The organism is Streptomyces sp. NPDC004838 (assembly GCF_053600955.1).
Window position 1 is genome coordinate 57,672 of the sequence record NZ_JBSGAW010000031.1, and the last position, 53,106, is coordinate 110,777.

Below are 53,106 nucleotides of genomic sequence, written 5' to 3' on the forward strand. Positions count from 1 at the left end.
AAGTCGCGGCTTCGCGACCTCATGCGGCGCGGACGCCGACGCGGGCGGACTGCCCTCTGATCCAGGGGGTGCGGTCGCCGACCGGGCTGGACTCCCCGAGGCACCGCCGTAGCGCCGCGCCCGGATTCCCGGTCGTGGATTCAGCGATCGTGAACTCCCTCCCCGTATACGGAGAATCACCCGCGACCGAATCACCGATAACGAGTTCGACACATCGACGCTAACGAAATCATCGATCACGGTCAAGCGTTATCGATGATGCGTCAGTGATCGCCGAGATCCCACGGCCGCGCGAGAACGTCCTCCGGGCAGCAGCGGACCCGCCGACCGAGGGCGGCGCTGTGACGGGTCGGCGAGGGTCCGGTGACGGGCCGGTGAGGCCGCCGGCCCGGCTGTCGCCGACCGCACCGCTGGACGTGCCGCGTCCGGCGCCGGGGACGTCGAAACCCCGCCGCAGAGGTTGAAGGTCACGTCAGCAGCGGCGGTGACGGGGAAGCGGTGCATCAGCCACCGCGCATGACCCCGGCTGTGCTCGGACCACAGCTGTATCCGTCGTACGTTCCGCGTCAGTCGGCTGCGGGCGTCGCCGCCGTGACAAGGCGTGTGAGCCACTCGCCGAGCAGACCGCGCTCGCTCTCCGTGAAGGGCTGCTCCCCCTGCTCGAGCAGCGCCTTGAGGGCTACGGCGTGCTGGGCGCCGCGCATGGAACGGTCTTCCTCGACCGGTGCACTCTTCTTCGCGTCCGTGACGAGCGCTGCCAGAACCGCGTCGCGCGTGTTCTCCGACAGACCCTCGTACTCGGCGAGTCGGCCTTCGTCGTCGGCGTTGATCAGGGTGACCGCCACCCCTACGCCCGCCGCGTGAATCATCGCCTCCGCGGCCTCGATGCTCGTGCGCAGCCGACCGGTCTCGGCGACTCGGGTGACGAGTTCGGTCAGTATGCCGTTGGCCTCGCCCATCACCGCCGATGGGGCGCCGGGGCGCGGGTCGGTGTGGATCAGCCGGTAGAGAGCCGGGTGGGCGAGCCCGAAGGCCACGTGAAGGTCCCAGCCGCGACGCAACTGCTCGACCGGATCACCCGCGGCGAGGTTCGAGCGTTTGTCGGCGAGATACGCCGCGTAGCCCTGGCGGGCCACTTCGTCGAGCAGCCCCTGCATGTCTCCGAAATGCCGGTAGATGGTCTGAGCCTGCACCATCGCCGCCGCGCTGACGGAGCGGGTGGACACCGCCTGCCGTCCCCCCTCGGCCAGCAGATCCGCCGATGCCCGCAGGATCCGCTCACGCGGCTGCGGTGTGGTGCCGGTTGCTCTCATACGTCAATGGTCGCACCAGACGGTGACCGACAGAACGCGGTCACCGGTCACATCGCTTCCCACACTTACCGCGCTGGAACACCGTCCAGGGCTACTTCGCGGCCTGGCGGCAGGACGCCGTCTCCGAGCGGCTCACCGGTCCGGTCAACCGGCGGCTCGGGCCTGCCTCGCGGCGACGGTCACCGATCCGGTGGTCGCCCTGCCCCTGGCCATGAAACGCGTTTGAGGACCAGCAGACGGCCCTCGCCGTCCCGCACGAACACCGACGCCGAGGTCTTCCGGCTGGTGGGCTCCGGGGCGTTCGGGTCCTGCCAGTAGTCGATCCTGTGGGTGCGTCGGCTCATGAGGGCTCCATCCCGATGTTCACGGGCCGGGCGGACGCCCAGGCACGCTACCGGACGCACACATCACGGTCACGGTCACGGTGGCACTCGCAGGTCGTACGCTTGCGGCATGGCTGAGCACCTGGGTGACCGGCTGGGCCGGCTGCGTCGGCTGTCGGATCAGACGCAGGAAGGGCTGGCGGAGCGTTCCGGGGTATCCGTGGACGTGATTCGGAAACTGGAGCAGAAGCGCAAGCACAGCGCGCGGCTGCCGACGCTTCACGCGCTGGCGAGAGGCTTGGAAGTCGAGTTGACGGCTCTGCTGGGCGACCCTCCGGGTGTGCCGTCCAACGGCGACGCCGACCCGCCTCAACTGGTCGCCGTGCGACGGGCGATCATGCCGCCGCTGTTCGCTCCCCCTGCTGAGCCGTCGGGTGCCGAGACTCTCTCACCGCTCCTGCTCCGGGCGGAGATCGCCGAAGGCTGGACGCTCTATCACAACGCGGACTTCGGACGTCTGATGGATGTTCTGCCGGGGATCATCGCCGACGCGCGCCTCCTCGCGTCGGCGGGCGGTGGAGACCAGCGGGCCGCCGGACAGGCGGCGTTGGGCAAGGCCCTGCAACTGGGCGGCCACCTCGCGATCCGGCTGGGCAAGACGGATCTGGCCCTGTCCGCCCTGGAACGGGCCATGCTCGCGGCGGAGCAGTCGTCGGATCCGCTGCTGGCCCCCATGGTCAGCAACTCCGTCGCGTGGAACTACCAGCGGCAGAACCGTCTGGAAGACGCCGAGAGGCTGGCGGTCCACGCGGCCGACAACGTGGAACAGGAGCACATTCCAACCGCCGCAGGGCTACGTGTCTGGGGCGGGCTGATCATGTCCGCCGCGACGAGCGCGGCGCGCAGCGGCGACTACGACACCGCCAACGAGATGATGCGGACGGCGGAGGACGCCACCCGCCGCCTCAGAAAGCTCCCTCCCCCGGCCGACAGCAAGATGGTGTCGGTGTTCAGCCGATCGTCCGTACGCATCGAGCGCGTGCGGCTCGCCGTCCAGCACGCCCGCCCCGAGGAGGCGCTGACGCTGGCTCGGGGCATGCGGCTGAGTGGAGACACGCCTACGTCGTGGCGTACGTGGCTGCTGTTGGACGTCGCCCGTGCCCACACGGATGTGGGAAACGCGGAAGGGGCGGTCAAGGCCCTGCAGTCCCTGCGCAGGCTCGCTCCGGGCTGGATGCGCCATCACACCCTCGCCGTGTCCATCGTGTGCGACCTGTGGGCCGGGCCCACTCGTCCGCCGGGGCTACGGGGGCTCGCAGAGTTCCTGGGCGTGACCGCCGAGTAACGTCCGGAAACTAGGACGTTCCATCCCTGTGGACGGGCCGCGTCTGACGAGAAAGTCAGGTGCCAGGAGTTCGGCAGAGGGGATGGCACGGCATGGCGACCGCGATCACTACAGGAGACCGCAGCAAGACGACTGGTGCTGACAAGGTCGATCCGGTCGTGCTGATACGGGCGGGTCACTTGAAGCGAGGTGCCCCAGGACGCCGCTCCAGGTTCTGCGGACTACCGACGGCGGATACGCTCACGGACGTTGGGGCCGGAGCCGGGCGGCTGATCGCATGAGCTCCTTCGAGACAGGCCAGGAGCATCCCTACGAGCCGGAAACCGGTGAGTTGGCCAAGGACGCCGCCCGGAATCGCGTGGGACGTGTCATGGGAAAAGTCGGGGGTTACATCCAGTTACGTCCGGTCAAGGGCGGGCTGGAGTGGGACGCCCTGGCAGACGACCTGAAACCGGCGGCCCAGTCGGATCTGCTCAGCGAGGCGGTGGCGGAGGCCAACGCACAGAGCCGCCAAAGGCGGATGATGACCGCCGCTGCCGATCCGGTCCACGGGCCGAGGATCTGCGGGGCGCTCGCCGTGCTGCCCGTACGGCTGGCGTCCGTCATCATCGAGACCACTCCCGACACAGTCGGCTCGGTGTATCCGGAGACGTTCCTCCGCTGTCCGCTGGAGGAGCACTCGACCGGTCCGCACGCAGCTCTGGTGTGGCAGTTGGACGACGCGAGCCGGGGTGAGCTGTGGGTGCAGTGGGACGAGGACGGGCCGCCCTCCCATTCGCTCGTTCGACCCGACTGTCCGGGCCACAACGGCAGGACCGGGATGCGGGAGGAAGCCTGCACGCTCTTCGCCGGGCACTTTGGACGGCACAGCTTCGAACTCCGGGACCCCGACGAGGAAATTCTCCGAGCCGGCCCGGAGTACGGGCTGCTCAAGGCGGAAATCGACGCCCTGTTTCCCGTACAGCCTGACGTCCCGTACGAACCTTGACGAAGCCGCACAACACCAGAACCACCCGCCCGCGACCCCCGGCGCGGACGGGCACCACGGCCCCGGCCTGCCGTGAACCCCGACACCCGGCAGGCCGGGCCCACCCCATCACCACCAGTCGAACCGGAGCAGACCACGCATGCGTACGCTCATCTCCCACGTCCTGATGTGGGCCCTGGAACGGGTGTTACCCGCCCACGGACGGCACAGCGACACAGACGGCCCCCGCCCGCCAGAGCCGTGGGAACGGGCCTGGACCACCCCCGTCCCCCGGCACGTCACCGAACGCCACACCCCGCTACGCGGCGAGGACACCCACCTCGTACGCCCCTACGCACCCCTCGACGACACCCTGCGACTCCGCATCCGCAGAAAGCGCGCACTCCTCTACGCACCCCACGGCCTGGCACTCCCAGGAGTGCGCCCGTGAACGCCACCGCCCTCACCACCCCCGCACCCCAACCTCTCACCGCCGCCTGCGCCCACTGCCACCGCACCACTCACGCGCCCGTCCCGATCCGGTGGACCGAACAGGGACTCCACTACGCCTGCCCGCACTGCGCACCCCACCACCCTCACGGCCCCACCCCCGACGAGTGACGCACAGCGATGCGCGCGGGTCACACCACTACCGCGCCCGTCGCCGGTGACGACGCAACGCGCGCCGCGCGGCAGGTTCCCGAGGCGGTGAGGGCCGCAGCGATCGCGGCGGCCGATGGCGCGTCCGCGGCCAGGAAGGCCGTCGTCGGGCCGGAGCCCGAGACCAGGGACGCGAGCGCGCCCGCCGCCGAGCCCGCGTCCAGGGTGGCGCGCAGGGAGGGCCGCAGGGAGAGGGCGGCGGGCTGGAGGTCGTTGACCAGGGACGCCGCGAGGGCGGGGGCTTCACCGGCGGCGAGGGCCTTGAGGAGTGCCGGGGACGCTTCCGGGGCGGGGACGTCGAGCCCCGAGGTGAGGCGGTCGAACTCCGCGTACACCGCCGGGGTCGACAGGCCGCCGTCCGCGACCGCGAACACCCAGTGGAAGGTCCCGCCGACGTCGAGCGGGGTCAGCCGGTCGCCACGGCCGGTGCCGAGGGCCGCGCCGCCAACCAGGCTGAAGGGCACATCGCTGCCCAACTCGGCACAGATGGCGAGGAGTTCGGAACGGGGGGAGTCCAGGCCCCACAAGGTGTCACAGGCGAGCAGCGCGCCCGCGCCGTCCGCGCTCCCGCCCGCCATGCCGCCCGCGACGGGGATGTCCTTGGCGATGTGGATATGGACGTCCGGGGAGAACCCGTGGCGTTCGGCCAGCACTTCGGCCGCGCGGGCCGCCAGATTCGTACGGTCCAGAGGGACCCGCGAGGCGTCCGGGCCCTCGCAGGTGATCGTCAGCGAGCGGGACGGGGTGACGGTGACCTCGTCGTAGAGCGACACCGCGAGGAAGACGTTCGCCAGATCGTGGTAGCCGTCCGGCCGCGCGCCGCTCACCGCGAGCTGGATGTTGACCTTGGCGGGGACCCGTACCGTAACGCTCTCGCTCTCGCTCACGCCTTCGCCTCCGCGATCCGTGCGAACTCCTCCACCGTCAAAGACTCCCCGCGCGCCTGCGGCGAGATGCCCGCCGCCACCAGCGCCTCCTCGGCGAGCGCCGGAGAGCCCGCCCAGCCCGCCAGCGCGGCCCGGAGCGTCTTGCGGCGCTGTGCGAAAGCCGCGTCGACGACCGCGAAGACGTCCCGTTTCGTGGCCGTCGTCTTCGGGGGGTCCCGGCGGACGAGGGACACCAGGCCCGAGTCGACGTTGGGCGCGGGCCAGAAGACATTGCGGCCGATCGAGCCGGCGCGCTTCACCTCGGCGTACCAGTTGGCTTTCACCGACGGCACCCCGTACACCTTGTTCCCCGGCGCCGCCGCCAGCCGGTCGGCCACCTCCGCCTGGACCATGACCAGGGTGCGTTCGATGCTCGGGAAGCGGTCGAGCATATGGAGGAGGACGGGGACGGCGACGTTGTACGGAAGGTTCGCGACCAGCGCGGTCGGCGGCGGGCCGGGCAGCTCGTCGACGACCATCGCGTCGGAGTGCACCAGCGAGAAGTGGAGCGCCTTCTCCGGCAGCCTGGCCAGGATCGTGGCAGGCAGAGCCGCGGCGAGGGTGTCGTCGATCTCGACGGCCACGACGCTCTCGGCGGCTTCGAGCAGCGCCAGGGTCAGCGATCCGAGCCCCGGCCCGACCTCGACGACCACATCGCGCTCGCCGACACCGGCCGTCCGCACGATCCGGCGGACGGTGTTGGCGTCGATGACGAAGTTCTGGCCGCGCTGCTTGGTCGGGCGCACACCCAGCGCGGCGGCCAGCTCACGGATGTCGGCGGGGCCGAGCAGGACATCGGAGGGCGCGGCGGAGGACGCTTCGGAGGACGCGAGAGGCATATCGACAGACGTATCGACAGGCGTATCGGAGGGCTCAGTGGTGCTCACCGATACAGCCTACGGGTGCCCGGCCACGCGATCCGCAGCGCGCCCGGCGGCGCGGACGACTGTTCGGTGGGCGGCGCGGTGGGGGTGCGGTCGGCTGGGAGGGGCAGCCTCGCGGTCGGGGCGCGGTCGGGGCGCGGTGGGCGGCGCGGTCACCTGGGAGCGGCGGCCCGGTCGGCTGCGTGGTCCCGCGCGGAACGGCCGGCGGTCCGGCTACAGCCTGCGGCCGCAGTACGGCCACGGGCTCGCGCCCCGCTGCACGTACAGCTTCTTCGCCCGGTACGTCTGCTCCGCCGCGGGCGCGTCCTGCGGTCTGCCACTGCCGCCGACCGACCGCCAGGTCCTGGTGTCGAACTGGTACAGCCCTCCGTACGCCCCCGAGGGGTCGACCGCGCGAGGCCGGCCGCCGGACTCGCAGCGCGCCAGGGCCCGCCAGTCGAGACCGTCCACGCCCCGCACCGAGCGGGGCCTCGGTCTGGTGCCCACCCGCACCCGCTGGGCGACGGGCTCCCGGACCACCTCGTCCGCGATCTTCTCGGGCTTCTGCCGGACGCCGTCGACCGTGCGCAGCGTATACGTGACGCGGCGCGCGCCCGGCCTGCCCGGCTGGACGACGACCTCCGTACCGGCGAGTTCGGCGGGGTCGCCGGTCCTGACCGTGGCGTACGGAACGGGCTCCTCGCGCGTCCGGCGGCTGGCGGTGATCCGTACGACGGTGACGGTCTGGCCGTCGCTGGGGAAGCTCCTGGGGGGTGCGGAGGTGGTGTCCTCGGCGCCGAGCGCGATGCCCGCTTCCGCGAGCGCCTCGCCGACGGTCGCCGCGTTGGTGCGGACGGTGCGCTCGCGCCCGTCGGACATGAAGGTGACCGCGCGTTCGGTGCGTACGTCGAGGGCGAGGCCCTTACGGGAGATCGCCGAGAAGCGGGACGTGGACAGATACGCGCCCTCCGCCCTGACCCCGAGCCTGCGCAGTGCGCCGTCCACCGTGCGGGCGGTCGTCCACACCTGGCGGCGCCGGCCGTCGAGGTTGAGGGTGACGGGCCTGCCGTAGCGGACGACGATCTCGTCTCCACTGGTGAGCGCGGCGGCCGGGCCGGGGGCGACGATGTCGTGCGCGCCGACGCCGAGGTCCTCGTCGTCGAGGAGTTCCTGTACGTCGTCGGCGAAGGTGTGCATCGTGCGCGGTACGCCGTCCACGGTGAGCCGTACGTCCTTGTCGCCTGCGAGGAAGGTCGAGGTGCCGCCCGCGAGGCACACGACGACGAGTGCCTGCGGGAGGAGCCTGCGGAGGGCGTCGGGCCGGCTGGTCGCCGAGCGACGGCGACGGACGGTGCCGAGGGGCCGGGGCCGGGAGGCGGTGTGCGACCGGTGGCGGGGCACGTGCCCCGGCGACCGGTCGTCCGCGGGCTCACGGGCGAGTACGGGGCCGGGGTCGAGGCCGAATTCACGGCCCGGACCGGACTCCGCGAAGGCCCAGTACGGCTCCGCGGCCGCGGCCGAACCGCCCTCGCCGCCCCCATCGCCCGCACTGCTCACAATGCCCGCATTGCTCACGTTTCTCACGACGCTCCGTAAAGGTCCGGTCCGCCCGAAGGTGTGCGGCCGGGACGCTATCGGAGGGGTGGTCACTCTCCCAAGCGTTGTCGGCTACTCGGCGTCGCGTCGGTACTCTGTGCGGCCCACAATCGGCGCGCGGTTCATGTGATCGGGTCAGTAGCCGAACGCCTCGGCCGTGTTCGCGGCGACGGCCGCCGCCAGGGTGTCCTCGTCGACCCCCTTGACCTCCGCCATCGCACGCAGCGTGACGGGAATGAGATACGGCGCGTTGGGCCGTCCACGGTAGGGAACCGGCGTGAGAAAGGGCGCGTCCGTTTCGACGAGGACGAGTTCGCTCGGGGCGACGGCGAGCGCGTCCCGCAAGGGCTGCGCGTTCTTGAACGTCACATTGCCCGCGAAAGACATGTAGTAGCCGGCGGCGGCGCACACCTCGGCCATTTCCGCGTCCCCGGAATAACAGTGGAAGACCGTTCGCTCCGGCGCGCCTTCCTCCGCGAGGATGCGCAGAACGTCCGCGTGCGCGTCACGGTCGTGGATCACGAGCGCTTTTCCACGGCGTTTGGCGATCTCGATATGCGCGCGGAAGGAACGCTCCTGGGCCGCGATTCCCTCGGGGCCCGTACGGAAATAGTCGAGCCCGGTCTCCCCGACGGCGAGCACCTGCGGCAGGGCGGCGAGCGCGTCGATCTCGGTGAGCGCCTCGTCGAGCGCGCCCTCGCCCCCGGCGTCCCGCGCGCCCTGGCGGGAGCGGTTGTCGGGGTCCCCGAACACGATCCGCGGAGCCTCGTTCGGGTGCAGGGCGACGGACGCGTGGACGCCCTGGTGGTCGGCGGCGGTCTGCGCGGCCCATCGCGAGCCCTTGATGTCGCATCCCACCTGGACGACGGTGGTGACCCCCACGGCCGCTGCCCTGGCCAGTGCCTCCTCGACCGTGCCCTCCTGCATGTCCAGGTGGGTGTGCGCATCGGCCACGGGGACCCTGAGCGGCTCGGGCAGCGGCGGTGGAGCTGACTTCGAACTCATGGACGCGATCTTACGAGCCCGCGTCCCGCGCCTGTCCTCGGCGATGTGCTTCCGGCGATGTGCTTCCGACAATGTGCTTTCGGCGGTCCGCCGATGGCGCCGGCCGTCATCGGCCGTCTCCGCCCGGCGGTCCGTCCGTCTGTCCGTGTCTTCGGCGCCCTGTCCGCGTCACCGGCGGACTGCCGGCCCTGGGGTCCGTGCCCCATAGGTCCAGCGTCCGTGGGTCCGGTGTCCGCGGCTCCGGCGTCCGTGGGTTCGGAGCCCAGGGGTCCTGCGTCTGCGGCTCCGGAGCCCGCCGACGTCGCCGGGGTCTACCTCCGGTGGAACGGGTGCAGCAGATCGGACAGATGCCAGTGATGCGGTTCGGCGGGTGTGTCCCGCTCCCCCTCGGACGCCGATTCCCCTTCCCCCGCTGTGACCGTGGGCGGCGGCGCCGTCTTCCGCGACGCCGGCTTCTTCTGCCGCGCGGGCCGCGACGAGCGCGCCATCAGGTCGAGCACGGAGGAGACCTGTCCCGCCCTCATGATCCGTACGACGTGCCCACCGCAATTCGCGCACGTGGGGCTCGAAAGCGGCGACGGCACCCGTACACCGCTCGCCTTGTAGACGACGTACTGCCTGCCGACCGCGTCGACGTGGTGCTCGATTTCGTACGACTGTTCCCAGCCGTGCCCGCACCGCATGCAGGCAAAGGCATATGCCTCGTGGACCTTGGCCGCGCCAGTGATCTCACTCATGCCAGCTCCTCTCCACCGACCCAGTGGACGCCCATTCCGGCGGGAGCGCATCAGCGCCTGTCGAATAATGGTGTGGTCTTTGGGATTCCCATGCCCAGGAGCCCCGGACACGGTCCGTTCTTTATATTTCCACGTTAGTCCTTTACCGTTCGCGGGGAGCTTGGGCGGCCGCGTTCTTCGCCGCGACCACCGCGTCGAAGACCTCGCGCTTGGGCACCCCGGCCTCCGCGGCGACGGCCGCGATGGCCTCCTTGCGCCGCTCCCCCGCCTCCTCGCGCACCCGCACCCGGCGCACCAGTTCGGCCGGGTCGAGATCGCCGGGCACGGCGGCGGGGGCGCCCTCGACCACGACGGTGATCTCCCCGCGTACTCCGTCGGCCGCCCAGACCGCGAGTTCGCCCAGGCCGCCGCGCTTGACCTCCTCGTACGTCTTGGTCAGCTCACGGCAGACGGCGGCCCGCCGCGCGGGACCGAAGACCTCGGCCATGGCTGTGAGGGTGTCGTCGAGCCGGTGGGGGGCCTCGAAGTAGACGAGGGTGCGGCGCTCGTTCTCGTTCTCGCGGAGGCGGGCGAGGCGCTCGCCCGCCTTGCGCGGCAGGAAGCCCTCGAAGCAGAAGCGGTCCACGGGCAGACCGGAGAGCGCGAGCGCGGTCAGGACCGCGGAGGGGCCGGGGACGGCGGTGACCCTGATGTCCTTCTCCACGGCCGCGGCGACCAGCCGGTAACCGGGGTCGGAGACCGAGGGCATCCCGGCGTCGGTGACCAGCAGCACGCGCGCGCCCCCGGTGAGCGCCTCGACGAGTTCCGGCGTACGGGCTGACTCATTGCCCTCGAAGTACGAGACGACCCGGCCGCGGGTGTGCGCCCCGAGCGCCTGGGTGAGCCGGCGCAGCCGCCGGGTGTCCTCGGCGGCGACGATGTCGGCGCTCTCCAGTTCGGCGGCGAGCCGGGGCGGGGCGTCGGCGACGTCGCCGATGGGGGTCCCGGCCAGAATCAGCAGCCCGGTCGGTGGTGCGGCGGGATGGGAGGGGTTGTCAGTGGTCACGGGCCCATCCTCCCAGGGCCCGGCGGGGGCGGCCGACGCCCTTGCCCGGCCCGTGAGGGACGGCAGTCCCGGCCCGTGCGGGACGGCATCGGAGCCGGTACGGAACGGCCATCCTGGCCGGTATCGGACTGTGTCCTGGCCGGTACCCGGCCTGTACGGGACGGAGTCCTGGCCGGGAGGCGCACCTAGCACAGTCTCGTTCCCTACGATGGCGCGGTGACCAGTACCGCTCCACAGACCCTCCCGGGCAGGGACGCCGATCAGCAGCCGCAGGGCTGGCAGCAGCGACTGCGCAGATTCGGCTATGTGCCCCGGCCCGTGATCGGGCTGCGCGAGCGCCTGGTGCCGCCCTACACCCGCCCCTCCGAACAGGTGTGGCCGGTGCTCGGGGCGCCCGCGTCGCTGGTGAACGCGGTGATGCGGCTGTCCGCGTGGGGCGGCCCGCTGCTGGTCGCGCTCTTCGCGGGGGTGCTCCGGTTCTGGAACCTGGGGTCACCGCGCGCGGTGATATTCGACGAGACGTACTACGCGAAGGACGCCTGGGCGATTGTCAACCAGGGGTACGAGGCCCAGTGGCCGAAGAAGATCGACGGGAAGATCATAAGCGACCCGTCGTCGGTCGTGATCCCGACGGACCCCGGATACGTGGTGCATCCGCCGGTCGGCAAGTGGGTCATCGGCCTCGGTGAGAAGCTGTTCGACTTCACGCCCTTCGGCTGGCGTTTCATGGTCGCTCTGCTCGGCACCCTCTCGGTGCTGATGATCTGCCGGATCGGCCGACGGCTGTTCCGCTCCACCTTCCTCGGCTGTGTGGCGGGGCTGCTGCTCGCGGTCGACGGACTGCACTTCGTGATGAGCCGCACCGCGCTGCTCGACCTGGTGCTGATGTTCTTCGTGGTGGCCGCGTTCGGCGCGCTCCTCATCGACCGCGACAGAGCCCGCGCACGGCTGGCGGCGGCGCTGCCCGTGGACGCGGACGGGGTGCTGCGGCCCGACTCCGCGATCGCGGAGACCCTGCGCCTGGGGTGGCGGCCCTGGCGGATCACAGCGGGGGTGATGCTGGGGCTGGCCGCGGCCACCAAGTGGAACGGCCTCTACATCCTGGCCGCGTTCGGTGTGCTGACGGTGCTGTGGGACGTGGGCGCGCGGCGCACGGCCGGAGCGGTGCGGCCGTACCGGGCGGTGCTGCTCAAGGACCTGCTCCCGGCGTTCGTCTCGACGGTGCCGGTCGCGCTGGCGACCTATGTCGTGTCCTGGTCGGGCTGGATCTTCACGGACAAGGGCCATCTGCGGGACTGGGCCTCGACCGGTGCGGGCAAGGAGACGAGCTGGTTCTTCATCCCGGACTGGGTGCGCAGCCTGTGGCACTACGAGGTTGGGGTCTACAAGTTCCATGTGAGCCTGACCTCCGGCCACGACTACGAGTCCAATCCCTGGAGCTGGATCGTCATGGGCCGGCCGGTCTCGTACTACTACAAGAGCCCGGCGGCGGGCACGGGCGGCTGTCCGGCGGACACCGTCGACAAGTGCGCCAGCGAGGTCCTGGCGCTCGGCACCCCGCTGCTGTGGTGGGCGGCCTGTTTCGCCATCGCCTACATCCTGTGGCGCTGGCTCTTCCGCCGCGACTGGCGCGCGGGCGCGATCGCCTGCGCGATCGCCGCGGGCTGGGTTCCCTGGTTCTTCTACCAGGAGCGCACGATCTTCGTCTTCTACGCGGTCGTGTTCGTGCCGTTCCTCTGTCTCGCGGTCGCGATGATGGTCGGCGCGATGCTCGGCCCGCCCGGCTCCGACGAACGCCGCCGGGCGATCGGCTCGGTCGGCGCGGGGGTGCTGGTCCTGCTGATCATCTGGAACTTCATCTACTTCCATCCGATCTACACGGGCACGCCGATCCCGGTGGAGGAGTGGCGCGACCGGATGTGGCTGGACACGTGGGTGTAGCGGGGCCGGTGTGCGCCCCGACGGCCGAGGCGCCCGCGCGTACCGGTGCGGCCGGGTCTCGGGCGGACGCGCTCTGGGCGCTGGCGGACGCGCTCTGGTCGCCGGCGGACGCGCTCTGGTCGCCGGCGGACGCGCTCTGTTGCCGACGTGCACCCGCTGGTCGCCGACAGTCGCACGCTGGTCGCCGGTGGACGCCCTCTGGTTGAGGGGGCGCGCGTCCGCCTAACGTCTGCGCCATGAATGGACAGTGGGCGGTCGTGGTCGGTGCGGGGCTCGGGGCGAGCGGCGCGATCGTGGGGGCGGTCACCGCGTGGGCGGGTACCCGTCTACAGGCCAGGACCCAGCTGAACCTGGCGCAGGCGCAGCAGATCGCGCAGCACGACATCGAGACGACGGCCCTCAGACGCTCGGCCCATGCCGAGCTGATCCTCAGTGTGGACACCTGCCGACGCCAGATGCGGCGGGTCCGCAGACACGTTCAGGGACTGGCGGACGGGGAGGACGGACTCGGGCCCGAACGAGCCGCCGTCCATGAGCGGATACGGGAGGCCCAGGCCGCCGAATGGGTCCTCCGTCTGATGCTCTCCGAGCCGGAGCAGCAGCAGGTCACCGATCTGATGAACGCCGTCTACACCAGCCACCAGGCGCTGATCGACGATGTCGACGAGTGGCTGGACGGGGCCGGGCCCGGTCAGACGCCGCCCGCGGCGGACACCGAACGGTACGCGCGGGCCGCCCGCGGCCTTCAGCAGGAGATGATGCGCTTCGCGGGCGCGACCCACACGCGGCTCTACGGTCCCGGCGCGGCCGTGACCGCCCTGCCGGCCCGGCAGCGGGCCTGAGAACCGACCCGACAGCCGACCCCGAGAGTTGATCGGGGCCGACCGAGGCCGCTCAAGGGCCGACCCGGTGGATTCTGGTCATTCGTCGCGGACCCGTAACGATTCCCCCCACGTGTCACTCCCGTCTCATAGAGTTTCCGGAGATCGATGCCTGTTGAACATGTTCAGGTCCGGTCGACAGGCTCCAGGGGAGGGGACCGCACATCATGCGCAGTGGAGCGAAGGTCGCCATCGTCGGCGGCGTCTTCGTCGTGGTCGCGGCCGGTGTCGGATACGGCGGCTACAACCTGTACGAGGGGATCACCGGGGGGAACGACGCCCCGAAGAAGAGAACGGGTCCGCCGACCGCCGAGGAGATCGACGAGACGTCGAAGGCGTTCCTCACGGCCTGGGCGGACGGCGACGCCTCCAAGGCGGCGCAGCTCACCAACGACGCGATGCGGTCGCAGCCGCTGCTCACCGCGTACCGCAGTGAGGCGCTGGTCTCCAAGGCCGTGATCCAGCCGGGTACGGCGGTCGGCGCGAAGGTGCCGTTCACCGTGGAGGCGACGGTGACGCACGAGGGGCGGAGCAAGCCGTGGTCGTACTCCTCCGAGCTGACCGTCACACGCGGGCAGACCACCGGAAAGGCGCTCGTGGACTGGCGGCCCGCGATCGTGCACCCGAGGCTGACGGCGAACACCTCGCTCAAGACAGCCGGTTCGTCCACCCCGCCGATCAAGGCGGTCGACCGCGCGGGCCGGACGCTGACGAAGGAGAAGTACCCCTCGCTCGGGCCCGTCCTGGACGCGCTGCGGGCGAAGTACGGCCAGGCCGCGGGAGGAAAGCCGGGGGTCGAGCTGGTCATCTCCTCCAACGACGAGAACACGCCCGACCAGCCCCTGCTCACCGTCGCCCAGGGCGAGGAGGGCACGCTGCGCACGACGCTCGACGCGGACGTGCAGGCCGCGGCCGAGGCCGCGGTCCAGCAGTACGGCCAGGCGGCGGTGGTCGCGATCAGGCCCAGCACGGGTGAGATCAGGGCGGTCGCCAACAAGCCCGCGAGCGGCTACAACACGGCGATGCTGGGCGCGCAGGCCCCCGGCTCCACGATGAAGATCGTCACGGCGGCGATGATGCTCGACCACGGCATCGTCCAGGGTCCCGGTTCGCGGGTGGAGTGCCCGTCGACCGTGACCTGGATGGGGCGCACCTTCGAGAACCTCGACAAGTTCTCCATCGCCAATGCCACGTTCGAGCAGAGCTTCGCCCGGTCCTGCAACACCTCCTTCATCAAGGCGATCAAGCCGCTCGACGAGAAGGACGTCTCCGGGACGGCGCTGGGCGCGACGGCTCAGAAGTACTTCGGCCTCGGTCTCGACTGGCAGACGGGTGTCGTCAGCGCGGACGGGAAGGTGCCGGAGTCGTCGGGCACGGAGACGGCCGCGTCGTACATCGGGCAGGGCAAGATCACGATGAACGCGCTCAACATGGCGTCCGTCAGCGCGACCGTGAAGAACGGCGCCTTCAAGCAGCCGGTGATCGTTCCGCCGTCGCTCGACAACCGTGAACTGGCCGACGCGCAGCCGCTGCCCGGCTCGATGGCGAGCACCCTGCGCGCGCTGATGCGCGCCTCGGCGACGTACGGCACCGGGCAGGCCGCCATGGCGTCGGTGAGCGGGGAGAAGGGCGCGAAGACGGGTTCCGCCGAGGTGGACGGGCAGGGCCAGAGCAACAGCTGGTTCACCGGGTACGCCGGCGATCTGGCCGCCGCGGCGGTCGTCCAGTCGGGCGGCCACGGCGGCGACGCGGCGGGCCCGGTGGTGGCGAAGGTGCTCCGCGCGCGGTGAGTTGGGGCGGGTGGTCCGTCGTCATCGGAAGCGCGGAGCGGCCCCGGTCGTCGTACGAGTACGGCCGACCGGGGAGGCATGTCAATGAGGGTGTTCTCGCGCGGGGGCTACGTGTCGGGTGTGAGTTCTCCGGGGGTCGGGCCCGGTACGAGGGTGGGGGCGCAGTGGGGGCAGGCGTGGAGGGTTGTTCCGGGGCCGCTGGTGCGGGGGATCCATCGGACGGGGATCGGTGCGGTGGTGAGCCTGTCGCAGTAACAGCAGCGGGTGGTGGGTGCGGGTGGGAGCGGTGTCGAGAAGGAGTCGGCGTTCACGGGGTGGCCTCCGCCGTGGGGATGGTGTCGGCGGGTAAGGGGGCACTCCGGAACACGTGGGGGAGGCCGGCTCCCCGGGGCGCGTAGTACAGCGCCCTGAGCCGCCGCTGTTCCCCGTGCGGTGACCGGCGGAGCTGGAAGGTGGTCTCCGACTGCCGCTGGAAGGTGGCTCGGGCCTCTTCCCGGGTCGGTCCGGTCCACGGGCGGGACCACGGGTTCACCGGTACGGGCGTGGGCTTGGGCTCGGGGTGCCCGGTGAGGTCTCGGCCGGTGTGGCGTCCGGGCCCGGGGCGGCATGTTCTCAACAGGAGTGCGAGCACCCGTGCGAGGGTGCGGGGGATACGGTCGGGCATACGTCGTTCGGCTCCGGTCGGCTGTTCGGCGGTGCCTCGCCGGGCCGGGCCTGTCCGGTCCGCCGGGGCGCTTTCGTGTGATGGGTCATCGGGTGCGCGGGCGGGGGTTGCTCACCCGTGGGCGTCCGGGGCGTCGGGGTCGGTCAAGGCCCGGAGCAGCTCCGCGAACGCGCGGTCGAGCCGCTGGTCCAGCTCGGCGTCGAGCCGGGCCCGTGCCTGTGCGGCGAACTCGGGGTCGCTCTCCAGGCGCTGAAGCTCGGACATGAGCGCCCGGCGCTGCCGTCGCGTCGTCGTCAGCAGCCACATCAGGCGGGGGAAGCGTTCCCGTAACCGGATCTCCACCGCACCCACGGCGAGCACGAGCCGTACGCAGAGGAGCGTCACAGCGGCCACCTGCCCCGCGCCCGGTTCTCCTCACGCACGCGAGCACGCAGCGACCGCAGTACGTCCGAGTCGCCGTCATCCTGATCCGGCCCGTCCCCGGAACCGGCGGGGGCCGCCCCTTCCCCGGCGGGGGCCGCGTCCGGGCACGTGGGTAACCCGCACCTGCACGGAGGCCAGTCGAGCGCCGAACGGACCGGGGGCTCGCCGTTCTCGGGGAAGTCGAGATTCACCAGCCGACCCCCTTCCGGTCCGTGGCCCGGCGGTGCGGATGCTGCCCGATGATCTCGCTGTAGTGGCGTACGTCTCCGACGCTGCCCCGGCTCTGTGCCGACGCACGCCCCCGCCCCGCAGCGGCACAGATACGGCAGCCAACCCCGGACTCGGATTCCGGAGCCGGGGTGGAGGGGGCGCGTCCGGACAATCCGGTGACCCACACGCGCACGGCGGCAATGTCATTCCGGACCGGACGGGACGGTTCCCCGTGACCGGGTAAGTCCGGGCTCGCCGATGCGCTGGCGGGTCCTGTGCGCTCCAAAGCGTCTCTCCATCCCTGATGTGGGAATAAGGAACGCTATGGGGTAGTCGAGTTGGCGCGGGGGACAAAGTGTCCCCCGCCCGGGTTACGCGGCAGCGCCTACGGATGCGGCCAATTCTCGGGCCTCGGCACGAATCGACGCCGGTGAACTCAGCGCCAAGTCAGCGGCGAGTCGACGGCCGGACGGGACGTATCGCACGGCTTCGGGCGAAGTATCGACTGCCTTCCGTAGGTAGTGCAGGGACCCCGCGTGCTCCTTCCGGGCGTACTCGGAACGGGCAGCGTCCAGAAACAGGCGGGACCGGCGCTCAACAGACGGAATGGAGTCGGGAGCCGTGTCGGAAGCCTTACGTAGTGCGGCACCCGGGGTATGGAGATCCACGCCGATCGATACAGCGTGGACGGCTACGTTACCCGTGCCGAACATGGTCCACGGGTGCGCGTAGACGGGGCTCTTCCGGGCCGTACGGTCTGCCTCGTCCCACCAACGCCATGCGTCCCCCTCGCGGCCCTCCTTGGCCGCTGTGATGGCGGCGTGGAGGCAGAGAGCCCCGAAGGTCCCTCGAAGGAGGTCCGGGCCGTTCTCAAGCCGTCCGCGTAGCGAGTCGGCTGCCTCGGTCACCAGCCGTAGCGCTTCCTCGGTGTGGCCGTTTTCGCGAAGTCCGTTGCCCACGATCCATGCGGCTGCCGCCAGCGTCACAGGGTCATCCGACTCTTCAGCGGCCATGCGGGCACGATCCACGGTCAGCCAGTACAGCTCGGGCTCCGTGGTGTGCGCGGCAAACTGCTGGGCCAGGGCGTACGCCTCCGCCATGGTGGCGTACGCCTTGCGCCGGTCGTTGCCCTCGGCACGCTTGACGGTTGCATGGCATGCAATCAGCAAGTCAGGCAGAACCGCGCCGACTTCGGTCCGCTGGTGCATGGAGGTGTGCCAAGTGACCCATGCTTGCCTCACTCGCCCGGACAACTCGTCCACAGTCCCCAGCTCGTAAGCCGAACGTCGGAAGATCGAGGAATGGATGGCTTCTCTCAGCGCGGGCACGGACGCATGGGAAACCTTGCCCCACTGGTCCACGGGGATCACGGTCTCGTCCCCTGTCAGCTCGGACACGTCGTCCACCCGGAGCACCTGAGCCATGCGGATCAGCATGGGAAGTGAACGCAGCTCCCGCTTGCCGCTTTCGATCTTCTTCAACCAGTCGCAGGAGCGGCCCACCAGACCAGCCAGGACGGGGCGACTCATCCCCCGACGCTCCCGAGTGATGCGGATGCGTTCGCCGGTCGTCAGTTCTTCGGAGAGGTTCGTCATGGTCGCTCCCTGACAAGTGGTGGCAGTCCCAACGAGCGTACGCCCGTCTACTTGTTCCGGGACAGCGGAGAAGCCCCACCACCCGAACCCGGTCCGGCTTCTGGCGGGGGCCGTTCCCGCGCGCGGGCGGGGGTGTGTCCGGTTGCGGGCGGGGCAGGGTTGGCGGGGCAGTCGCAGCCCGCCCCGCACGGCCGGCACCGGTCCGTACCGGCCCAGACCGGCCGCCCAGGCACCCCGCAAACCTGCCGAATCCCGCTCGCATGCCCGGTACAGCTACCGATACCGTGCCGGACCATGAGCACTCACGACACCGAAGCCCACCCCCGTTTCGCCACCGCCCTGCGCGAGCTGGGGCTTGATGTGCCGGTACGCCGTTTCCCCGACGCCACCCGGACCGCCGCCGAGGCCGCCGCGGCGATCGGCTGCGATGTCAGCGAGATCGTCAAGTCGCTGATCTTCGCGGCGGACGGGGAGCCGGTGCTGGTGCTCATGGACGGCTCCTCGCGGGTGGACGTCGAGCTGGTGCGGCGGGAGCTGGGCGCGTCGTCCGTCAAGCGCGCCGACGCCGATCTCGTACGCGAGACGACCGGTTACGCGATCGGCGGCGTACCGCCCTTCGGGCACGCCACGAAGACCCGTGTGCTGGCCGACCGGGCGCTGCTCGACCACGCCGTGGTGTGGGCGGCGGCCGGCACCCCGCACACCGTCTTCCCGCTCGACCCCTCGTCGCTGATCGCCCATGCCGGCGGCACCTTGGTGGATGTGCGCGAGCGCGAGAAGTGACCCCGCTCGCCGCCGCGGCCGTCCTGCTGGCCGCGGTCATCCACGCCGGCTGGAACGCGATCGCCCACACCATCAGGGACCGGCTGTCCGCGTTCACCCTGATCGCGGGCGGCGGGGCCGTGATCGGCGTCGTGCTCGCCTGCTTCTCGCCGGTGCCCGAGGCCGGGGCGTGGCCGTATCTGATCGCCTCCGCGCTGATCCACATCGGCTACCAGTGGCTGCTGATGACGTCGTTCAGTCTCGGCGACTTCGGCCAGATGTATCCGATCGCCCGCGGTACGGCTCCGCTCGTCGTGACCGTCGTCGCGGCCCTGTTCATCGGCGAGGACCTGGACGGCCCGCAACTGGCGGGCGTGATCGTGGGCTCGGCCGGCCTGGTGGGCCTGGCGCTCTGGGGCATCAGGGGCTCCGGGACCCGGCCCCGGTGGTCCGCTCTGGCCGCCTCGGTGGCGACCGGTCTGTCGATCGCCGCGTACACGGTCGTGGACGGCGTCGGCGTACGGGCGTCGGAGTCGGCGGTCGGCTATCTCGCCTGGCTGATGATCCTCGAGGGCGGTCTCATCCCGATGTACGCCCTCCTCCGCCTGCGCGGCGAACTGCTCCCCCGGCTCCGCCCGTACGCGGTACGCGGCCTGTCCGGCGCGGCGCTCTCCGTCGTCGCGTACGGACTGGTGCTGTGGGCCCAGACACGCGCGCCGCTCGCTCCTGTCGCGGCGCTGCGCGAGTCCTCGATCATCGTCGGCGCGGCGATCGGCGCGCTTTTCTTCAAGGAGCGCTTCGGTGCTCCGAGGATCGCGGCGGCGGGCCTGATGGTGGTGGGAATCGGGCTGATGCTGCGCGCGAGCTGACCCGGCGTCATGGACGATCCCGCCGGTGAGGGGGGTGTGGTGCCGCCGTGACCTGCGGCGGCGGGAAAGTGGTACTGGAACGTTCCGGTGCCACCCATACGGTATGCACCTACACTCTTCAACTATCCTTCGAAATGGCGGGAGTTGCTGCATGGGGCACGAGGAGCGCGCGGTGGACCGGATCGACACGGGGCGCGCGCACGCGGCGCGTGTCTACGACTACATCCTCGGCGGGAAGGACCACTACCCCGTCGACGTGCAGGCGGGTGACGCCATGATCGCGGACTGGCCCTCGATGCCGGTGAGCATGCGTCAGAACCGGCTGTTCATGAACCGCGTGGCCCGGTACCTCGCGCGGGAGGCCGGGATCCGCCAGTTCCTCGACATCGGCACCGGGCTGCCGACCTCGCCCAATCTGCACGAGGTCGTCCAGCAGGAACGCCCGGACGCCGCCGTCGTGTACGTCGACAACGACCCCATCGTCCTCGCCCACGCCGAAGCACTGCTCACCAGCTCGCCCGAAGGCCGAACCGCCTACGTGGACGCCGACATGCGCGACCCGGACTCCATCCTCGAATCCGACGCGTTCAAGGAACTCCTGGACCTGCGGGAGCCCGTGGCGCTCACGATCATCGCCGTGCTCCAGTTCGTCGCCCCACCCCACGACCACGCGCTGGTACGAGCGCTGCTGGACCGGCTCCCGTCCGGAAGCTATCTCGCGGTGTCGACGGTGACCAGCGACTTCTCGACCGAGGCGGTCGACAAGGTGGCGAATCAGTACCGGAGCAGGGGCATCAATGTGGTCTCCCGCGACCGTGAGCAGGTCGGGGCGTTCTTCGACGGCCTGGAGCTGATCGAGCCGGGGGTGACGCAGGTGCATCGCTGGCGGCCCACGGAGGCACAGGCCGCCGTCGACAACAGCCAGGTCGGCATGTACGGAGCCGTGGCCCGCAAGCCCTGACCGGCAAACCCTGACCAGCAAGCCCTCACCGACGGCCGTAACTCCCTGAGAGCTGAGCCCTGACCGGTACGGGACCGGCCGGGGCTCACTCGTCAGCGGTCTCAGCCTTCGGCCGGGGCCCCCGCCGCCCCCTCCGCCTCGTCGAGGATCCCCCTGAACGCGGTGTTGACCGCGAGCAGCCCGCCGTCCACGCGGAGGGTCGTGCCCGTGATCCAGGCGGCGTCGCGGGAGGCGAGGAAGGCGACGGCCGCGGCGATGTCGTCGGGTTCGCCGACGCGGCCCAGCGGGTAGACGCGGCGGCCGAGCGCGTCGAGGGCCGCGTCCCGGCCCGCCCAGCCCGGAGTGCGGACAGTGCCCGGATTGACCTGGTTGACGCGGACGCCTCGGGGGGCCGCGTCGCCCGCGAGCGTACGGGTGAGGGAGGCCAGGCCCGCCTTGGCCGCGCTGTAGGCGTGATTGCCGAAGTCCGCCTCACCGTTGACGGAGCCGATGTTGACGATCGCGCCCCGGCCGCCCGACGCCGCCAGGTGCGGAAGGGCCGCCCGTGCGCAGCGGAACGCGCCGGTGAGGGTGATGTCGAGGTCGCGGCGCCAGGCGTCGTCCGGCTGTTCCTCGAAGAGGGGGGTGTCGGGCGAGCAGGAGAAGGCGTTGTTGACCAGGACGTCGAGGCTGCCGAAGCGTTCGACGGCGTACGCGACGGCCTCCTCCGCCTGCGTACGGTCGGCGACGTCGCAGAGGGCGAAGTCCGCGCCGGGGATGGTCTCGGCGGTGCGCTCCGCGGCCTCCGCGTCGATGTCCGTGATCAGGACGCGCGCGCCTTCCGCCGCCAGCCGGCGTGCGATGGCCTCGCCGATGCCACGGGCCGCGCCGGTGATCAGTACGCCGTATCCGTCGAAACGATTCAGTCCGGTGGTCATAGCGCCGAGCGTACGGCCCTGATCAGCGCCTGGGCACGCGGGTCCGCGGTAACTCCCTTGCGCAGCCCGTTGGTCACATAGCCGAGCGCGATCCCGGACTCGGGGTCCGCGAAGCCGAGGGAGCCGCCGCGGCCGGGGTGGCCGAAGGAACCGGGGCCCAGCAGGGGCGCGGCCGGGCCGTGCAGCATGAAGCCCAGGCTGAAGCGGGTGGGCACGACGAGAACGCGGTCGGGACCGGCCGACTCCTCGGTACGGGCCAGGGTGAGCGTCGCCGGGGCGAACAGCCTGGGCCCGCCGTCGACTTCGCCGATCGTGGCGGCGTAGAAGCGGGCGAGTGCGCGGGCGGTGGAGACACCGCCGGAGGCGGGCAGTTCGGCAGCGCGGTAGGCGGGATCGTTCTCGTCGGGCAGCGGGGTGATCGCCCCGAACGCCCGGCGGGTGAGGGAGTCCGGGTTCCGGTACGCCTCCGAGACGGCCTGCTTGGGGCGTAGCCGGAGGCCGCCGCCGTCGACCGCCGGGGGCTCGTCCACGGGGCCGATCCGGCCGGCCCGGTGGGCTTCCTCGTCCGGCAGTCCGATCCAGAAGTCCAGGCCGAGCGGGCGGGCGATCTCCTCGGCGACCCAGCGGCCGATGGTGCGGCCGGTGACCCGGCGTACGAGTTCGGCGGTCAGCCAGCTGTAGGTCTGCGCGTGGTAGCCGTGGGTGGTGCCCGGCTCCCACTCGGGGTGCTGCGCCGCCAGGGCGGCGGGTCCGCTGACGTCGTCGATGGCCTCGGCGGGGGTGAGGGGGGTGTCGAGGACGGGCAGTCCGGCGCGGTGCGAGAGCAGGTGGCGTACGAGGACACGCTCCTTGCCCGCCGCCTTGAACTCGGGCCAGTACGTGGCGACCGGGGCGTCCAGGTCGATCTGACCGCGCTGGTGGAGCAGCAGGAGCACGGCCGCGGCGACGCCCTTGGTGGCGGAACGGACGATCTGCGCGGTGTCGACGGCCCAGGGCGCGCCGCTGGTGACGGGGCCGGGCGGGACCGGACCGGGTGCGGCGGGGCCCTGTGCGACCGGGCCGGGTGCGGCCGGACCGTGTGCGACCGGGCCGTGTGCGACGGGACCGCCGTCCACATCGCGGGTGCCCGCCCACAGGTCGACGACCTTGCGGCCGTCGCGGTAGACGGCGACGGCCGCGCCCCGGTCGCCGCGCTGGGTGAAGTTGCGTACGAAGGCGTCCCGGACCGGCTCGAAGCCCTCCGCGACCGTGCCCCGCACATCCACCGGGTCCCGTGTGCCTTCCGGGTCCCATGTGCCGTCCGGGCCCCGCAGGGCCGCCGGGTCTCGTACGTCCACCGTGCCGCGCGCATCCACTGAATCGGCCCTTCCGCTCCCGTTCATCCCTCCATGGTGCAACGGCGGCGGATGTCCGTTGCTTCCGGGGCGTCCGCCGACGAGACGACCGCGCAGGTCAGAGCCGGGGCGGCCGGAAGCCGGGCCGAGGCCGGCCCGCCCGCCGTCCGGGCCTTCGTCCGGGCCGGAAACCCTCGGCGCCCGTCGGCTCCGGGCCCTTGGCCGGGCGGCCGCGAGTGTCAGAGGTCGTCAGGGGGCCATGACCACGGACCGGGGGTCGAAGCCGAACGGCAGCTCCAGCCGGTGCGCCCGCATCAGCTCCTCGTCTCCCAGCAGCTCCTGGGTCCGCCCGTCGGCCACGATCACGCCCTCACTCAGGATCACCGAGCGCGGGCACAGTTCCAGCGCGTACGGGAGGTCATGGGTCACCATCAGCACGGTGACGTCCAACGACCGGATGATGTCGGCCAGTTCACGCCGTGACGCGGGATCGAGGTTGGACGACGGCTCGTCGAGTACGAGGATCTCCGGCTCCATCGCCAGTACGGTCGCGACGGCGACCCGGCGGCGCTGCCCGAACGAGAGGTGGTGCGGCGGCCGGTCCGCGTACTCCTCCATCCCGACCCGTTCGAGCGCGGCCGTGATCCGCGCCTCCAGCTCCGGTCCGCGCAGACCGGACGCGGCCGGGCCGAAGGCCACGTCCTCGCGGACCGTCGGCATGAACAACTGGTCGTCCGGGTCCTGGAAGACGATGCCGACCCGTCGTCTGACCTCGGCGAGGTTCCGCCTCACCACCGGCAGGCCCGCGACATGGACGGTGCCGACGCCCGGCTCCAGGATGCCGTTGAGGTGCAGTACGAGGGTGGTCTTGCCCGCGCCGTTGGGGCCGAGCAGGGCGACCCGCTCGCCGCGCCCGACCGTCAGATCGACGCCGAAGAGGGCCTGGTGCCCGTCGGGGTAGGCGTAGGCGAGCCCCCGCACGGCGAGTGAGGCGGTCTCGGGCGCCGCTCCTTGGGAAGGCGTGGGTGCCGTCCCGGCCGCGGGCGTGGGCGTGGGCGTGGGCTCTGTCCCCGCCGTTGTCATGGGCTCTGTACCGGCAGTGGTCATAGGTTCCATCCCAGCAGGCAGACGACGAGCGCGGAGACGGGGAGGGCCGCCGCGTAGGACCATTGGGCGCGCGAGGCCGCGACCTGGTCGATCACCGGCATCACGCCCGTGTAGCCGCGGCTGACCATCGCCAGATGCACCCGCTCCCCGCGTTCGTAGGAGCGGATGAAGAGCGCGCCCGCCGACTTGGCGAGGACGCCCCAGTGGCGTACTCCCTTCGCCTCGAACCCGCGCGATCTGCGGGCGATCGACATCCGCCGCATCTCGTCGGTGATGAGATCGCCGTAACGGATCATGAAGGACGCGATCTGCACGAGCAGCGGCGGCAGCCGGAGCCGCTGGAGGCCGAGCAGCAGGGCGCGGAGTTCGGTCGTGGAGGCGAGGAGGACGGAGGCGGCGACGCCGAGGGTGCCCTTGGCGAGGATGTTCCACGCGCCCCACAGGCCGGGGACGCTGAGCTGGACGCCCAGCACGGTGGCCTGTTCGCCGGGCACGACGAACGGCATCAGCAGCGCGAAGGCCACGAACGGGATCTCGATGAGGAGCCGGGTGAGCACATATCCGGGGGTCAGCCGGGCCACGGCCGCGACGGCGGCGAGCAGCAGCGCGTACAGCCCGAAGGCCCACATCGCCTCGCGCGGTGTGGAGACCACGACGAGGACGAAGCAGAAGACGGCCACGAGCTTGCAGTGCGGTGGCAGTCGGTGCACGGGGGTGTCCCCGTGGCGGTAGAGCTTGTGGCTGTGACCCGCGCCCATGGGTCAGACCGTGCCGTTCGGTACGCCGGCGGACCCGGACCCGGCCCCAGATCCGGACGAGGCTCCGGACCCGGACCCGGCTCCCGACGAGACCCCGGCCCCGGACGAAGACCCGCCGTCTGATTCGGTCGTACGGCGGCGGCGGACGACGACATAGAAGACGCCGCTGCCCACCGCGACGGTGGCGGTGACGCCGATGACGCCGGCGAGGCCGCCGGAGATCCGGGCGTTGGAGACGTCCTCGATGCCGTAGTCGGCGAGCGGGGAGTCGGCGGCGGCGTGCTCCTCCACCTTGGCGTCGATGCCCTTGTCGGCGGCGACCTTCTCCAGCCCGTCGGGGCTGGCGGAGGCGTAGAAGGAGACGAAGCCCGCGAGGACGAGCGCGGCGGCGAGGCCCGCCAGCCAGACCTTGCGCGGGGAAGGCGACGGGGAAGCGGCGGCGGACGCGGGCACGGGCGCGGGAGCGGCGTCGACCAGTTCGCCGCCGACGCGGAGCTTGAGCGGCTGGGCCAGTCCCCGCGCGCCGTAGACCAGATCGGGGCGCACGGCGATGACGGCGCCGACCGTCAGCATGGTGATCGCGGCCTCCCCGATGCCGATGAGGACATGGACGCCGACCATCGCGGTGAGGACCTTGCCGATCGGCACGTCGGTGGTCCCGCCGATCGCGTAGAGCAGGGTGAAGGAGGCGGCCGACGCCGGTACGGAGACGAGCGCGGCGACGAAGGCGGCGGCGGTGACCGTCCGGCGGCCCCGCGGCAGCACGGCCAGCAGCCCGCGGAAGAGTCCGTACGCCACGACCACGGTGACCACGCCCATGATGGTGATGTTCACGCCGAGCGCGGTGAGACCTCCGTCGGCGAAGAGCACGCCCTGCATCAGCAGGACGACGGCTATGCAGAGCACCCCGGTGTAGGGCCCGACCAGGATCGCGGCGAGCGCGCCGCCGAGCAGATGGCCGCTGGTGCCCGCGGCGACGGGGAAGTTCAGCATCTGCACGGCGAAGATGAACGCGGCGACGAGACCCGCGAGCGGCGCCGTACGCTCACCGCCCGCGCCGAGGCCCGTGTCGCCCGGGTTCCGGCCACCGGGACCGGCTCCCGACAGCTCGCGCCGGGCTCCGCGGAGGCTGAGCGCGACGGCTCCGGCGGCGGCGACTCCGGCGGCGACCGATACGGGCGCGTTGATGAATCCGTCGGGAACGTGCATGGCGGGCTCCGCATCGGAAAGACGGAAAGCAGGCCGGCTTCGGCCGGCCTTGCTGCATGACTGCTCCACGATTGTGCTCTCTTGCACATGACTTGCAAGAGTGCCTTCGTCACAAATAGGAATCGAGCATTTGCCCAAAATATGGGAGATTAGAGGACAAAGAGGACGAGTGTGAGGAGCGTGTGATGTCCGCCGACGCCGTCGAGGATCATGCATGGGGCCGGATCGTCACGGACGCTCCCCTGTACCGGCCAAGCCGAATCTCGATGACCTACGAACCGGCCGAGGACCCACGGACCGTGCGCTTCGTCCTCCCCAGCGGGATGGACTGGACTTTCCCGCGCGAGCTGCTGGAGAGGGGGCTGCGCTCCCCCGCCCGCAGCGGCGACGTGGAGATCTGGCCCTGCGGCAGGGTGCAGACGATCGTGGAGTTCCACAGCCCTGACGGAGTCACCGTCGTGCAGTTCGACGCCTATGTGCTGAGACGCTTCCTGCGCCATACGTACGCGGTGGGGATGCCGACCATCAGCTGACGCCGCACCACTCGCCAACCCCGCGCCGCTCACCTCGGCGGGACCGGCGGATCCCGGTCGGCCCCGGCCGGCCCCGTCCGGGCCCGGCCGACCGGCTCCGGCCCGGTCCCAAGCCACCGGGTCCGTCCCGAGGCACCGGACACCTACGGCTCGGCGAGTTCCGGCACCCGGAACACGCGCAGGCCGGAACACCGCAGCCGCGGAAGACGCAGCCTGCGGAAAGCGCGGTGGCCGCGCCCGCCGCCGGAAGTTCCGGATCGGACGGACGCGGCCACCAGGGCTCAGCCGGTTCAGACGCGGGTCAGTTCCCGGTCCCCGTCACCCGCCGTGCCGGAGAGCTGCTTGTGCAGCTTCTCGCCCTCGACGTCGACGTTCGGCAGCGCCTTGTCCAGCCAGCGCGGCAGCCACCACGCCTTGTGGCCGAGGAGCGCCAGCACCGCCGGCACGATCGCCATCCGGACCACGAAGGCGTCGAAGATCACCGCGATGGCCAGGCCGAAGCCGATCATCATGACCATCTGCTCGCCGGAGCCGATGAAGCCCGCGAAGACGCCGACCATGATCGCGGCTGCCGCCGTCACCACCCGCGCACCGTGCTTGAAGCCGGTCACCACGGCCTCGCTGGGCTTCTCGCCGTGGACGTACGCCTCGCGCATCCGGGTCACGAGGAAGACCTCGTAGTCCATGGCGAGACCGAAGACGACGCCCACCATGAAGATCGGCATCATGGACATGATCGGGCCCGGCTGGTCCACGTTGAAGACCGAGCTGAGCCAGCCCCACTGGAACACGGCCACGACCGCGCCGAGCGCCGCGAGGACGGAGAGCAGGAAGCCGAGGGCCGCCTTCAGCGGCACCAGGATCGAGCGGAACACCAGCACCAGCAGCAGGAAGGCAAGTCCGACGACGAGTGCCAGATACGGGATCAGCGCGTCGTTCATCTTCTGCGAGAAGTCGATGTTCAGCGCCGTCGCGCCGGTCACCAGGACCTCGGCCCCCGTGTCGGTGCTGATCCCGCCGTTGAGGTCCCGGATCTCGTGGACCAGGTCCTCGGTATCGATCGAGGACGGCCGGTCCTCGGGCACGACCGTGATCATTCCGGTGTCGCCCGCCTTGTTCAGCGGGCCCGGAGTGACCTCTTCGACGCCGTCGAGCTTCTCGATCCGCTTGGCGGCGTCGTCCACCGCGCCCTGCGGGTCCTCGCTGCCCTTGGCATCCACGACCACGGTCAGCGGGCCGTTGAAGCCGGGCCCGAAGCCGTCGGAGAGCAGGTCGTACGCCTTGCGCGCACTCGAAGTGGGGGACGAAGAGCCCTCGTCGGGCAGGCCCAGCTCCAGCGACGCCACGGGGGCGGCGATGACGCCGAGGCCCACGACACCGGTGAGCAGGACCGCGATCGGGCGGCGGACGACGAAGCGGGCCCAGCGGGTGCCCATGTTCGGCTTCGTCTGCGAGCCGTGCTGGGCGGCGTGCGCTCCGGCCTTGCGGGCCTTACGGGCCTTGCGGCCGAGCACCTTGTCGCCCGCGAAGCCGAGCAGCGCCGGGATCAGGGTGATCGCGATGATCACGGCGATCACGACCGTGCCGGCCGCGGCGTAGCCCATCTTGCTGAGAATCGGGATGTTGACGACGGCGAGGCCGACGAGGGCGATGACCACGGTGAGTCCGGCGAACACGACCGCGGAGCCCGCGGTGCCGGTGGCCCGGCCCGCCGCCTCCTCGTGGTCATGGCCGTCGGCCAGTTCCGCGCGGTAGCGGGAGACGATGAAGAGCGCGTAGTCGATGCCGACCGCGAGTCCGATCATCATCGCCAGCGTGCCGGCGGTGGTGCCCAGGTCGAAGACGTTCGCGAGCGCGGTGATCGACGAGATGCCGATGCCGACGCCGATGATCGCGGTGAGCAGCGGAAGCCCGGCGGCGACCAGCGAGCCGAAGGTGATGGCCAGGACGACCGCGGCGATCGCGATGCCGATCATCTCGGTGGAGGCGGCGTGCTCCTCCGCCATGGCGGCGTCACCGCCGATCTCCACGGTGAGCCCGGCGTCCCGCGCCTGGTCGCCGGTCTCCGTCAGCGCCTCGCGGGTCTCGTCGGTCACCTCCATCGAGTTGACCTTGTAGCTGACCGAGATGTAGGCCGTGCTGCCGTCCTTGGAGACCGCGTCGGCGGTGTACGGGTCGGAGACGTCGGCGACCTGGTCGGAGCCCTTCTTCAGGGCGGCGATCGCTTCGGTGACCTCGGTCTTGTTCTCGGGGTCGGTCATCTTCTCGCCCGCGGGGGCCTTGAAGACGATCCGGGCGGTGGCGCCGTCGGCGCTGCCGCCGGGGAAGCGCTCTTCCAGCAGGTCGAACGCCCGCTGGGACTCGGTGCCCGGCAGGGCGAAGCCCGGGTCCTTGGCGGTCGAGGCGGCGCTCGCTCCGACCCCGGCGAGTACCAGGAGGGCGACCCACAAGAGTGCGACGATTCGGCGGCGCCTGAAGGCGGTCCGCCCGAGTTTGTAGAGGAACGTGGCCACGAGGGCGTACTCCCGTTGGTGAGACGAAAAAAGGGCAGGGGGAGTCGTCCCGACGACGAGAGCGGCGCGCGTCAGGTGTTACGGGTGGTGCGTGAGCGATGGGTGTTCGGGGAGGGGACCGGATGCCTGAGAACGGGGAGGTTCAGGCTCGGAGTGCCGGGCGAGCCGACGGGGGGACCGTCGGCCCTCCTGCGGAGCTACATCGAAACCGCCAGGACTCCCATGACCGCCAGGACCGCTCGGACGGCCGAGGCCGGCCCGAGGTCCGGGGAGACGGTATCGAGGTCGGGGTCGGGGTCGCGGACCGCGCAGACCGCACTGACCGCGCGGACCTCACAGACCGCACCGACGGCGCGGACGCCGACGCTGACGGCCGTGACGGGTTCGCCCGCAGCGGGAGCCGCGGAGTCATCGTGCCTCCAGCGCGGGAAGCACCACGGCGTGGACATACCGCGCGAGGAAGTCCCGGTCGGGGACCCGGTTCTCGATGATGTGGAGGATGAAGAACGCGCCGAACAGCATGTGCGGGAGGAAGTTCAGCGCCGGATTGTCCGGACGGATCTCCCCCCGTACGACCGCGCGGTCCAGGACCCTCTTCAGCGCCCTGCTCTCCGGCTCGATCAGTTTGCGCACCAGCGCGTCATGGAGATCGGGGTTGGCGTGAACCGCGTGGACGAGACCCATGTACAGCGCGGAGTCCTTCTTCATCTGGGCGTCGTCCGCGGCCATCAGTATGGCCTCGAAATCACCCCGCAGACTGCCGGTGTCGATCTCCTCGGCGGGCGTCTGGGCCTGCTGAAGCGCTGTGGCCACCAGCTCCGGCTTGCTGTGCCACTGCCGGTAGAGCGTGGCCTTGCTCGATCGGGCCCGGGTGGCGACGGCGTCCATCGTCAGGGATTCGTAACCGACTTCGCGCAGCAGGTCGAGCACTACTTCGAACAGTTCGCTCTCGCGCTCGGGGGTCAGCCTGCTGCGTCCCATGGGTTCGCCTCCCTTCGCCGCTCTCGCCTCTGCCGACGTGGTCCGTACGGCCGTCCGCCGTACGGATGCCTGCCGCTGCACGACCGGCTGCACGACTGACTGTCCGACTGGATGCCTGTCTGACTGTCCGACTGGCTGTACGAAACGGTTTCGTACAGCAGCAGGATAGTCGACCATTCGACCGAAACGGAATCGTTTCGCTGTGGTATGCATCACGCATCCGCCTCGATTCCCCCCGGTCCAGAAGTTGCCGCCGTCCTCGCGCCCCGGAAGCATTGGGGGGTGAGCGACGACGTGGCGTACCTCCGTTTCCCGCATCTGCACGACGACTTGCTGTGCTTCGCAGCCGAGGACGACCTCTGGATCGCCCCGCTGGCACCGGAGGGCCACCGGCCGGGGCGGGCCTGGCGGGCCACCGTCGACCGCACCCGGATCGGCCATCCCCGCTTCTCCCCCGACGGCCGCCACATCGCGTACACGACCTGGCGCAGCCTCGATCCCGAGATCCATATCGCCCCGGTGGCGGGCGGCCCCGCGCGGCGGCTCGGCTACTGGGGCTCGTACGACACGCGGGTCTGCGGCTGGAGCCCTGACGGCCAGATCCTCGCCGTCTCCTCGCACGGCCAGCCCTTCTCGTACTTCTCCTGGGCCTACAGCGTCCCCCTCGACGGCGCTCCCGGCGGAAAACTGCCCTGGGGCCCGGTCTCGGACATCGCCGTCGCCGACATCGACGGCGAGCGCCGCACCCTGCTGCTCACCGGGAAGCCGCCGCACGAACCGGCCGCGTGGAAGCGGTACCGGGGCGGGGCCACGGGACGGCTGTGGCTGCACGGCAGGCGGCTGCTCGCCGACCTGAACGGCCATCTCGACTGCCCGATGTTCGTCCGCGGCCGGATCGCGTTCCTCTCCGACCACGAGGGCGTGGGAAACGTTTACTCGTGTCTCCCCGATGGGTCCGATCTTCGGCGTCATACAGACCATGACGCTTTTTATGCCCGTCATGCCTCCAGTGACGGGCGACGAATTGTGTATCAGTGCGCGGGTGACCTGTGGATCGTCGACGATCTGACCGTCGCCGACGCGGTGCCGCGCAAGCTGGAGGTGCTGCTCGGCGGGCCGCGCGCCGGACGGCGTACGTACCAGGTGCCGGCCGCCAGCCATGTGGACGCGGTCTCCGTCGACACCACGGGCCGGGCCAGCGCCGTCTCCGTCCGGGGCAGCCTGTACTGGCTGACGCACCGCGACGGCCCGGCCCGGACGATCGCCGACACTCCGGGGGTACGGGTCCGGCAGCCCGTGATGCTCGGCTCGGGCGGTCAGGTGGCGTACGTCACGGACGCGGAGGGCGAGGACGCGGTCGAGATCGCGTATCTGCCGCGGGCGACCGGCGACCGCGCCCCGAGGCGGCTGGCCTCCGGGCGGCTGGGCCGGGTCCTGGAGCTGGTGTCGGACCCGGAGGGCGAACGGCTGGCGATCGCCTCGCACGACGGGCGGCTGCTGCTGATCGACGCGGCGGAGCCGGAGAACGAAGTGGGAGGTGTGGCGGGGGGCATGGCGGAAGCCGGGACCGGCGGCCCGGCCGAGGCGGGGGCCGGGGCGGAAGCCGGAGCCGAGGCGGGGGCCGAGGCCGAGGAAGAGGGGGGAGCCGGAGCAGCGGCCGGGGGCGGGGCGGGGGCAGCGGCCGGGGCAGGGGCGGCCCCGGACCCGAGCGCCACCGATTCCGGCGCCGTGGACGCCACCGGCCCGGCCGACGCGGCCCCGGACGCCACCGACCCGAGCCCGGCCGCCCCGAGCCCGGCCGCCCCGGCCGCCCCCGCCGATGAGACCGGCGGCGTGACCGAGCTGGTGCGCTCCGCCAACGGCCCCGTGCGGGATCTCGCCTTCTCCCCCGACGGCGCGTGGCTGACCTGGTCGCAGCCGGGCGTGGGCCGGTCCCTGCGGCAGATCAGGATGGCCCGCATAAAGGACCGTACGATCGTCGATGTCACCAACGGCCGCTTCGAGGACGAGAATCCCGTCTTCACCAGCGACGGCCGCTATCTCGCGTTCCTGTCCTGGCGCGGCTTCGACCCGGTGTACGACGTGCACACCGGAGACCTGTCCTTCCCGCTGGGCTGCCGCCCCTATCTCGTGCCGCTGTCGTCGGCGACGCCGTCGCCCTTCGCGCTGTCACCGGACGGGCGGCCCGCGGCCGGCGGTCTCGACCCGCTGGACGAGGCCGGCGGCTCCCCCGAGGAGGGGGCGGGGACGGTGGTGGAGACCGAGGGTCTGGAGAGCCGGGTGACGCCGTTCCCGGTGGCGGCGTCCAAGTACTCGGCGATGCACCCCGTCAGCGGCGGCGGACTGGTCTGGCTGCGCTGGCCGATCTCGGGCGCGCTGGGCGAGACCTTCGTCAATCCGGCCGACACCTCCGGCCGCCCCACGTTGGAGCACTTCGACATCTCCAAGGCCCGCCGGGCCGAACTCGTGGACCATCTGGACTGGTTCGCGGTCAGCGGCGACGGCACACGGCTGGTCGTCGTGGACGACGACGAACTGCGCGCGGTCCCGGCGACGGAGGCCGGGGACGGCGACTCGACCGTCCAGCTCGATCCACGGCGGATCCTGCACGAGGTGGACCCGGCCTCCGAGTGGCGACAGGCGTACGCGGAGGCGGGCCGGCTGATCAGCGCGTACTTCTGGGATCCGGGGATGAGCGGCGTCGACTGGCCGGGGATCCTCGACCAGTACCGGCCGCTGGTCGAACGGGTCGCGTCACCGGACGAGTTCGCGGATCTGCTGCGGGAGGTGCTGGGCGAGCTGGGGACCTCCCACGCGTATGTGACTCCGGCCCGCCGTAACGAGGGCCCGCCGCACTACCAGCGTCCGATGGGCCTCCTCGGCGCCAATCTGGTCTGCCGGGACGGGACTTGGCTGGTCAGGCGCATCCTGCCGGGCGAGTCGTCCGACTCCAAGGCACGCTCGCCGCTGGCCGGCACCGGTATCCGTGAGGGCGCGGCCCTGACCCATGTCGACGGCCGCCCGGTCGATCCCGTGGCGGGTCCCTACCCGATGCTCTCGGCCGCGGGCGGGACGACGGTGGAGCTGACGTTCCGTACGGCCGACGGCGACTCGCGGCCCGGCGGCTCACGGCGGGTCGCGGTCGTGCCGCTCGTGGACGAACGCCCGCTGCGGTACCAGGACTGGGTGGCCAAACGGCGGCAGGTCGTCAGGGAGTTGAGCGGCGGCAAGTGCGGCTATCTCCACATCCCCGACATGGGCGGCTCGGGCTGGGCCCAGTTCAACCGGGATCTGCGCCTCGAAGTCTCCCGTCCGGCGCTCATCGTGGACGTACGCGGCAACGCGGGCGGGCACATCAGCGAGCTGGTGGTGGAGAAGCTGACCCGGAAGATCCTCGGCTGGGATCTGACACGTGACGCGCAGCCCGTCTCGTACGCCTCGAACGCGCCGCGCGGCCCGGTCGTCGCGCTGGCGGACGAGGCGACCTCCTCCGACGGCGACATGATCACGGCCGCGTTCAAACTGCTGGGTCTCGGCCCGGTGGTGGGCACCCGCACCTGGGGCGGGGTCGTGGGCATCACCGGCCGCCACGAGCTCATCGACGGCACGGTCATCACCGTGCCCATGAACGCGGCCTGGTTCGACACCTACGGCTGGTCGGTCGAGAACCACGGCGTCGAGCCGGACCTGGAGGCCCTGCGCACCCCGCTCGACTGGGCGGAGGGCCGCCACGCGGGCCTGGACGACGCGGTACGCCTGGCCCTGGACGCGCTCGCCGAGCAGCCCCCGGCCGATCCGCCGGGATACGGTTCCGTCCCGGACAGGAGCCGCCCGCCGCTGCCGCCGAGGCCGGCCGCCGGGTAGGGCGGAGCCCGGCAGAGCCGCCGACCGTCAGGGCGCGGCGTGGGCTCGTGGGCGTGGGCGTGGGCGTGGGGTCGCGGGCGTGGGCTCGCGGGCGTGGGCTCGCGGCCCTCGGCCGCCCGGATCGACACCGGCGAACCGCGCGGCGACAAGCCGACGTCCGGCACCGACGCACTCGGACTTGGACTCGGACTTGGACTCGGCCCGGACCCGGACCCGGCCCGGATTCCACCTGGCCCGGACCCGGACTCGCGAGGCGCCCCCCGCCACCGGCTGACGCCCGGTGCCCGGTGACCCGGTGGGCGGGCGTCGGTGCAGCGCGCGCGGGACGGACCGGTCGCGGACACGCGAAGGGACGCGCCCGTTCCGGAGAACGGACGCGCCCCTCGCAAGTCAGGCGTCAGGCAGGCCGGTTGGCGGGCCGGCCGGTCCTGCGCTCAGCGTCGCGGCGCTCGTCCTGGGAAGCGCGGTCGCGGCGCTCCTCTTGCGGACGGCCCTGCTGCTGGTCACGGTTCTGGCCGGGCTCCTGACGGCGCTGCGGCCCGGACTCCTGGGGCTGGCCCTTCGACTTGCCCGAACGCTGCTTCGCCTGCTCCTGAAGCTCCTGCGCCTTGACCTGGAACTGGTCCTTGATACCCATGGAGAGTGTCTCCTAGTGAGGGGGTGGGGGGTTGGTCCCCAGGCGGTGTAGCCTGCGGCCTCGACCAGCGTGGCACGGGCGGACATACATCGCATGTCGATCAGTTACGCTCCGTGCGCACCGCCTCGTCGGCCGCGCCGCCCGCGCCCACCAGGCCCTTCGCCACCGCGCTCAGCCGGGGTTCGAAGCGCTTCATCTCGCGACGGCCGACGGCGGCGATGACGGCGGGCAGACCGCCCCGCATCGCCTGCGTCCCCCGGAGCCACCCTTGGGCGTACACATGGGCCGACCTCCGCTCGACCCCGGCGACGATACGGTCGACGGCCGGGCCCAGCGGATAGGTGCGGTTCGCCGGCCAGGGCAGTCGCTGCCGGAGTTCGCGCATGACGCCGTCCCGATCCGCGCCGCGCACCATGTCGGTGTCGGTCCAGGACAGATAGCCGACGCCGACGCGGACGCCCCGGTGGGCGACTTCCGCGCGCAGGCTGTGGGCGAACGCCTCGACGCCGGACTTGGAGGCGCAGTAGGCCGACATCATCGGCGCGGGGGTGATCGCCGCGAGGGAGGCTATCTGGAGGAAGTAGCCGCGGCTCTCCACCAGATACGGCAGGAACGCGCGGCCCGTGAGCGCGCTGCCGATGAGATTGACCTCGATGACCCGGCGCCAGGCGACCGGGTCGGATTCCATGAAGGGACCGCCCGCCGCCACGCCCGCGTTCGCCACGACGGTGTCGACCTTGCCGAAGCGCTCCCGGACCTCGACCGCGACGCGGACCATCGCCTCCTGGTCGGTGACATCCGCGTCCCACCAGTCGCTCTCGGCGTGGAGCCGCGCCGAGACCCGCTTCAACTCCTCCGGCTCCAGGCCGACCAGAGCCACCCGCGCGCCGCGCGCGGAGAGCTTGCGGGCCAGCAGCTCCCCGACGCCCCGCGCCGCGCCGGTGACGACCGCGACCTGCCCGTCCAGACTCACCCTGCCGTTCATACGGCCGTCTCCTCACGGTTGCGCGAACGGGCTTCCGGGGCACGGCCGTTCCCCGCCCGGCCGTTCGGCGGATGACCGTTCCGCGTCCGGCCGGGCGTCATCGCGCGCCCTCCAGCACCGGCGCGGGCCGTGCGGGCTTGCGGACGATGGCGTACTCCGCGAGGTCGACCTCCCGCGTCGCCCGCCTGAACTCGCCGGTCGTGCCCGGCCAGACGGTCGTATTGCGGCCGGCGGCGTCGAGATACCAGCTCGTGCAGCCGCCGGTGCTCCACACGGTCCGCTTCATCCGTTCCTGTACGCGGCGGTTCCACGCGCCCACGGCGGACGGCTTGGGCGTGAGCGCGGTACGGCCGCCGAGGACGGTCAACTGCCGCATGTAGTCGGCCAGATAGTTCAGCTGGGACTCGATCATCAGGATCATGGAGGAGTTCCCGAGTCCCGTGTTGGGACCGATGATCGTCATCCAGTTGGGGAACCCGGCGGCCGTCGCCCCCCGCAGCGACTCCATGCCGTCCTTCCACGCCTCGGCGAGCGTGATCCCGTCCGCGCCGACGACCCGCTCGGCGATCGGCAGGTCGGTGACATGGAATCCCGTGCCGAAGACGACCGCGTCGACATCGGCCGCGGCGGTCCCGTCGGAGGCGACGAGCGTGGTGCCCCGGACCTCGGCGAGGCCGGATGCCACCACCTCCACATTGGGGCGGGCGATGGCCGGGTAGTAGTCGCTGGAGAGCCCGATCCGCTTGCAGCCGATGCGGTACGAGGGCGTCAGCTTGGCCCGCAGCGCCGGGTCCTTGACCGACTTGGCGAGATTGGCCTTGGCCAGCGACTCGACGAACCCCAGCTCCTTCGGCCGCTTGGTGAACGCCTGGACCTGCAACTCCCGTAGGCCCCACAGCACTCCGCGCCGTACGGACGAGGTGAACGGAAGCTGCCGGTGCAGCCAGCGCTCCGCCCCGGTGATACGGCGGTCCGCCTTCGGCAGGACCCAGGGCGGGGTTCGCTGGAAGAGGGTCAGCGAGGAGACCTGCGGCTGGATCCGGGGCACGATCTGGATCGCGGACGCGCCCGTCCCGATCACGGCGACGCGCTTGCCGCGCAGATCGTAGCCGTGGTCCCAGCGGGCGGAGTGGAAGACCTTGCCGGGGAACTCCGCGAGACCGGGGATCTCGGGGATCTTGGGATCGGAGAGCGGCCCGGCCGCCGAGACGACCACGTCGGCGGTGTAGTCGCCCCCGCTGGTCTCGATCCGCCAGTGCAGTCCGTCGTCGTCCCAGGTCATCATCCGTACGTCGTGGTTGAAGCGGAGGTGCGGGCGGAGCCGGAAGACGTCGGCGACATGTTCCAGATACGCGCGGATGTGGTCCTGGCCGGAGAAGGTGCGGGGCCAGTCGGGGTTGGGTGCGAAGGAGAAGGAGTAGAGGTGGGAGGGCACATCGCAGGCGCAGCCCGGATAGCTGTTGTCCCGCCAGGTGCCGCCGACCGACGCGGCCCGCTCCAGGACGACGAAGTCGGTGATGCCCTCACGGCGGAGGCGGACGGCCGCGCCGAGGCCGCCGAATCCTGAACCGATGATTGCGACGCGTACATGCCGGGCTTCCCGGCCGCTGCCGCCGTGGCCGCCCTCGTACTCCCGGTCCCCGCCCTGCGCCGGCTCCTCCCCCTGTTCCAGCCCCTGTTCCAGCCCCTGGGCCCGGTCTCGCTCCTGCGATTGCGGTTCCCGCCTTCGTTCGCTCATGCCGCCTCCACTCACGTCAGAGTCACGATCCAAGCCATCAGCCATCAGCCACAAGCCACAACCATGCCAGCAATCACTGGCATGGTTGGGAGGGTAGAGCAGGGCGGATACCGAGCGGTAGAGGCCGGGCGCGACAAGTTACCGGTGTGACAACATAGGCTTCCCCTGTGGCAGAAGGACGCGAGTACCGCATGGAGGAGCTGGCCGAGAAGGCCGGCATCACGGTGCGCACCCTGCGCTTCTACCGCGAGCGCGGTCTGATCCCGCCGCCCCGCCGGGCGGGCCGTATCGCCTGGTACGACGATCGCCATCTGGCCCGGCTCCGCACGATCGCCGCGCTGCTGGAGCGGGGGCACACACTGAACGGCATCGCCGATCTCGCCACCGCGTTCGAGAGCGGGCGGGACGTCGGCGAAGTGCTCGGCCTCGGCATGCCCACCGAGGAGACTCCCGTCCGCCTCACCCCGGAGGAGCTGGCCGACCACTTCGAGGGCGAGGTCACCCCGGAGAACCTGGCGACGGCGCTGGACCTCGGCTATCTCGCCACGGACGGCGACGCGATCGTGCACATCAGCCGCCGACTGCTGGAGGTCTCCTCCGCGCTCGTACGGGAAGGGGTGCCCCTGTCGGCGGTGCTGGAGGCGGGGCAGCGGGTCCGTGCGCACGCGGAGGCGCTCGCGGAGCTGTTCGTCGGGATGCTGCGGGACCACGCCCCGGAGGGCGACGCCGACAGACTCCGCCCGCTCGCGAAGACCGTGACGGACGCGGAGCTGTCGATGGCGCTGGACCGGCTGCTGCGGGGGCCCGAGGCACCAGCCGGCCCGGCCGGGGCCCGCGGAGACTGCGTCGAAGTGCGCGCGGACTCCGCCAAGTCCCTCTGACCCGAGGGCGGCCGTGCGCGACAGCCCTGCCGCGACGGAGTGAGACGAACCGAGAAGATGAGACGAACCGAGAAGAACTGAGAGGAACTGAGAGGAGACCGCCATGCGGATCACGGTGCTCACGGTTCCGGACTGCCCGAACGGCCCGGTCCTGGAGGAACGGATCGCCACCGCGCTGGCCGGCCGGGCAGCCCGGGTGGAACGCGTCGAGGTCCGCGAGGAGGCCGACGCCGCGCGCTGGGGCATGACCGGCTCCCCGACGGTCCTGCTCGACGGTGTCGACCCGTTCGCGCGGGCGGGGGCGGTGCCGAGCGTGTCGTGCCGTCTCTACCGGGATGAGGAGGGCCGTATGGACGGGGCACCGGGCGTGGACGCGCTGCGCAGGGCCCTGGCGGACGCCGACGACACGGTGGCGGCAGCGGACGAGGACCGCTGACGACACCCTTCCGGCGTCGGCGGAGCATCCCGACGCCCCGCCACACAGCCCACACAGCCCACACAGCGCCCAACACACATCCCATCGAAGCCCACGAAGCCCACGAAGCAGCGGCTCCGAGCGCCCGTCAGAGGCGTCATGAGGTGTGCTGTGACACGAGGTGGGCGGCGATCACGCACAGTCTCTTGGTGGCACGCGTGAGGGCGACGTACAGGTCACGCTCGCCGCTGGGGCGGGCCGCGACGATCTCCTCCGGGGCGACGATGACGACCGCGTCGAACTCCAGGCCGCGGGCCTCGGAAGCCGGCACGAGGCGTGCCCACGCTGTGACACCGGCGGTCGTCATCTCCTCGACCCGGTCGTCCGCGCAGATCACGGCGAGCAGTTCGCTCGGGTGCGCCGCGGCCCGCGCCCGGAGTTCCTCGGCCACGGCGGTGGCCAGTGTGGAGGGACCTGTGGTGACGCTCCGGGGAGGTTCGCCATGGCGGATCGACCGGATCGGCGTCTGGCCGGGGGCGATCCGCGCGAGCAGGTCGTGGGTGGTCTCCAGGATCTCCTGGGTCGTGCGGTAGCCGACGGTCAGGGTGTGCAGGGCGAACCGGCCGCCGAGATGCGGACCCAGCGCCTGGGACCAGTCGCTCGCAGCCGTCGCGGGGCCCGCCTGGGCGAAGTCGCCCACCAGAGTCATCGACCTGGCCGGACACCGGCGCATGACCATCCGCCACTGCATGGCGGTCAGCTCCTGGGCCTCGTCGACCACGACATGCCCGAACGTCCGCTCCGGCGGCCCGTCCACCAGCTCTGCCGCCTCGTCCAACAGCGGTACATCGGCATCGGTCCACGGGGCGTCGACAGAACACCCCGGCCGGGAACGTTCGTCACCGGCGAGCGACGGCAGATGACCGGCCATCGTGCGAGCGTCCGCCAGCAGGGCCCGTACGACCGCTTCGGGCGTCAGCCGTGGCCAGAGGGACTCCACCACACGGTCGACGTGGGCGTCGCCCATGAGGTTCGCGCGGACGGCGTCCGCGTCGAAGACCTCGGCCGGGTCCGCGGCCGGCGCGTCGTCGAAGCCGAGAGCCCGCAGGTCGGCCGCGGCCGCGGCATCGAGATCCATGCCCGTGCTCTCGGCGATCTCGGCGTCGATGTGCTCCAGGGCCTCGACGGCCCCGCGCTCCAGTGCGCCCGTGACCGCGCCGATCAGGTGCTCCTTGAACACCTCCCGCGCACGGTTGTGCGCGAGGCCGCTCGCCACCGCGGCCTCCCGCGCCGCCACGACGTCCACGCTTCCCAGACGGACCCACTCCTGCCCCACACGCACCGCGGTGCCGCCGCCGGGTGCCTGCGAGGAGCCCACCAGATCCGCCAGCGCCCCGGCCAGCGCGGAACTCCCCTTGAGGCGCGCGACATCGAACGACTCCACAGCCGCGGGCACCACCCCGGCCAGCTCCGCGCACGTCGACAGGACCACATCGTTCTCCCCCAGCGAGGGGAGCACCTGGGAGACGTAGTCGAGGAACCGCGCGTTCGGCCCGAGCACCAGCACACCGCGCGCGGCGGCGCCCGGGAACGCGTACAGCACGTACGCCGCCCGGTGCAGCGCGACGACGGTCTTGCCCGTACCGGGGCCGCCCTGCACCACCGTCACGCCCCGATGCGGGGACCGCACGATCGCGTCCTGCTCCGCCTGCAGCGTCGCCACCGCCGCACGCATCCGGCCCGTGCGCCGCGCCTCCAGCGCCTCCGTCAACGGACCGTCGCCGACGATGTCTCCGGCCCCGGCCGCGGATCCGTCCAGCAGCTCATCGCTCACCGCACGTACCGCACGGCCCTCGACCCGCAGATGACGGCGTCGCCGCTGCCCCATCGGGTGGACGGCCGTCGCGGCGTAGAAGGGCCGCGCCGCTTCCGCTCGCCAGTCGACGAGCAGCGGCAGGTCCCGGCCGTCCACGTGCAGGCCGAGCCGTCCGATGTGCAGGACCGTTCCGTCCCCGCCGTCGATCCGGCCGAACGCCAACCCCTCCTCGGCCCCCTCCAACCGGCGAAGCCGGTGCGCAAGTCGCTCCGCGGCGACATCGCGCGCGTACACGTCGCCCGCGCTGTCGGCCGACGACCGCAGTACGTCCGCCAGCCGGGCCCGCACATCGGCCGATCGCTCGTCGAGCAGCCCGTACATGGCGGCCACGTGGGCCTGCTCCACCTCGACCTGTCCTGCGGCATCCTCATGGCTGAACTGCGGCAACAGCGGCCCTCCTCGCGACTCGGCTCTCCACTGTGCAGCCGAATCCCCGCGAAAGTAAGGCTTGACTTACTTGTCCGAGTCAGCCGCTCGGGCCCGGTCCGCCTTCACGCCGGCTCTTCGCTCCCCACACCGTCACGGTCACCCGTCGAAGACGACCGTCACCGGAGCATGGTCGCTCCAGCGCTCGTCGTGGCTCGCCGCCCGCTCGACGTACGCCTTGACCGCCCGGCCAGCCAGCCCCGGAGTGGCGACGGCCAGGTCGATCCGCCAGCCGGTGTCGTTGTCGAAGGCGCGCCCCCGGTACGACCACCAGGTGTACGGCCCCTCCTGGTCCGGGTGGAGGGCGCGGACCACGTCCACGTACTCCGCCTCGTCGAAGACACGGGACAGCCAGGCGCGCTCCTCGGGCAGGAAGCCGGAGTTCTTCTTGTTGCCGCGCCAGTTCTTCAGGTCCGCCTCGTGGTGGGCGATGTTCCAGTCGCCGCAGACGACGACCTCACGCCCGGCCTCGGCGGACCGCGCTTTCAGCTCGCGCAGATACGGCAGGAACTCCGCCATGAACCGGTACTTCTCGTCCTGCTTCTCGGTGCCGACCTCGCCCGACGGCAGATACAGGCTGGCGACGGTGACGCCCGGCAGATCCGCCTCGACGTACCGCCCGCTGCCGTCGAACTCGGCCGACCCGAACCCGGTCCGCACCTCGTCCGGCTCCCGCCGCGTGTAGAGGGAGACCCCCGCGCGCCCCTTCGCCCCGGCGGGCGCGTGCGCGGTGTGCCAGCCCTCGGGCCGCCGCACCGCCTCGGGGAGCTGCTCGGGCTCCGCCCGTACCTCCTGGAGGCAGACCACATCGGCGTCGGTAGCGGCCAGCCACTCCACGAAGCCCTTCTTCGCGGCGGCGCGGAGCCCATTCACATTCACGGAAGTCACGGTGAGCATTCCGGCAGCCTATCCAGGGACCCTCCGGTGGCCGCCACCGGCAAAATCGTACGATGAGCTGCATGGATGTACGCCCGGTCCCGTTCGACCACCCCGACGCCGTCAAGCTCAACGACGAGGTCATGCAGGAGTACGTGGTGCGCTACGGCCCCTCCGAGAACGGCGAGGAGGACGGCGACGCCACCCCGGTCGACGCCTCGATGTTCGCCCCGCCGTATGGCCTTTATCTCATCGCGTACGACGACGACCGTCCGGTCGCCTCGGGCGGCTGGCGCACCCAGAGCCGCAACGACGAGGGTTACGAGGACGGCGACGCCGAGCTGAAGCGGATGTATGTGAGGCCCGAGGCGCGCGGCCTCGGCCTCGCCCGCCGTATCCTCGCCGTCCTGGAGGACGACGCGCGGGCCGCGGGCCGGACCAGGATGGTGCTGGCGACCGGCGACCAGCAGCCCGAGGCGATCGCGCTCTACCTCTCCAGCGGCTACACGCTCTCGCCGACGAACTTCGGCTACTACCGGGACCACGACGGCAGCCGCTGCTACGTGAAGCCGCTGGCATGAGATCCGGCCGCCGGACCGGCGGCCTCTGAGCGGGTTCCCCGCGAGCACGGGTCCATGGCGAGCCGCACCGGCCAACCTGGGACCGGGGTGCCGGAAGCCCCTGCCGGTGGGGGATCCGGCAGGGGCTCCGGTGCTCGTACGGGCGCGGGGGCTTCCGTACGAGCCGGGCCAGGGCGTCAGACCCCGCCCTGGCCTGGGCCGGCAGCCGCTCTCGGTTCAGCGAGCCGAGCGGGACGCGGTGCCGGAGAAAGCCTCGCGGGAATCCGGGCGTCCGGGCACGACGGGGCACGGCGGCTCAACTGCCGTTCCACAGCGGCGAATACCTGCGAGTAACAACCGGCAGTACGGTCCCACATCCGGGCGGTTCGCGGCAGACTTCCCCCGTGATGAACGGCAGTGAACTGCGTCACGACCCACGCGGCGCCGCCGACTCCGCCCGCCCGCCCGCCCGCCTGAACGCCCGTACAGGCACGGGTACTTCAGGATCTGAGATACGCCAGCACCGCCAGCACCCTGCGGTGCGAGTCATCCGCCGGAGGCAGATCCAGCTTCGCCAGGATGCTGCCGATGTGCTTGCCGACCGCCGCCTCGGAGACCACCAGGTCCTTGGCGATCGCCCTGTTCGACCGCCCCTGTGCGACGAGGGCCAGGACCTCGCGCTCGCGGGCCGTGAGGCGTTCCAGCGGGTCACGGCGGCGGCGCAGGAGTCGGCGTACCACTTCGGGGTCGACGACCGTGCCGCCGTCGGCGACCTTCCGCAGGGCGTCGACGAACTCCTCGACCTGGCCGACGCGGTCCTTGAGGAGATAGCCGACGCCCGAGCCGTCGCCGGAGTCGAGCAACTCGGCGGCGTACGACCGCTGTACGTACTGGCTGAGCACCAGGACCGGCAGGCCGGGGTGCTCCTCACGGATCCGTACCGCCGCGTGCAGGCCCTCGTCCTGGAAGCCCGGTGGCATGCGGACGTCCGTGACCACGATGTCCGGCCGGTGCTCGGCCACCGCCGTCAGCATCGCGTCCGCGTCGCCCACGGCCGCGACGACCTCGTGGCCGCAGCGGTGGAGCAGACCGATCAGGCCCTCCCGGAGCAGCACGCTGTCCTCGGCGAGTACTACGCGGAGTGTTCGGTCCACGTGCAAGGGATCTCCACGAGCAACAGGGTCGGTCCGCCGGGCGGACTGGACAGGGAGAGTCTGCCATCCAGTACGGACACCCTGTCCGCGAGGCCGGTCAGTCCCGTGCTCGCCGTGCGCTCGGTGACCCCGGTCCGCTCAGTGCTCCCGGTCCGCTCAGTGCTCCCGGTCCGCTCAGTGCTCCCGGTCCGCTCGGTGCTCCCGGTGCTTCCGGTACTTCCGGTGCGCTCGGTGCCTTCGTGCCCGACGCTCGCGCCGCCCCGGCCGTCGTCGCGGATCTCCAGCGACAGCAGTCCGTCGCGGTGGCCGCCCGTCACCCGCGCGCGGGTCGCTCCGCTGTGCTTGGCGACATTCGTGAGCGCCTCGCACACGACGAAGTACGCGGCGGCCTCCACGGCCTGCGGCAGCCTGCCGCCCAGGTCCAGCTCGACGTCGACGGGGACGGCCGAGCGGTCCGCCGCGTCCGCGACGGCTGCCGACAACCCGTAGTCGGCGAGGACCCTGGGGTGAATGCCGTGGATCAGCTCGCGCAGTTCGGCGAGCGCCTCCCCCGCCTCCTCGTGCGCCTTGGCGAGCTGGTCGGCGAGCGGGCCCGGCGGGGCGTCGAGCCGGGCCAGGCCCAGGGTCAGCGTGAGCGCGACCAGCCGTTGCTGCGCGCCGTCGTGGAGATCCCGTTCGATACGGCGGCGTTCCGCCTCGAAGGCGTCGACCAGGCGGACGCGTGAGCTGGTGAGTTCGGCGACCCTCGTGCCCAGTTCGCCGTCGGCCGGGTCCTTGGGCGCGATGAGCAGCCGGGTCAGCTCGGCCCGTGCCCCGGCGTACAGCCCCACCAGGTAGAGGGCGGCGGCCAGCAGGACGACCCCGAGAACGGCGATGCCGAGCGCCATCGGCCAGGAGGTGACCGTCCACGCCTTGAGCACGGACGCCTCCTCACCGCCCCCGACGGTCGCCATCAGCACCGGCGTGGCCGCCAGGCCGAGCGGCACGGACAGGAGCAGCCCGATCGCGAGCGCGTCCAGCGGCCAGAGCAGCAGGGCGAGCAGCACCGCGTATCCCAGTTCGCGCCAGGTGGCCCGCTCGCGGTAGCGCGTCCTGGCCCAGGGCCACACTCCCCGCTCGGCGGGGGCCCGGTGCGGATCGTGCGCGGGGTGCTCGTCGACCAGCCGCAGCCGCCATCGTTCGACGCGGGCGACGGGCAGCCCGCACAGTCCGAGCAGCGGCAGCAGCGGAAGCCCCACCAGCACCACCGCCAGCGCTCCGGCGACGGCGGTCAGCACCAGGACCGCCACCAACGTGACCGCCCCGGCCAGCGCGCCGGTGACCAGGTACGCGGCGGAGCGCCAGGGCCAGGCCGAGCGGAGGTAGGCGGGCCCGGAGAGGGCCTGCCACACGGTACGAGAGCACATGGACTCACCGTAGAAGGCGGGCCGGAAACGGGACATCCGCCCAGACGGAGCGTACGGGGTATGGCAGGCCATACCCCGGGACTCCCCCCTGCCCCTACCCCAGGACTCCCTCCTGCCGTGATGTGCGGGAGGACCGGCGGCGGTTGAGTCGGGGCATGACCAACGACGCCGTTCAGCTGCGCTCCGTCAGCCGTGTCCACGGAGCGGGAGACCATACCGTCACCGCCCTCGACCAGGTCTCCCTGAGCTTCCCGCGGGGCACATTCACAGCGGTCATGGGCCCTTCGGGCTCCGGCAAGTCGACCCTGCTCCAGTGCGCCGCCGGGCTCGACCGGCCCACGGCCGGATCGGTCAGGATCGGGGACACCGAACTCACCGGACTGAGCCAGACCGGGCTGACCCTGCTCCGGCGCGAACGCATCGGCTTCGTCTTCCAGTCGTTCAATCTGCTGCCCGCGCTCACCGCCGAGCAGAATGTGGCGCTCCCGCTGCGGCTGGCCGGGCGGAGGCCGTCACGGGCCCGCGTACGGGAAGTCCTCGACCGGGTCGGTCTCGGCGACCGGGCCCGGCACCGGCCGACGGAGCTGTCCGGCGGTCAGCAGCAGCGCGTCGCCCTCGCGCGGGCCCTGATCACCCGGCCCGAGGTGCTCTTCGGCGACGAGCCGACGGGCGCGCTCGACACCCGCACGAGCCGTGAGGTGCTGACGGTCCTGCGCGCGATGGTCGACGCCGAAGGACAGACGGTCGTCATGGTCACCCACGACCCGGTGGCCGCCTCCTACGCGGACCGGGTGGTGTTCCTGGTCGACGGCGCGGTCCACGGCGAACTGGTGTCGCCGACCGCCGAGTCCGTGGCCTCCCGGATGGCAGCGCTGGACGCCACCGCGGAACCGGCGGAGCCGCATCCCACCGCCGGGTCTGCCGGACCGGCGAAGCCGCACCCCGACTCCGGGGCTGCCGGACCGGCGGAGCCGCACCCCACCGCCGGGTCTGCCGGACCGGTGGCCCCCGGAGGGCCGCCCGGCCCAGGACCCGCCGCCAGGCCGAGCGTGCCAGGACCCGCCGCCGGACCGAGCGGGCCGGACACCTTCACCAGGCCGGAGGCCACCCCGTGCTGAACGTCGTCCTGCGCGGACTGCGCACCCGCTGGACCGGCTTCGTCGGCAGCTTCGTCGCCCTGGCACTCGGCGTGGGGCTGATCGCGACCATGGGCCTCGCGCTGGCGTCGAGCCTGGACGCCCCCGACCGGGGGCCCGAGCGATTCGCCGGGGCCCGGGCCGTCGTCCGGCCGGTCGACACCCTGCGGGTGCCCACACCGGTCGGCGACCGGACCGCGCCGCTGGCCGACCCGAAGCCCGTCACCGCCGCACAGGCCCGGAGAGCCGCCGCCGTCGGCCGTACCGTCGAGGACCGATCCTTCCCCGTACGCGCCGAAGGCGGACCCCGCGACCTCGTCGGACACCCGTGGTCGACGGCCGCGTTCGCCCCGTACGAACTCTCCTCAGGCCGCGCCCCGAAGGCCGAGGGCGAAGTCGCGGTGACCGGGAACTGGGCCCAGCCCGGTCAATCAATCCCTACGGACGGGGGCACGGTCACGGTCGTCGGCACCCTGGCCGGCCTCGGCTTCGAGAACGCCGTGTTCTACACCGACCGGCAGGCCGCCGCCCTCTCACCGCGTATCGACCAACTCGCCGTCGACGGCGACCCCGACGCCGTACAGGCCGCCGTCGGAAGCGGGCTGCGGGTGCTCACCGGGAACGACCGGCGCCTCGCCGACGCCGATCCCGGACGAGACGGCCGGGCGCTGGCCACCGTGAACGCGATGCTGGGCACGGCGGCCGGGATGACCGGCTTCGTCTCGGTGTTCGTGGTGGCGTCGACCTTCGCCTTCACGGTCGCCCAGCGCCGCCGCGAGTTCGGACTGCTGCGCACGGTCGGCGCCACACCGGGACAGGTCCGCCGCATGGTGGTCGCCGAGGCGGCGCTGATCGGCGTACTGGCGTCGGCGGCGGGCTGCGCGCTCGGAGCCCGGGGCGCACCGGAGCTGGCGCGGTTCATGGTGGAGAACGAGGTCGCGCCCTCCTGGTTCACCATCGACGAGTACGTCTGGCCGTACCATCTCGCCTTCTGGACCGGTCTGTCGGTGGCGCTCGCGGGTGTTGTCGCCGCGTCGTGGCGCGCGGGCCGGGTCGACCCCGTACAGGCGCTGCGTGACGCGGCCGTCGACACCGGGACCATGACGTGGGGCCGACTGCTCTTCGGCGGGGGGCTACTGCTCGCCGGGGTCGGGACCCTGGTGTTCACGCTGGTGTCGCAGCCGGGCGAACTGCTCCACCGCAAGACGTACACCAGCCGTCCGATGCTGCTGATCACCGCGTTCGCGCTGCTCGCCCCGGTACTGGTACGCCCGCTGAGCAGATTTCTGGCATGGCTGCCCGCCCGACTCCCGGGCGCGGTCGGCATGCTGGTCCGGGAGAACGCCGCCGCCGGGGTGCGACGCACCGCGTCCGTGGCGGCCCCCGTCCTCGTGACGGTGGCGCTCACGGGCTCCCTGCTCGGGGCGACGGCGACCCTCAACGAGGCGAAGGCGACCGAGGTACGCGAGCAGACGGCCGCCGACTTCGTGGTCTCCGGCGCGGGCCCCGGCGGCTTCGGCCGGGCCGACGTGGAGCGGATGCGCGAGATCCCCGGCGCTGTCGTGTCGGCGTCGGCGAAGTCCGCGGTGTTCGTCCTGGAGGAGGGATCCGCGCTCATCCGGTCCGACGCACGCGCGGCCGACCCGGCCGGGCTGGCCGCCGCCTTCCGTCTCCCCGTGGCGGCGGGGAACGCAGCCGATCTCGACGACCGTTCCATCGTCGTCAACGACGAATGGCTGCGGCACACGGTCGGCGACACGGTGAACGTCTGGCTGGGCGACGGCACCCGCGCCCCGCTGCGTATCGCGGCCGTCCTGCGCGCCGGCACGGGCGGCAACGGCGTGTACGTCACCCCGCGCAACGCGGCCGGCGCTCCCGTGGACCGGATCGACGTCAGGCTCGCCGAGGGGGCCGACCGGGCGGCCGTCGCGGAGGCGCTGCGGAAGGCGGCCGGACCGTTCGGGGCATCGGTGCGGTCGAAGACCGAATGGGTCGCGGCGACCTACCCGGAGACGAACCGGCAGACGCGGACCGGCTATCTGGTGGTCCTCGGCATCGCCCTCCTCTATACGGGCATCGCCCTCGCCAACACCCTGGTCATGGCGGTGTCGGACCGCGTCCGCGAGCTGGCGGTGCTGCGGCTGGCGGGGGCCACGGGCGCTCAGGTCCTCCGCCTGGTCGCCGCGGAGGCCGCGTTGGCGGTGGCGGTGGGCGGAGTCCTCGGCACGGTGGTCGCCGCGCTGAACCTGGCCGGTATGTGGGGCGCACTGGGGGTGCTCCGGGTGTGGGCGCCGATCGTCTTCCCCTGGGCGTCGCTCGGCGCGGTGGTGGCGGCCTGCGCGGCGATCGCGATGGTCTGCGCGGTGATCCCGGCGGGCTGGTCCTTGCGGGGACGGGCGGTGGAGCTGGCGGGGGTACGGGAGTGAGGGTTGCCGCGCCGTGTTCAGGTCCGCGCGAAACGAAGCAAGCCCCTCAAGTCCACGCCGCTCAGTTGACGCGCTCAAGTTGACGTCCCTCTGTTGACGCCCCTCTGTTGACGCGGTCCGGTTGACGCCGGTCAGGGCCATGCCACGCGGAAGCCCATACGACCGCTGACGTGTGCCGGAGCGCCGCCGGTTCAGACCCGAGGACTGTCGGTTCAAGGGCCCGACACGACGGGGTGAATCGCCCACCGCCCCCTGGCGGGTCACATCACGTAACTGATTCGATCCTCTCCGTAGTCGATGCCTTCGGGCCCCCAAGGGAGAAGCGCATGTTCCAGAGCAAGATCGCCCGCTCCGTCGCCCTCGGTACCGTCGGCCTGGCCGTCGCCGCGGTCACGGCCGGCGTCGCGGTCGCCGTGGCGGACAACGTCCAGGCGCCGTACGCGCGGGCGGGTGCGACGGTCACCGACACCGGCGCGCTGCTGAACGCCAAGGGGATCGACCAGGTACGGCGCTTGGGGCCGGGTGAGTACTGCGTGACCTTCACCGATGCGCAGTTCGACCCGTCAAAGGTGCTGCCCAGCGTCTCCTCGCTCCAGCGCGCGAGGATCGTCAGCTACTCCTGGGCGAGCGACTGCGACGGCGGCGGGCGCTCCGCGAAGGTATGGGCGACCGATGTCAACGGCCAGGTCGCCGACTCCTGGTTCTCCATCGTCATCCACTGACACCACCCCCGCGGCCGGGAGCCGGCCGGCTGACGACCCCGCACCGCCGTCAGCCCGCCCGCCCCGACCGGCGGCCGGCCCCGGCGCCGCCCCCTTCCTCCTGGGCACGGCACCGGGGCCTCGCTGCGGATCGCGGCGGTGATGCGCGCGCCGGTACGGGCGACACTTCGGGGCCCATGGGCGCGTGACCCGGCCCGGCCGCAGGCACCGGCACGTACCCCGTCCGAGGCGCACGGACTCGGCTGCGGACCACTCGCCCCACGCGCGCATGAGTACGCGTACTCATCCAGGTAAGTCGCCGGAGAACGCGCCGAGTTGGGCGAGCCCGATAGCGTTGCCAATTGTTCGGGCCGACCAAGTGGCGGTGTCGGCCGCGGCGGACCGGAGCCGGGAGCGAGGGGATCTCCGAGCATGGCATGGGACGAGTGGGAACAGCTCAAATCCGAAGCCGCTGAGCGCACCTCGACCGGGACGAGGCTGAATCAGGTGGCCGTCGGTCCCGGTCCGGCCGCCAGCGAGGTCACCGGTGGCGTACGGTCCAGCAGAGCGGCATGGGTGGCGGCCGGCCGGTCGGTGGATTCGCTCCGGGGTGCGGTCACCACCGCGCTCGGCAAGCTGGCGGAAGAGCAGCCGGGGACCGGCGGGGACGCCGGCGGATGCCTCAGCGCGTCCGCCGAGCGGGAGGTGTACGCCTCCTGGAAGAAGTACGCCGAGGACGTGAGGAAGCGCTGCGGGAGCCTTGCGGCGATCATGGCGCGGGTCGGGAACGAGCAGTTACTGACCGACGAAGGCGTGAAGGCGGAGATCTCCGCGGTGGCTTCGGGGTACGCGGACACGGTAGCCGTCGGCGGCGAAACCCGGGAGCGATGACGAGCATGGATCTCCAGACCCTCAGGGCCCTGAAGCCCGCGGAGTACGAAGGCGCCGCCGACGGCTACCGGGCCCTCGCGGACATGGCCCGTACCGCCGAGGACCGCATCGAGCGAGACGTCACGTCCCGGATGCGCGCATCCCTGGCAGGGGAGGCGGCGGCCGCCGCACAGGGTGAACTCCGTTCCCTGACCGAGAACTTCCGGTACACGAGGACCGAGTGCGGCCTCGTCGGTACGGCACTGGACGCCCTCGCGTACGACCTGACGGCCGCGAAGAGAAAGCTGGAGGCCGCCCTTGAGGACGCCCGGGGTCGGGGGTTCACCGTCAACTCGGACGGCTCGGTGACCTATCCGCCGGGGCCGGACCGGGTGGACGGAGCCTTACCCCGGGGCGGCTCCGCCGGGGGCGTGGACACCCCGCTGGCGCAGGCGCTGGGTCGCCAGGCTTCCGGCCTGAGCCCCAACCCGTACGCGACCGCTGCCCAGGGCATCGCGGACCGGATCGCCACGGCACTGGCGGAGGCCACCGCCGCCGACGAGAAGTGGGCGCCCAAGCTGCGCGCCCTGACGGCGGACGACGACCTCACCGTCTCAGCCCGGGACTGGGCGGACTCCGCCACAGACACGGACGGGGTGCGAGGGGCCGCCGACCCCTACCTCGATTCGCTGGGAAGCATCCCGCAGGACGCCTCTCCCGCCCGGAACGCCCAGTGGTGGGACGGCCTCTCCGACGAACAGCGGGACGCGCACCTGTCGATGCATCCGGCGAGCGTCGGCGCTCTCGACGGGCTGCCCGCAAACGTCAGGGACGAGGCGAACCGGACGGTCCTGGCCCAGAAACAGGGGCAGTACCAGACGGCCCTCGACGCGATTCCGCCGGAACCGACGAACAAGTACAAGTGGCTCAACGGCAGCAGAATGCCGTACGTGACGGAGGAGTACCTGGCCTGGGAGAACAAGTACGCCGAGCAGCGCGAACATCTCGCCCGCGCCCTGAAGGGGATGCGGAGCATTGAGGAACGCCTGGACTCCGCGGGGACCGAAGGACTGCCGGAGGCATACCTCCTCGGTTTCAGCCCCGAGGGCAACGGCCGTGCGATCGTCGCCAACGGGAACCCCGACACGGCCGACCACACCGCGGTCTACGTTCCGGGGACGACGAGCAACCTCGGCAGTATCGGCGGCAACATCTCCCGCATGGCGAACCTGTGGCAGGGCGCCACGGACTCCGCGGACGGCGATTCGGTCTCCACGATCACCTGGCTCGGTTATGACACTCCTCAGCACATCGCCAAGGACGCACCGTTCAGCCACTACGCCGACGACGGAGCACCGGCGTTCAACCGGTTCCTCGACGGCCTCGAAACCTCCCGAACGGTCGACACGCCGAGCCACACAACGGCCATCGGCCACTCGTACGGCTCCACGCTGATCGGCTCGGCCGCACGGCAGGGGGAACTCAACGCCGATGACGTGATCTTCGCGGGCAGCCCCGGCGTCCAGGTGGGTTCCGCCGAGGAACTGGACGTACCGAAGGGTCGCGTATGGAACCAGGAGGCCCCCAAGGACCCGGTGCCGGACCTCGGCCGATTCGGCCACGGCGGCGACCAGTGGCGGCTCGGTGGCGGGGTATGGCTCATCCCCAGCGACGAATTGTTCGGAGCCAACCAGATGGCCACGGGTACCGAGGGCCACAGCGATTACTGGAAGCCTGACACCCTCAGCCTGAAGAACCAGGCTCAGGTTGTCGTTGGACAACACGGGAACGTGAAACTTGAAGACTGAGCAGCGGGCTGCGGCCCTGACACTCGCCCTGGTACTCACTTCGATCACGGGATGCGGCATGAGCGCCACTGGACAGTCCGACGACCCCGTACCCTCCTCGGGTACCAGGACCCTCGACGATGCCACGCAGGAGACGAAGAAGGTCTCCAGCGACCTCCTGGACCTCATCGGTGTCAAGGGCAAGGTGTCTCAACCAGGTCCGAGAGTCACCGAGTGTGGCGACGGGAAGGACCGTGAGAAGTACTACCAGATGTATCACCCCTGGAGCCTCCGCCCCGCCTCCAGTGGCCAACTTGCCAACGTGATGGAACGGCTGAAGACCGAACTTCCCAAGCACGGCTGGAAGATTGTCGAATACGGGCGGGACAGCAGCCTCAACAAGAACCTGAGCCTGACCGCGGACAACGACGAGCGCCGCTTCAGCGTCAGCATCGACTACCTGGCGAAAGACAAACCACAGCGTCTGTCCGTAACCGTGGTCTCCGGCTGCTACCAGGTGCCCGAAGGGCAGCGCGTCGACCGTTACTGACCCCGCCGCCCTGCCGGCGTCATCCCGAATCGCCGGCCGTCCCGCTCCCGAAGCCTCCCCCGGAGCAGGTCGCCGTCCCTACCGCACCGGGCCACCCCGTCCGTCCGTACCCGCACGGTGCGCGGGTACGACAGGCGGGCCCGTCACCGTTCCGCAGGCTCCGGCGGGAGATCCAGCTCCGCCCACACCGTCTTCCCCGGAGCGGGCCCGGACGAGACGCCCCACCGAGCGGCGAACGCGTCTACGAGCACCAACCCCCGGCCCGACTCGTCCTCCTCCCCGGCCCCGCGCCGCCGCGCCGGAAACCGGTCACCGCGCAGGTCGGACACCTCGATGCGGAGTACCCGCCCGTCATCCGCGATCCGGAGCCTGAAGTCGCTCCCGTCGACCAGTCCGTGTGTCGCCGCGTTGGCTGCCAGCTCCGCGATGATCTGGGCCACGGCCTCGGACTCCCTTTCCCAGGAGCGTAGTTGCTCGACCGCGAGCAGCCGGGCGGGGTCTGTCAATCGAATGGTGTAACGAGGTGGTTGGGGTTACTGGCGGGCTGCGGAGAGGCGGCCGTCGAAGGTGATGTCGAAGGCGTTCAAGGC

The 53,106-nt window shown here is 71.6% G+C and carries 46 protein-coding genes and 1 pseudogene; 21 read left to right on the top strand and 26 right to left on the bottom strand.

Features of this window, described 5'->3' with window-relative positions; all coding sequences use genetic code 11:
* Positions 1-566 precede the first annotated feature (566 nt).
* Together ACWEFL_RS29375 and ACWEFL_RS29380 are read right to left on the bottom strand one after the other, a co-directional pair.
* Positions 567-1,313 carry a TetR/AcrR family transcriptional regulator gene (locus ACWEFL_RS29375; RefSeq protein WP_451718140.1) on the bottom strand — a complete coding sequence of 249 codons (747 nt, stop codon included), beginning with the start codon at positions 1,311-1,313 and terminating at the stop codon, positions 567-569.
* Positions 1,314-1,492: 179 nt separating this feature from the next.
* Positions 1,493-1,657, bottom strand: coding sequence for a hypothetical protein (locus tag ACWEFL_RS29380; RefSeq protein WP_451718142.1), 165 nt, complete (start codon positions 1,655-1,657; stop codon positions 1,493-1,495).
* A 109-nt stretch (positions 1,658-1,766) separates the two neighbouring features.
* On the opposite strand from ACWEFL_RS29380, the gene ACWEFL_RS29385 reads away from it, so the two are divergent.
* From ACWEFL_RS29385 to ACWEFL_RS29400, 4 genes are all read left to right on the top strand, one after another.
* Positions 1,767-2,981 (top strand): helix-turn-helix domain-containing protein, encoded by a 1,215-nt coding sequence (locus ACWEFL_RS29385; RefSeq protein ID WP_451718145.1) that lies wholly within the window; start codon positions 1,767-1,769, stop codon positions 2,979-2,981.
* A gap of 277 nt (positions 2,982-3,258) precedes the next feature.
* The gene (locus tag ACWEFL_RS29390) at positions 3,259-3,969 is read left to right on the top strand and encodes a hypothetical protein (RefSeq protein WP_451718148.1); all 711 of its coding nucleotides are present in this window, start codon (positions 3,259-3,261) and stop codon (positions 3,967-3,969) included.
* Between the two features lie 139 nt (positions 3,970-4,108).
* Positions 4,109-4,399 (top strand): hypothetical protein, encoded by a 291-nt coding sequence (locus ACWEFL_RS29395; protein WP_451718151.1) that lies wholly within the window; start codon positions 4,109-4,111, stop codon positions 4,397-4,399.
* A complete protein-coding gene (locus ACWEFL_RS29400) occupies positions 4,396-4,569 on the top strand; it encodes a hypothetical protein (protein WP_451718153.1) in 174 nt (57 codons plus the stop codon). Before ACWEFL_RS29395 ends, ACWEFL_RS29400 begins: the two co-directional genes overlap by 4 nt.
* Before the next feature lie 20 nt (positions 4,570-4,589).
* Here the strand turns inward: ACWEFL_RS29400 and ACWEFL_RS29405 are convergent, their stop codons facing one another.
* The 6 genes from ACWEFL_RS29405 to rsmI all read right to left on the bottom strand — a co-directional run bounded on the left by ACWEFL_RS29405 (position 4,590) and on the right by rsmI (position 10,780).
* The gene (locus ACWEFL_RS29405) at positions 4,590-5,495 is read right to left on the bottom strand and encodes a 4-(cytidine 5'-diphospho)-2-C-methyl-D-erythritol kinase (protein ID WP_451718155.1); all 906 of its coding nucleotides are present in this window, start codon (positions 5,493-5,495) and stop codon (positions 4,590-4,592) included.
* The gene (gene rsmA / locus ACWEFL_RS29410) at positions 5,492-6,373 is read right to left on the bottom strand and encodes a 16S rRNA (adenine(1518)-N(6)/adenine(1519)-N(6))-dimethyltransferase RsmA (protein WP_451718158.1); all 882 of its coding nucleotides are present in this window, start codon (positions 6,371-6,373) and stop codon (positions 5,492-5,494) included. Before rsmA ends, ACWEFL_RS29405 begins: the two co-directional genes overlap by 4 nt.
* A 258-nt stretch (positions 6,374-6,631) precedes the next feature.
* A complete protein-coding gene (locus tag ACWEFL_RS29415; protein WP_451718160.1) occupies positions 6,632-7,981 on the bottom strand; it encodes a ubiquitin-like domain-containing protein in 1,350 nt (449 codons plus the stop codon).
* A gap of 147 nt (positions 7,982-8,128) precedes the next feature.
* A complete protein-coding gene (locus ACWEFL_RS29420) occupies positions 8,129-8,998 on the bottom strand; it encodes a TatD family hydrolase (protein WP_451718162.1) in 870 nt (289 codons plus the stop codon).
* 311 nt (positions 8,999-9,309) lie between these two features.
* A complete protein-coding gene (locus tag ACWEFL_RS29425) occupies positions 9,310-9,735 on the bottom strand; it encodes a hypothetical protein (RefSeq protein WP_451718165.1) in 426 nt (141 codons plus the stop codon).
* 142 nt (positions 9,736-9,877) lie between these two features.
* Positions 9,878-10,780 (bottom strand): 16S rRNA (cytidine(1402)-2'-O)-methyltransferase, encoded by a 903-nt coding sequence (gene rsmI / locus ACWEFL_RS29430; protein ID WP_451718168.1) that lies wholly within the window; start codon positions 10,778-10,780, stop codon positions 9,878-9,880.
* A 216-nt stretch (positions 10,781-10,996) separates the two neighbouring features.
* Between rsmI and ACWEFL_RS29435 the strand changes: the two genes are divergently transcribed.
* The 3 genes from ACWEFL_RS29435 to ACWEFL_RS29445 all read left to right on the top strand — a co-directional run bounded on the left by ACWEFL_RS29435 (position 10,997) and on the right by ACWEFL_RS29445 (position 15,392).
* The gene (locus tag ACWEFL_RS29435; RefSeq protein ID WP_451718170.1) at positions 10,997-12,721 is read left to right on the top strand and encodes a dolichyl-phosphate-mannose--protein mannosyltransferase; all 1,725 of its coding nucleotides are present in this window, start codon (positions 10,997-10,999) and stop codon (positions 12,719-12,721) included.
* Positions 12,722-12,957: 236 nt separating this feature from the next.
* On the top strand, positions 12,958-13,563 hold the full coding sequence (locus ACWEFL_RS29440; protein ID WP_451718173.1) for a hypothetical protein: 606 nt from the start codon (positions 12,958-12,960) through the stop codon (positions 13,561-13,563).
* A gap of 206 nt (positions 13,564-13,769) precedes the next feature.
* Complete coding sequence (locus ACWEFL_RS29445; protein WP_451718176.1) at positions 13,770-15,392, top strand: penicillin-binding transpeptidase domain-containing protein; 1,623 nt, start codon at positions 13,770-13,772, stop codon at positions 15,390-15,392.
* A gap of 307 nt (positions 15,393-15,699) precedes the next feature.
* Here the strand turns inward: ACWEFL_RS29445 and ACWEFL_RS29450 are convergent, their stop codons facing one another.
* From ACWEFL_RS29450 to ACWEFL_RS29460, 3 genes are all read right to left on the bottom strand, one after another.
* Positions 15,700-16,056, bottom strand: a complete 357-nt coding sequence (locus tag ACWEFL_RS29450; protein ID WP_451718178.1) for a hypothetical protein — start codon at positions 16,054-16,056, stop codon at positions 15,700-15,702.
* Between the two features lie 111 nt (positions 16,057-16,167).
* A complete protein-coding gene (locus ACWEFL_RS29455; protein ID WP_451718181.1) occupies positions 16,168-16,440 on the bottom strand; it encodes a hypothetical protein in 273 nt (90 codons plus the stop codon).
* A 620-nt stretch (positions 16,441-17,060) separates the two neighbouring features.
* Complete coding sequence (locus ACWEFL_RS29460; protein ID WP_451718184.1) at positions 17,061-18,284, bottom strand: helix-turn-helix domain-containing protein; 1,224 nt, start codon at positions 18,282-18,284, stop codon at positions 17,061-17,063.
* A gap of 294 nt (positions 18,285-18,578) precedes the next feature.
* Between ACWEFL_RS29460 and ACWEFL_RS29465 the strand changes: the two genes are divergently transcribed.
* The 3 genes from ACWEFL_RS29465 (at position 18,579) to ACWEFL_RS29475 (ending at position 20,876) form a co-directional block, all read left to right on the top strand.
* Positions 18,579-19,067, top strand: coding sequence for a YbaK/EbsC family protein (locus ACWEFL_RS29465; RefSeq protein WP_451718187.1), 489 nt, complete (start codon positions 18,579-18,581; stop codon positions 19,065-19,067).
* Complete coding sequence (locus tag ACWEFL_RS29470; protein ID WP_451718190.1) at positions 19,064-19,915, top strand: EamA family transporter; 852 nt, start codon at positions 19,064-19,066, stop codon at positions 19,913-19,915. Before ACWEFL_RS29465 ends, ACWEFL_RS29470 begins: the two co-directional genes overlap by 4 nt.
* A 151-nt stretch (positions 19,916-20,066) precedes the next feature.
* Positions 20,067-20,876, top strand: coding sequence for an SAM-dependent methyltransferase (locus ACWEFL_RS29475; protein WP_451718192.1), 810 nt, complete (start codon positions 20,067-20,069; stop codon positions 20,874-20,876).
* A gap of 101 nt (positions 20,877-20,977) precedes the next feature.
* On the opposite strand, the gene ACWEFL_RS29480 is transcribed toward ACWEFL_RS29475, so the two are convergent.
* From ACWEFL_RS29480 to ACWEFL_RS29500, 5 genes are all read right to left on the bottom strand, one after another.
* A complete protein-coding gene (locus tag ACWEFL_RS29480) occupies positions 20,978-21,793 on the bottom strand; it encodes an SDR family NAD(P)-dependent oxidoreductase (protein ID WP_451718195.1) in 816 nt (271 codons plus the stop codon).
* Positions 21,790-23,058: a serine hydrolase domain-containing protein gene (locus ACWEFL_RS29485; RefSeq protein WP_451718262.1), complete on the bottom strand. Its 1,269-nt coding sequence runs from the start codon at positions 23,056-23,058 to the stop codon at positions 21,790-21,792. The genes ACWEFL_RS29480 and ACWEFL_RS29485 overlap by 4 nt, the downstream gene beginning before the upstream one ends.
* A 318-nt stretch (positions 23,059-23,376) precedes the next feature.
* Positions 23,377-24,234, bottom strand: a complete 858-nt coding sequence (locus ACWEFL_RS29490; RefSeq protein ID WP_451718198.1) for an energy-coupling factor ABC transporter ATP-binding protein — start codon at positions 24,232-24,234, stop codon at positions 23,377-23,379.
* A complete protein-coding gene (cbiQ, locus tag ACWEFL_RS29495; RefSeq protein ID WP_451718201.1) occupies positions 24,231-24,992 on the bottom strand; it encodes a cobalt ECF transporter T component CbiQ in 762 nt (253 codons plus the stop codon). The genes ACWEFL_RS29490 and cbiQ overlap by 4 nt, the downstream gene beginning before the upstream one ends.
* Positions 24,993-24,995: 3 nt before the next feature.
* Positions 24,996-26,201 carry an energy-coupling factor ABC transporter permease gene (locus ACWEFL_RS29500; RefSeq protein ID WP_451718204.1) on the bottom strand — a complete coding sequence of 402 codons (1,206 nt, stop codon included), beginning with the start codon at positions 26,199-26,201 and terminating at the stop codon, positions 24,996-24,998.
* Between the two features lie 185 nt (positions 26,202-26,386).
* On the opposite strand from ACWEFL_RS29500, the gene ACWEFL_RS29505 reads away from it, so the two are divergent.
* Entirely contained in the window at positions 26,387-26,734 is a 348-nt protein-coding gene (locus ACWEFL_RS29505; protein ID WP_451718207.1) for an SsgA family sporulation/cell division regulator, read from the top strand.
* A 290-nt stretch (positions 26,735-27,024) separates the two neighbouring features.
* Here ACWEFL_RS29505 and ACWEFL_RS29510 read toward each other — a convergent pair whose 3' ends face one another.
* Positions 27,025-29,247, bottom strand: a complete 2,223-nt coding sequence (locus ACWEFL_RS29510; protein ID WP_451718209.1) for an MMPL family transporter — start codon at positions 29,245-29,247, stop codon at positions 27,025-27,027.
* Positions 29,248-29,655: 408 nt separating this feature from the next.
* The gene (locus tag ACWEFL_RS29515; protein ID WP_451718212.1) at positions 29,656-30,228 is read right to left on the bottom strand and encodes a TetR/AcrR family transcriptional regulator; all 573 of its coding nucleotides are present in this window, start codon (positions 30,226-30,228) and stop codon (positions 29,656-29,658) included.
* Positions 30,229-30,510: 282 nt separating this feature from the next.
* Here ACWEFL_RS29515 and ACWEFL_RS29520 point away from each other — a divergent pair, with 282 nt between their 5' ends.
* Entirely contained in the window at positions 30,511-34,092 is a 3,582-nt protein-coding gene (locus ACWEFL_RS29520) for a S41 family peptidase (RefSeq protein ID WP_451718215.1), read from the top strand.
* Positions 34,093-34,489: 397 nt separating this feature from the next.
* Here ACWEFL_RS29520 and ACWEFL_RS29525 read toward each other — a convergent pair whose 3' ends face one another.
* The 3 genes from ACWEFL_RS29525 to ACWEFL_RS29535 form a co-directional block, all read right to left on the bottom strand.
* A complete protein-coding gene (locus ACWEFL_RS29525) occupies positions 34,490-34,729 on the bottom strand; it encodes a hypothetical protein (protein WP_451718218.1) in 240 nt (79 codons plus the stop codon).
* Between the two features lie 100 nt (positions 34,730-34,829).
* A complete protein-coding gene (locus ACWEFL_RS29530; RefSeq protein WP_451718220.1) occupies positions 34,830-35,714 on the bottom strand; it encodes an SDR family oxidoreductase in 885 nt (294 codons plus the stop codon).
* A gap of 97 nt (positions 35,715-35,811) precedes the next feature.
* Positions 35,812-37,452 (bottom strand): flavin-containing monooxygenase, encoded by a 1,641-nt coding sequence (locus ACWEFL_RS29535; RefSeq protein WP_451718223.1) that lies wholly within the window; start codon positions 37,450-37,452, stop codon positions 35,812-35,814.
* A 191-nt stretch (positions 37,453-37,643) separates the two neighbouring features.
* On the opposite strand from ACWEFL_RS29535, the gene ACWEFL_RS29540 reads away from it, so the two are divergent.
* A complete protein-coding gene (locus ACWEFL_RS29540; protein ID WP_451718265.1) occupies positions 37,644-38,333 on the top strand; it encodes a MerR family transcriptional regulator in 690 nt (229 codons plus the stop codon).
* Between the two features lie 103 nt (positions 38,334-38,436).
* The gene (locus tag ACWEFL_RS29545) at positions 38,437-38,769 is read left to right on the top strand and encodes a hypothetical protein (RefSeq protein ID WP_451718226.1); all 333 of its coding nucleotides are present in this window, start codon (positions 38,437-38,439) and stop codon (positions 38,767-38,769) included.
* 136 nt (positions 38,770-38,905) lie between these two features.
* Here the strand turns inward: ACWEFL_RS29545 and ACWEFL_RS29550 are convergent, their stop codons facing one another.
* On the bottom strand, positions 38,906-41,011 hold the full coding sequence (locus tag ACWEFL_RS29550; protein WP_451718228.1) for a HelD family protein: 2,106 nt from the start codon (positions 41,009-41,011) through the stop codon (positions 38,906-38,908).
* Positions 41,012-41,149: 138 nt separating this feature from the next.
* Complete coding sequence (locus tag ACWEFL_RS29555) at positions 41,150-41,947, bottom strand: exodeoxyribonuclease III (RefSeq protein WP_451718231.1); 798 nt, start codon at positions 41,945-41,947, stop codon at positions 41,150-41,152.
* A gap of 62 nt (positions 41,948-42,009) precedes the next feature.
* Here ACWEFL_RS29555 and ACWEFL_RS29560 point away from each other — a divergent pair, with 62 nt between their 5' ends.
* Positions 42,010-42,507, top strand: coding sequence for a GNAT family N-acetyltransferase (locus tag ACWEFL_RS29560; protein WP_451718233.1), 498 nt, complete (start codon positions 42,010-42,012; stop codon positions 42,505-42,507).
* 479 nt (positions 42,508-42,986) lie between these two features.
* Here ACWEFL_RS29560 and ACWEFL_RS29565 read toward each other — a convergent pair whose 3' ends face one another.
* Together ACWEFL_RS29565 and ACWEFL_RS29570 are read right to left on the bottom strand one after the other, a co-directional pair.
* Positions 42,987-43,640: a response regulator transcription factor gene (locus tag ACWEFL_RS29565; RefSeq protein ID WP_451718236.1), complete on the bottom strand. Its 654-nt coding sequence runs from the start codon at positions 43,638-43,640 to the stop codon at positions 42,987-42,989.
* Positions 43,619-45,046, bottom strand: coding sequence for a sensor histidine kinase (locus ACWEFL_RS29570; protein ID WP_451718239.1), 1,428 nt, complete (start codon positions 45,044-45,046; stop codon positions 43,619-43,621). The genes ACWEFL_RS29565 and ACWEFL_RS29570 overlap by 22 nt, the downstream gene beginning before the upstream one ends.
* Before the next feature lie 155 nt (positions 45,047-45,201).
* Here ACWEFL_RS29570 and ACWEFL_RS29575 point away from each other — a divergent pair.
* The 6 genes and pseudogenes from ACWEFL_RS29575 to ACWEFL_RS29600 all read left to right on the top strand — a co-directional run.
* Positions 45,202-45,927, top strand: a pseudogene (locus tag ACWEFL_RS29575) (ABC transporter ATP-binding protein); the annotation flags it as partial.
* A gap of 230 nt (positions 45,928-46,157) precedes the next feature.
* Complete coding sequence (locus ACWEFL_RS29580; RefSeq protein WP_451718242.1) at positions 46,158-48,608, top strand: ABC transporter permease; 2,451 nt, start codon at positions 46,158-46,160, stop codon at positions 48,606-48,608.
* Positions 48,609-48,934: 326 nt separating this feature from the next.
* Positions 48,935-49,330, top strand: coding sequence for a hypothetical protein (locus ACWEFL_RS29585; RefSeq protein ID WP_451718244.1), 396 nt, complete (start codon positions 48,935-48,937; stop codon positions 49,328-49,330).
* A gap of 411 nt (positions 49,331-49,741) precedes the next feature.
* On the top strand, positions 49,742-50,200 hold the full coding sequence (locus tag ACWEFL_RS29590; RefSeq protein ID WP_451718246.1) for a hypothetical protein: 459 nt from the start codon (positions 49,742-49,744) through the stop codon (positions 50,198-50,200).
* Positions 50,197-51,987, top strand: coding sequence for an alpha/beta hydrolase (locus tag ACWEFL_RS29595; protein ID WP_451718249.1), 1,791 nt, complete (start codon positions 50,197-50,199; stop codon positions 51,985-51,987). The genes ACWEFL_RS29590 and ACWEFL_RS29595 overlap by 4 nt, the downstream gene beginning before the upstream one ends.
* Before the next feature lie 58 nt (positions 51,988-52,045).
* The gene (locus ACWEFL_RS29600; RefSeq protein WP_451718251.1) at positions 52,046-52,516 is read left to right on the top strand and encodes a hypothetical protein; all 471 of its coding nucleotides are present in this window, start codon (positions 52,046-52,048) and stop codon (positions 52,514-52,516) included.
* Positions 52,517-52,659: 143 nt separating this feature from the next.
* Here the strand turns inward: ACWEFL_RS29600 and ACWEFL_RS29605 are convergent, their stop codons facing one another.
* On the bottom strand, positions 52,660-53,022 hold the full coding sequence (locus ACWEFL_RS29605; RefSeq protein ID WP_451718254.1) for an ATP-binding protein: 363 nt from the start codon (positions 53,020-53,022) through the stop codon (positions 52,660-52,662).
* Between the last annotated feature and the right edge of the window lie 84 nt (positions 53,023-53,106).

What these genes read in the sequence shown, in the direction of transcription:
- ACWEFL_RS29530 (WP_451718220.1), bottom strand. Translation starts at nt 35,714, where the DNA reads ATGAACGGCAGGGTGAGTCTGGACGGGCAGGTCGCGGTCGTCACCGGC.
- ACWEFL_RS29540 (WP_451718265.1), top strand. Translation starts at nt 37,644, where the DNA reads ATGGAGGAGCTGGCCGAGAAGGCCGGCATCACGGTGCGCACCCTGCGC.
- ACWEFL_RS29500 (WP_451718204.1), bottom strand. Translation starts at nt 26,201, where the DNA reads ATGCACGTTCCCGACGGATTCATCAACGCGCCCGTATCGGTCGCCGCC.
- ACWEFL_RS29570 (WP_451718239.1), bottom strand. Translation starts at nt 45,046, where the DNA reads ATGTGCTCTCGTACCGTGTGGCAGGCCCTCTCCGGGCCCGCCTACCTC.
- ACWEFL_RS29490 (WP_451718198.1), bottom strand. Translation starts at nt 24,234, where the DNA reads ATGACCACTGCCGGTACAGAGCCCATGACAACGGCGGGGACAGAGCCC.
- ACWEFL_RS29385 (WP_451718145.1), top strand. Translation starts at nt 1,767, where the DNA reads ATGGCTGAGCACCTGGGTGACCGGCTGGGCCGGCTGCGTCGGCTGTCG.
- ACWEFL_RS29480 (WP_451718195.1), bottom strand. Translation starts at nt 21,793, where the DNA reads ATGACCACCGGACTGAATCGTTTCGACGGATACGGCGTACTGATCACC.
- ACWEFL_RS29390 (WP_451718148.1), top strand. Translation starts at nt 3,259, where the DNA reads ATGAGCTCCTTCGAGACAGGCCAGGAGCATCCCTACGAGCCGGAAACC.
- ACWEFL_RS29475 (WP_451718192.1), top strand. Translation starts at nt 20,067, where the DNA reads ATGGGGCACGAGGAGCGCGCGGTGGACCGGATCGACACGGGGCGCGCG.
- ACWEFL_RS29590 (WP_451718246.1), top strand. Translation starts at nt 49,742, where the DNA reads ATGGCATGGGACGAGTGGGAACAGCTCAAATCCGAAGCCGCTGAGCGC.
- ACWEFL_RS29425 (WP_451718165.1), bottom strand. Translation starts at nt 9,735, where the DNA reads ATGAGTGAGATCACTGGCGCGGCCAAGGTCCACGAGGCATATGCCTTT.
- ACWEFL_RS29465 (WP_451718187.1), top strand. Translation starts at nt 18,579, where the DNA reads ATGAGCACTCACGACACCGAAGCCCACCCCCGTTTCGCCACCGCCCTG.
- ACWEFL_RS29595 (WP_451718249.1), top strand. Translation starts at nt 50,197, where the DNA reads ATGACGAGCATGGATCTCCAGACCCTCAGGGCCCTGAAGCCCGCGGAG.
- rsmA (WP_451718158.1), bottom strand. Translation starts at nt 6,373, where the DNA reads ATGCCTCTCGCGTCCTCCGAAGCGTCCTCCGCCGCGCCCTCCGATGTC.
- ACWEFL_RS29375 (WP_451718140.1), bottom strand. Translation starts at nt 1,313, where the DNA reads ATGAGAGCAACCGGCACCACACCGCAGCCGCGTGAGCGGATCCTGCGG.
- ACWEFL_RS29535 (WP_451718223.1), bottom strand. Translation starts at nt 37,452, where the DNA reads ATGAGCGAACGAAGGCGGGAACCGCAATCGCAGGAGCGAGACCGGGCC.
- ACWEFL_RS29560 (WP_451718233.1), top strand. Translation starts at nt 42,010, where the DNA reads ATGGATGTACGCCCGGTCCCGTTCGACCACCCCGACGCCGTCAAGCTC.
- ACWEFL_RS29505 (WP_451718207.1), top strand. Translation starts at nt 26,387, where the DNA reads ATGTCCGCCGACGCCGTCGAGGATCATGCATGGGGCCGGATCGTCACG.
- ACWEFL_RS29545 (WP_451718226.1), top strand. Translation starts at nt 38,437, where the DNA reads ATGCGGATCACGGTGCTCACGGTTCCGGACTGCCCGAACGGCCCGGTC.
- ACWEFL_RS29600 (WP_451718251.1), top strand. Translation starts at nt 52,046, where the DNA reads ATGAGCGCCACTGGACAGTCCGACGACCCCGTACCCTCCTCGGGTACC.
- cbiQ (WP_451718201.1), bottom strand. Translation starts at nt 24,992, where the DNA reads ATGGGCGCGGGTCACAGCCACAAGCTCTACCGCCACGGGGACACCCCC.
- ACWEFL_RS29395 (WP_451718151.1), top strand. Translation starts at nt 4,109, where the DNA reads ATGCGTACGCTCATCTCCCACGTCCTGATGTGGGCCCTGGAACGGGTG.
- ACWEFL_RS29585 (WP_451718244.1), top strand. Translation starts at nt 48,935, where the DNA reads ATGTTCCAGAGCAAGATCGCCCGCTCCGTCGCCCTCGGTACCGTCGGC.
- ACWEFL_RS29525 (WP_451718218.1), bottom strand. Translation starts at nt 34,729, where the DNA reads ATGGGTATCAAGGACCAGTTCCAGGTCAAGGCGCAGGAGCTTCAGGAG.
- ACWEFL_RS29440 (WP_451718173.1), top strand. Translation starts at nt 12,958, where the DNA reads ATGAATGGACAGTGGGCGGTCGTGGTCGGTGCGGGGCTCGGGGCGAGC.
- ACWEFL_RS29460 (WP_451718184.1), bottom strand. Translation starts at nt 18,284, where the DNA reads ATGACGAACCTCTCCGAAGAACTGACGACCGGCGAACGCATCCGCATC.
- ACWEFL_RS29380 (WP_451718142.1), bottom strand. Translation starts at nt 1,657, where the DNA reads ATGAGCCGACGCACCCACAGGATCGACTACTGGCAGGACCCGAACGCC.
- ACWEFL_RS29555 (WP_451718231.1), bottom strand. Translation starts at nt 41,947, where the DNA reads ATGCTCACCGTGACTTCCGTGAATGTGAATGGGCTCCGCGCCGCCGCG.
- ACWEFL_RS29420 (WP_451718162.1), bottom strand. Translation starts at nt 8,998, where the DNA reads ATGAGTTCGAAGTCAGCTCCACCGCCGCTGCCCGAGCCGCTCAGGGTC.
- ACWEFL_RS29515 (WP_451718212.1), bottom strand. Translation starts at nt 30,228, where the DNA reads ATGGGACGCAGCAGGCTGACCCCCGAGCGCGAGAGCGAACTGTTCGAA.
- ACWEFL_RS29445 (WP_451718176.1), top strand. Translation starts at nt 13,770, where the DNA reads ATGCGCAGTGGAGCGAAGGTCGCCATCGTCGGCGGCGTCTTCGTCGTG.
- ACWEFL_RS29450 (WP_451718178.1), bottom strand. Translation starts at nt 16,056, where the DNA reads ATGCCCGACCGTATCCCCCGCACCCTCGCACGGGTGCTCGCACTCCTG.